The organism is Ensifer sp. BR816 (assembly GCF_000378985.1).
GTDB lineage: Bacteria > Pseudomonadota > Alphaproteobacteria > Rhizobiales > Rhizobiaceae > Sinorhizobium.
This window is the reverse complement of sequence record NZ_KB905370.1, coordinates 1,253,287-1,309,763: the sequence shown is the minus strand read 5'-3', so window position 1 is coordinate 1,309,763 and position 56,477 is coordinate 1,253,287. Positions and strand designations below refer to the sequence as shown.

At 64.1% G+C, this 56,477-nt stretch carries 51 protein-coding genes and 1 pseudogene (2 of these 52 only partly in view); 20 read left to right on the top strand and 32 right to left on the bottom strand.

All coding sequences use genetic code 11. From position 1 onward, the window contains the following. Both RHIBR816_RS0106300 and RHIBR816_RS0106295 read left to right on the top strand, forming a co-directional pair. Positions 1-396, top strand: partial view of a GNAT family N-acetyltransferase gene (locus RHIBR816_RS0106300; protein ID WP_018235688.1) — the 3' portion only. The gene continues 303 nt to the left of window position 1, outside the view; only the last 396 of its 699 coding nucleotides appear in the window; its start codon lies beyond the left edge, outside the window; its stop codon occupies positions 394-396. After that, the gene (locus RHIBR816_RS0106295; RefSeq protein ID WP_018235687.1) at positions 393-608 is read left to right on the top strand and encodes a hypothetical protein; all 216 of its coding nucleotides are present in this window, start codon (positions 393-395) and stop codon (positions 606-608) included. Before RHIBR816_RS0106300 ends, RHIBR816_RS0106295 begins: the two co-directional genes overlap by 4 nt. Positions 609-659: 51 nt before the next feature. Here RHIBR816_RS0106295 and RHIBR816_RS0106290 read toward each other — a convergent pair whose 3' ends face one another. From RHIBR816_RS0106290 to RHIBR816_RS0106275, 4 genes are all read right to left on the bottom strand, one after another. Beyond that, positions 660-971, bottom strand: a complete 312-nt coding sequence (locus RHIBR816_RS0106290) for a hypothetical protein (protein ID WP_018235686.1) — start codon at positions 969-971, stop codon at positions 660-662. Between the two features lie 68 nt (positions 972-1,039). Further along, a complete protein-coding gene (locus RHIBR816_RS0106285; RefSeq protein WP_018235685.1) occupies positions 1,040-2,077 on the bottom strand; it encodes a nickel/cobalt transporter in 1,038 nt (345 codons plus the stop codon). Next, complete coding sequence (locus RHIBR816_RS0106280) at positions 2,071-2,715, bottom strand: DUF1007 family protein (protein ID WP_018235684.1); 645 nt, start codon at positions 2,713-2,715, stop codon at positions 2,071-2,073. The genes RHIBR816_RS0106285 and RHIBR816_RS0106280 overlap by 7 nt, the downstream gene beginning before the upstream one ends. 114 nt (positions 2,716-2,829) lie before the next feature. Continuing rightward, positions 2,830-3,723 (bottom strand): LysR family transcriptional regulator, encoded by an 894-nt coding sequence (locus RHIBR816_RS0106275; protein WP_018235683.1) that lies wholly within the window; start codon positions 3,721-3,723, stop codon positions 2,830-2,832. Between the two features lie 607 nt (positions 3,724-4,330). On the opposite strand from RHIBR816_RS0106275, the gene odc2 reads away from it, so the two are divergent. Continuing rightward, positions 4,331-5,464 carry an ornithine/lysine decarboxylase gene (gene odc2, locus RHIBR816_RS0106270; RefSeq protein WP_018235682.1) on the top strand — a complete coding sequence of 378 codons (1,134 nt, stop codon included), beginning with the start codon at positions 4,331-4,333 and terminating at the stop codon, positions 5,462-5,464. Between the two features lie 88 nt (positions 5,465-5,552). Beyond that, positions 5,553-6,143 (top strand): GNAT family N-acetyltransferase, encoded by a 591-nt coding sequence (locus tag RHIBR816_RS0106265; RefSeq protein WP_018235681.1) that lies wholly within the window; start codon positions 5,553-5,555, stop codon positions 6,141-6,143. Positions 6,144-6,230: 87 nt separating this feature from the next. On the opposite strand, the gene RHIBR816_RS0106260 is transcribed toward RHIBR816_RS0106265, so the two are convergent. Then, complete coding sequence (locus RHIBR816_RS0106260; RefSeq protein WP_018235680.1) at positions 6,231-6,863, bottom strand: LysE family translocator; 633 nt, start codon at positions 6,861-6,863, stop codon at positions 6,231-6,233. 387 nt (positions 6,864-7,250) lie between these two features. On the opposite strand from RHIBR816_RS0106260, the gene RHIBR816_RS0106255 reads away from it, so the two are divergent. Further along, complete coding sequence (locus RHIBR816_RS0106255; protein ID WP_018235679.1) at positions 7,251-7,697, top strand: glyoxalase superfamily protein; 447 nt, start codon at positions 7,251-7,253, stop codon at positions 7,695-7,697. Positions 7,698-7,820: 123 nt separating this feature from the next. On the opposite strand, the gene RHIBR816_RS0106250 is transcribed toward RHIBR816_RS0106255, so the two are convergent. From RHIBR816_RS0106250 to RHIBR816_RS0106240, 3 genes are all read right to left on the bottom strand, one after another. Further along, positions 7,821-8,810: a WD40 repeat domain-containing protein gene (locus RHIBR816_RS0106250; protein ID WP_018235678.1), complete on the bottom strand. Its 990-nt coding sequence runs from the start codon at positions 8,808-8,810 to the stop codon at positions 7,821-7,823. Positions 8,811-8,891: 81 nt separating this feature from the next. Further along, on the bottom strand, positions 8,892-9,992 hold the full coding sequence (locus tag RHIBR816_RS0106245) for a GTP-binding protein (protein ID WP_018235677.1): 1,101 nt from the start codon (positions 9,990-9,992) through the stop codon (positions 8,892-8,894). 113 nt (positions 9,993-10,105) lie between these two features. Continuing rightward, positions 10,106-10,897, bottom strand: a complete 792-nt coding sequence (locus tag RHIBR816_RS0106240) for a creatininase family protein (RefSeq protein WP_018235676.1) — start codon at positions 10,895-10,897, stop codon at positions 10,106-10,108. Positions 10,898-11,010: 113 nt separating this feature from the next. Between RHIBR816_RS0106240 and RHIBR816_RS0106235 the strand changes: the two genes are divergently transcribed. The 3 genes from RHIBR816_RS0106235 to RHIBR816_RS0106225 all read left to right on the top strand — a co-directional run bounded on the left by RHIBR816_RS0106235 (position 11,011) and on the right by RHIBR816_RS0106225 (position 13,676). Continuing rightward, positions 11,011-11,514, top strand: coding sequence for a MarR family winged helix-turn-helix transcriptional regulator (locus RHIBR816_RS0106235; RefSeq protein ID WP_018235675.1), 504 nt, complete (start codon positions 11,011-11,013; stop codon positions 11,512-11,514). Between the two features lie 99 nt (positions 11,515-11,613). Then, the gene (locus RHIBR816_RS0106230) at positions 11,614-12,636 is read left to right on the top strand and encodes a LacI family DNA-binding transcriptional regulator (RefSeq protein WP_018235674.1); all 1,023 of its coding nucleotides are present in this window, start codon (positions 11,614-11,616) and stop codon (positions 12,634-12,636) included. A 77-nt stretch (positions 12,637-12,713) separates the two neighbouring features. Next, positions 12,714-13,676 (top strand): 2-hydroxyacid dehydrogenase, encoded by a 963-nt coding sequence (locus RHIBR816_RS0106225; RefSeq protein WP_026186700.1) that lies wholly within the window; start codon positions 12,714-12,716, stop codon positions 13,674-13,676. Positions 13,677-13,682: 6 nt separating this feature from the next. Here RHIBR816_RS0106225 and RHIBR816_RS0106220 read toward each other — a convergent pair whose 3' ends face one another. Further along, positions 13,683-14,438 carry a gamma-glutamyl-gamma-aminobutyrate hydrolase family protein gene (locus RHIBR816_RS0106220; RefSeq protein WP_026186699.1) on the bottom strand — a complete coding sequence of 252 codons (756 nt, stop codon included), beginning with the start codon at positions 14,436-14,438 and terminating at the stop codon, positions 13,683-13,685. A gap of 397 nt (positions 14,439-14,835) precedes the next feature. Between RHIBR816_RS0106220 and RHIBR816_RS0106215 the strand changes: the two genes are divergently transcribed. From RHIBR816_RS0106215 to RHIBR816_RS0106195, 5 genes are all read left to right on the top strand, one after another. Further along, complete coding sequence (locus tag RHIBR816_RS0106215) at positions 14,836-17,142, top strand: bifunctional diguanylate cyclase/phosphodiesterase (protein WP_018235671.1); 2,307 nt, start codon at positions 14,836-14,838, stop codon at positions 17,140-17,142. 223 nt (positions 17,143-17,365) lie between these two features. Continuing rightward, positions 17,366-17,590 (top strand): aa3-type cytochrome c oxidase subunit IV, encoded by a 225-nt coding sequence (locus RHIBR816_RS0106210; protein WP_018235670.1) that lies wholly within the window; start codon positions 17,366-17,368, stop codon positions 17,588-17,590. Between the two features lie 338 nt (positions 17,591-17,928). Then, positions 17,929-19,077, top strand: a complete 1,149-nt coding sequence (locus RHIBR816_RS0106205; protein ID WP_018235669.1) for a Re/Si-specific NAD(P)(+) transhydrogenase subunit alpha — start codon at positions 17,929-17,931, stop codon at positions 19,075-19,077. After that, a complete protein-coding gene (locus tag RHIBR816_RS0106200; protein WP_018235668.1) occupies positions 19,078-19,488 on the top strand; it encodes an NAD(P) transhydrogenase subunit alpha in 411 nt (136 codons plus the stop codon). It abuts the gene before it with no gap. A 9-nt stretch (positions 19,489-19,497) separates the two neighbouring features. Continuing rightward, the gene (locus tag RHIBR816_RS0106195) at positions 19,498-20,898 is read left to right on the top strand and encodes an NAD(P)(+) transhydrogenase (Re/Si-specific) subunit beta (protein ID WP_018235667.1); all 1,401 of its coding nucleotides are present in this window, start codon (positions 19,498-19,500) and stop codon (positions 20,896-20,898) included. A gap of 91 nt (positions 20,899-20,989) precedes the next feature. Here the strand turns inward: RHIBR816_RS0106195 and RHIBR816_RS0106190 are convergent, their stop codons facing one another. The 5 genes from RHIBR816_RS0106190 to RHIBR816_RS38850 form a co-directional block, all read right to left on the bottom strand. Beyond that, positions 20,990-22,210 carry an adenylate/guanylate cyclase domain-containing protein gene (locus tag RHIBR816_RS0106190; protein WP_018235666.1) on the bottom strand — a complete coding sequence of 407 codons (1,221 nt, stop codon included), beginning with the start codon at positions 22,208-22,210 and terminating at the stop codon, positions 20,990-20,992. Positions 22,211-22,391: 181 nt separating this feature from the next. Further along, positions 22,392-22,865, bottom strand: a complete 474-nt coding sequence (locus RHIBR816_RS0106185; protein WP_018235665.1) for a DUF992 domain-containing protein — start codon at positions 22,863-22,865, stop codon at positions 22,392-22,394. A 341-nt stretch (positions 22,866-23,206) separates the two neighbouring features. Further along, positions 23,207-24,097: a tetratricopeptide repeat protein gene (locus RHIBR816_RS0106180; RefSeq protein ID WP_018235664.1), complete on the bottom strand. Its 891-nt coding sequence runs from the start codon at positions 24,095-24,097 to the stop codon at positions 23,207-23,209. 249 nt (positions 24,098-24,346) lie between these two features. After that, positions 24,347-24,559 (bottom strand): 30S ribosomal protein S21, encoded by a 213-nt coding sequence (rpsU, locus tag RHIBR816_RS0106175; RefSeq protein WP_012709405.1) that lies wholly within the window; start codon positions 24,557-24,559, stop codon positions 24,347-24,349. Positions 24,560-24,649: 90 nt separating this feature from the next. Next, positions 24,650-24,778, bottom strand: coding sequence for a hypothetical protein (locus RHIBR816_RS38850; protein ID WP_018235663.1), 129 nt, complete (start codon positions 24,776-24,778; stop codon positions 24,650-24,652). Between the two features lie 122 nt (positions 24,779-24,900). Between RHIBR816_RS38850 and RHIBR816_RS0106165 the strand changes: the two genes are divergently transcribed. Genes RHIBR816_RS0106165 through soxG form a run of 4 tightly spaced genes read left to right on the top strand, consistent with a single transcriptional unit; the run spans position 24,901 to position 30,046 of the window. Next, positions 24,901-26,154 carry a sarcosine oxidase subunit beta family protein gene (locus tag RHIBR816_RS0106165; protein ID WP_018235662.1) on the top strand — a complete coding sequence of 418 codons (1,254 nt, stop codon included), beginning with the start codon at positions 24,901-24,903 and terminating at the stop codon, positions 26,152-26,154. 16 nt (positions 26,155-26,170) lie between these two features. Further along, on the top strand, positions 26,171-26,512 hold the full coding sequence (locus tag RHIBR816_RS0106160; RefSeq protein ID WP_018235661.1) for a sarcosine oxidase subunit delta: 342 nt from the start codon (positions 26,171-26,173) through the stop codon (positions 26,510-26,512). Continuing rightward, positions 26,509-29,499: a sarcosine oxidase subunit alpha gene (locus RHIBR816_RS0106155; protein WP_018235660.1), complete on the top strand. Its 2,991-nt coding sequence runs from the start codon at positions 26,509-26,511 to the stop codon at positions 29,497-29,499. The genes RHIBR816_RS0106160 and RHIBR816_RS0106155 overlap by 4 nt, the downstream gene beginning before the upstream one ends. Beyond that, positions 29,492-30,046 (top strand): sarcosine oxidase subunit gamma family protein, encoded by a 555-nt coding sequence (soxG, locus tag RHIBR816_RS0106150; RefSeq protein WP_018235659.1) that lies wholly within the window; start codon positions 29,492-29,494, stop codon positions 30,044-30,046. The genes RHIBR816_RS0106155 and soxG overlap by 8 nt, the downstream gene beginning before the upstream one ends. Positions 30,047-30,120: 74 nt before the next feature. Here soxG and RHIBR816_RS33745 read toward each other — a convergent pair. From RHIBR816_RS33745 to RHIBR816_RS0106085, 14 genes and pseudogenes are all read right to left on the bottom strand, one after another. Further along, positions 30,121-30,393, bottom strand: a pseudogene (locus RHIBR816_RS33745) (DUF2332 family protein); the annotation flags it as partial. Next, positions 30,317-30,550, bottom strand: a complete 234-nt coding sequence (locus RHIBR816_RS37425; RefSeq protein ID WP_157628145.1) for a DUF2332 family protein — start codon at positions 30,548-30,550, stop codon at positions 30,317-30,319. The gene RHIBR816_RS37425 and the pseudogene RHIBR816_RS33745, both read right to left, overlap by 77 nt. Then, the gene (locus RHIBR816_RS0106140) at positions 30,543-31,031 is read right to left on the bottom strand and encodes a MaoC family dehydratase (RefSeq protein ID WP_018235657.1); all 489 of its coding nucleotides are present in this window, start codon (positions 31,029-31,031) and stop codon (positions 30,543-30,545) included. Before RHIBR816_RS0106140 ends, RHIBR816_RS37425 begins: the two co-directional genes overlap by 8 nt. Positions 31,032-31,108: 77 nt before the next feature. Further along, a complete protein-coding gene (gene glgX, locus RHIBR816_RS0106135) occupies positions 31,109-33,073 on the bottom strand; it encodes a glycogen debranching protein GlgX (protein ID WP_018235656.1) in 1,965 nt (654 codons plus the stop codon). Positions 33,074-33,346: 273 nt separating this feature from the next. Continuing rightward, positions 33,347-34,975: an alpha-D-glucose phosphate-specific phosphoglucomutase gene (locus tag RHIBR816_RS0106130; protein ID WP_018235655.1), complete on the bottom strand. Its 1,629-nt coding sequence runs from the start codon at positions 34,973-34,975 to the stop codon at positions 33,347-33,349. A gap of 5 nt (positions 34,976-34,980) precedes the next feature. Next, entirely contained in the window at positions 34,981-36,423 is a 1,443-nt protein-coding gene (glgA, locus tag RHIBR816_RS0106125) for a glycogen synthase GlgA (protein WP_018235654.1), read from the bottom strand. Between the two features lie 11 nt (positions 36,424-36,434). Beyond that, the gene (glgC, locus tag RHIBR816_RS0106120) at positions 36,435-37,697 is read right to left on the bottom strand and encodes a glucose-1-phosphate adenylyltransferase (protein ID WP_026186697.1); all 1,263 of its coding nucleotides are present in this window, start codon (positions 37,695-37,697) and stop codon (positions 36,435-36,437) included. A gap of 114 nt (positions 37,698-37,811) precedes the next feature. Next, positions 37,812-40,022 (bottom strand): 1,4-alpha-glucan branching protein GlgB, encoded by a 2,211-nt coding sequence (glgB, locus tag RHIBR816_RS0106115; RefSeq protein ID WP_018235652.1) that lies wholly within the window; start codon positions 40,020-40,022, stop codon positions 37,812-37,814. Further along, positions 40,019-42,484: a glycogen/starch/alpha-glucan phosphorylase gene (locus RHIBR816_RS0106110; RefSeq protein WP_084811234.1), complete on the bottom strand. Its 2,466-nt coding sequence runs from the start codon at positions 42,482-42,484 to the stop codon at positions 40,019-40,021. Before RHIBR816_RS0106110 ends, glgB begins: the two co-directional genes overlap by 4 nt. Positions 42,485-42,758: 274 nt before the next feature. Further along, the gene (locus RHIBR816_RS0106105; protein ID WP_034815011.1) at positions 42,759-44,000 is read right to left on the bottom strand and encodes a VWA domain-containing protein; all 1,242 of its coding nucleotides are present in this window, start codon (positions 43,998-44,000) and stop codon (positions 42,759-42,761) included. A gap of 175 nt (positions 44,001-44,175) precedes the next feature. Continuing rightward, positions 44,176-45,054, bottom strand: a complete 879-nt coding sequence (locus RHIBR816_RS0106100) for a transglutaminase family protein (RefSeq protein WP_018235649.1) — start codon at positions 45,052-45,054, stop codon at positions 44,176-44,178. Positions 45,055-45,302: 248 nt separating this feature from the next. After that, positions 45,303-47,711 carry a circularly permuted type 2 ATP-grasp protein gene (locus RHIBR816_RS0106095; RefSeq protein WP_018235648.1) on the bottom strand — a complete coding sequence of 803 codons (2,409 nt, stop codon included), beginning with the start codon at positions 47,709-47,711 and terminating at the stop codon, positions 45,303-45,305. Next, a complete protein-coding gene (locus tag RHIBR816_RS0106090; RefSeq protein WP_018235647.1) occupies positions 47,712-51,038 on the bottom strand; it encodes a DUF2126 domain-containing protein in 3,327 nt (1,108 codons plus the stop codon). A 138-nt stretch (positions 51,039-51,176) separates the two neighbouring features. Continuing rightward, positions 51,177-52,211 carry an aldo/keto reductase gene (locus RHIBR816_RS0106085; protein ID WP_018235646.1) on the bottom strand — a complete coding sequence of 345 codons (1,035 nt, stop codon included), beginning with the start codon at positions 52,209-52,211 and terminating at the stop codon, positions 51,177-51,179. Between the two features lie 101 nt (positions 52,212-52,312). Between RHIBR816_RS0106085 and RHIBR816_RS0106080 the strand changes: the two genes are divergently transcribed. Further along, positions 52,313-53,263, top strand: coding sequence for a LysR family transcriptional regulator (locus RHIBR816_RS0106080; RefSeq protein WP_018235645.1), 951 nt, complete (start codon positions 52,313-52,315; stop codon positions 53,261-53,263). 45 nt (positions 53,264-53,308) lie between these two features. Here the strand turns inward: RHIBR816_RS0106080 and RHIBR816_RS0106075 are convergent, their stop codons facing one another. Then, on the bottom strand, positions 53,309-54,070 hold the full coding sequence (locus tag RHIBR816_RS0106075; protein ID WP_018235644.1) for a VOC family protein: 762 nt from the start codon (positions 54,068-54,070) through the stop codon (positions 53,309-53,311). Positions 54,071-54,116: 46 nt separating this feature from the next. Then, on the bottom strand, positions 54,117-54,590 hold the full coding sequence (locus RHIBR816_RS0106070; protein ID WP_018235643.1) for a DUF1579 domain-containing protein: 474 nt from the start codon (positions 54,588-54,590) through the stop codon (positions 54,117-54,119). A 245-nt stretch (positions 54,591-54,835) separates the two neighbouring features. Here RHIBR816_RS0106070 and RHIBR816_RS0106065 point away from each other — a divergent pair, with 245 nt between their 5' ends. Beyond that, positions 54,836-55,306 (top strand): MarR family winged helix-turn-helix transcriptional regulator, encoded by a 471-nt coding sequence (locus RHIBR816_RS0106065; protein WP_018235642.1) that lies wholly within the window; start codon positions 54,836-54,838, stop codon positions 55,304-55,306. On the opposite strand, the gene RHIBR816_RS0106060 is transcribed toward RHIBR816_RS0106065, so the two are convergent. Next, a complete protein-coding gene (locus RHIBR816_RS0106060) occupies positions 55,307-55,768 on the bottom strand; it encodes a MarR family winged helix-turn-helix transcriptional regulator (protein WP_018235641.1) in 462 nt (153 codons plus the stop codon). 92 nt (positions 55,769-55,860) lie between these two features. On the opposite strand from RHIBR816_RS0106060, the gene RHIBR816_RS0106055 reads away from it, so the two are divergent. Then, the gene (locus RHIBR816_RS0106055; RefSeq protein WP_026186694.1) at positions 55,861-56,265 is read left to right on the top strand and encodes a GFA family protein; all 405 of its coding nucleotides are present in this window, start codon (positions 55,861-55,863) and stop codon (positions 56,263-56,265) included. A 69-nt stretch (positions 56,266-56,334) separates the two neighbouring features. Here the strand turns inward: RHIBR816_RS0106055 and ilvD are convergent, their stop codons facing one another. Beyond that, positions 56,335-56,477: the end of a dihydroxy-acid dehydratase gene (ilvD, locus tag RHIBR816_RS0106050; protein ID WP_018235639.1), read on the bottom strand. Its footprint extends 1,696 nt past the window's final position; 143 of the gene's 1,839 nt are visible here — the last part of the coding sequence; its start codon lies beyond the right edge, outside the window; its stop codon occupies positions 56,335-56,337.

Sequence of the window (56,477 nt, the reverse complement as noted above, 5' to 3'; positions counted from 1 at the left end):
CCGGCCAATGGCGTCGTCGAGGTCGGTGGCGTGGCGCATGGTCCCGCCATGGCGCGCTCGCCACTTTCGACGGAAGTGCATTATCTGATGGCGAGGCACGTGTTCGAGGATCTCGGCTATCGTCGTTATGAGTGGAAATGCCACAGCGACAACCAGCCGAGCCGCACCGCGGCGCTCAGGCTCGGCTTCACCTTCGAAGGCATTTTCCGGCAGCACATGATTTCCAAGCGCGCCAATCGCGACACGGCCTGGTTTTCGATGATCGACGCCGAATGGCCGTTCCTCAAGGCTGCTTTCGAGGAATGGCTTTCGCCGGACAATTTCGATGACGAGCGGCGCCAGAAGCGGCGGCTGGAGGACATCCGCGCGGAACTCACGGCAAAGGAGCAAGCGTGAACACGCCCGAAAAGAAGGATAGGTCGCCGGCGATCGCCGCCGCCATCATCCTGGCGGTCGTAGGCATCGGCTTCTTCGTGCTGCCGTCGATCATGGTGCGGCTCGGCGACATCTCGCCCTGGCTCGCCGCCGGCGTCGGGGCCCTTTTCGTGCTCGGCTTCTTCCTGATCTTCTGGCTGCGCGCCCGCCACCAGCGCCGGCGGGGGCTTTGACATGCACATGTCGAGAGACGAATGCGCGTTGTCGACACCGCGCCTCAATACTCAAGAGCGTCGTTTTGTTCGGACACGTCTGAAGCCGATTCGGTCGGGCGTTAACTCCGGATCGAGCTCGAGCTCATAGCCGAATGAGTACCATGCGTCATAATCACTTCGCGCTCCCGACGGCGGTGCCCAAGAGTGATCAACGACCCAGAACGAGTAGCCGCCGTTGACGTCAGTTGCAGCGATCCCGTGCTTTTCGGAAAGCCAGGACTTGAAGGCGGCACATTCACCCGACCAAATGTACTTGATTGCCCAGCCGTCTCTCCTCAACTTCGCGGCGATTTCCTCAAACTCAAGCGTGTCGAAATTCATCTGCTGTTTCCGTACCAGGCGGAGAAGTGATCGAGGTTTTGCGGAGTTCGCTGACGAGATGACGCGCCTTACCCCTGCAGCGCCGCGCCTAGCAGAACAAGCCCCAGAAACAGCACCAGCAGCGCACCGGCGATCTCGATGCCGTGGGAGAGGCGTGCCGCGGCGGACTGGCTGGAGGCATAGCGGAGCGCGAAGCCCTTGGCGGTGACGGCGAGGGTGGCGAGGATCGAGACGGTGATCGCGGTGCCGATCGACATGGCGAAGACCGAGAGGACGCCGCCGAGATAGAGGCCGTTCAGGAGCGCGAAGGACAGCACGATCAGGGCGCCGGAGCAGGGGCGCAGGCCCACCGCGATGATCGCCGACCAGGCTTCGCTGAGCGCAAAGCGATCGCCCTTCAGCAGCGCCGGGTCGGGTGCGTGGGCATGACCACAGGTGGCGCAGACCTCGCCGGCAGCATGCGCGTGGCCGTGATCGTGGTGGTGATCCGAATGATCGTGGTCGTGATGACCGTGATCATGGTGGCCATGATCGTGGTGGGCGTGGTCGCTGGCAGCCGGCCGCATCATCGACCGAAGCTTGCGGAAGACCAGCCAGCCGCCGAAGGCAGCGATCAGCGCATAGCTTGCAACCTCGAGCGAATGGGTTGCGCGCGTCATGTTGACGGAGGAGCCGCGCAGCACCAGGTAGACGGCGCCGATCAACAGGATCGCCACGACGCCCTGCACGATCGAGGAAAGGAACGACAGGAGCACGCCGCGTTTCAACTCCGTCTCGTTGGCGATCATGTAGGAGGAAATCACCGCCTTGCCATGGCCGGGCCCGGCCGCGTGGAAAACACCATAGGTGAAGGAAAGGCCGATCAGCGACCAGAGCTGCCAGGGGTTCTCGCGCATGCCCTTCAGCGCCCCGGTGAGCAGCCGGTAGAAGCTCTGCTGCTCCATGTTCACCCAGGCGAAAAACCCGCCGAAGACGCCCGTGGTCGGGATCGAAGGCTCGGCGGAGCCGATGCCGAGCGGCGATTGCGCCATGGCGACCGCCGCCGAAAGGGCCGCCAGCAGAAGGCCGGCGGCGAGCGGACCGCCGATCCTGCGCAGGTTCAGCATGTGACCTCGATCCTCGTTGCGAAGAGTTTCGACATGTCTGTCCCGGTCGGGTCGTTCCAGAAGGCGTCGGTGAGCGTGTCCTTGTTCTCGGCCAGCACCTCGTCCGGATCCGGCCGCACCACTTGATGCTGGCAGGCCTCGATCTTCTCGCCGACGACGATGAGGTCGTCGTCGGTCGGGAAGTCCATCGCCGTGTACATGGTCGGGTCGTAGACGCCGAAGGAGAGCTTGCCCTTCAGCGGCATCGCCTCGGCCGGCTTGACCGCGAACATCATCAGGAGTTGGTTGTCCTTGTAGTCGACCGTGATGCTGTCCGGCCTGTTCACCTTCACGGATTTTCCGTTGTCGGAGATCGTCGTGTAATAGTTGTATTCCGAAAGCGACTCGAGCACGGTTTGGCCGACCTCTTTCAACTCGTCCGGATCGAGCGTGGCGTTGGAGTTCTTGTCGAAGTCGAGCACGACGCTGGCCGAAAACAGCTCGTCGAACCGCCAGACGTTGCGCAACTCGCCAATGTTGCCCGTGTCGTCGGAGACGATTTCGAGCCGTGCCTCGGCGAAGATGTGCGGATGAGCGGCGGCGAGCCCGGGCGTCAGCAGGGTCGCAAGGCCGGCCAGGGCGAGGCGCTGTGTGTTCATGGGAATTGGAAATCCTTTTCGGCCGATGCGGACCGTGCGAATCGCCCCCGGAATGTACCGCAAATGGGACGGAATTGGGACTTGGCCAGGTAAACCGCCCGAAGCGCGGCGCGTTCATTGCGGCTTGCGGAACCAGCCATGCAGGAAATCGACGAATGTACGCACCTTCGTCGGCAGATAGCGCCGGTGCGGATAGATGGCATAGATGCCGCGGTCCTTGGGCAGGTAGTCGTCGAAGAGCGTCACGAGCTCGCCGGACTGGACCCTCGGCCGGGCGATGAAATCGGGGAGGACCGCGACCCCGATGCCCGTCACCGCGGCGCGGGCCGCGGCAAGCGGGCTGTTGACCTCGATCGGACCGCTCACCGGCACCGTGAACGGCGACCCGTCCGGCTCGACGAAACGCCAGTTCGAGTAGGACCGGCCGTTGGTGTCGAGGATGCAGGGTATCTTCGAAAGCTCGCTCGGATGCGCGAAGGGACCGGCCTTCGCCATGAAGTCCGGCGAGGCGCAGACCACCACCTGGAAATCGTCGAGCTTGCGGGCGATCAGCGTCGAGTCCTCCAGCCGGGTGATTCGGATCGCCAAATCGAAGCCTTCCTCGACGAGGTCGATGAAACGGTCGTCGGAGACGATCTCCAGCGACAGTTCCGGGTGCTGCCGGCCGAAGTCGATCAGCGACTGGCCGATCTCCGCGTCGACGAAGGTCCGCGGCACTGTGATTCGTAAGCGGCCGCGCAGGTCGGAATTGTTGGCGCGGACGAGATCGGCAAGATTGTCGATCTCCTTGAGGATTTCCGCGGCCGAGCGATAGTAGGTGTGACCGGCCTCGGTCAGCGAGAATTGCCGCGTCGTGCGATTGAGGAGGAGCGCGCCGAGCTCGTCTTCGAGTTCGCGGACATATTTCGACAGCAGCGCCTTGGATTTGCCGACGCGCCGGGCCGCCGCCGAAAAGCCCTCCGCGTCCACGACGTCGATGAAGGCGCGGATGCGGGTCAAGGTATCCATGATTCGTCTTTCTCTCTTATCGTGCGGGAGCCGGAAAACCTCCCTTCGGTTTCGCCACTTCGGGTGGCTCTACCGCGTGCAACCGCGTGGCGGCGATCGTTCATGGAAAGTGAACACTCGCGCCACGGCCCGGTCCAGAAAAAATTAGGGGCGAAGCGGAAAAAACTCTTGATTACGACAGTGATTTTTCTTACCTACGCCCTTGCCCAAAGTCGCACGTGCCTGTGGGTGTCCGCCGACCCTCGATTAGGTGAGGGTATCGGTAAGGTACCTGGAACTAACCCCTCCAGTCGCTATTCCGGCCAACCGGGAAATGCGAGGACATCTTGAAGCAACGACGGTGCGGGCCTTTCTGGTGTCTGCCGGCTCTCCAACAGCCGGGGTTACTGAAGAGGCACACCTTCATTGCCGGAAGTGCGGTTGGGTTATTCCCTCCAATCCATGGCAGACAAAGCCGAATCCTAGCCTTTGCGGGCTTCGATTCACCGTTACGCGCATTCGAGCGCATGCATGGTTCCGGGGTCTCCACCGGCTGGTTCCAGTGCAAGCGCGCGTATGCCCTTTGTCCTCCACAGTCGTGGAGTCTAATGGATCGGGGAATACAGCCATGACCACCGCACGCATCATCGACTTCCTCAACACCCGACGACCCGAAGGCCCCTGCCTCGTTGTCGACCTCGACATCGTGCGCGACAATTTCAAGGCCTTCCGTCATGCGCTGCCCGACAGCGCCATCTACTACGCCGTGAAGGCCAACCCGGCACCGGAGATCCTGCGCCTGCTCGCCGGTCTCGGCTCCAACTTCGATTGCGCGTCCGTCGCCGAAATCGAGATGGCGCTCGATGCTGGCGCGACCCCGAGCCGCATCTCCTATGGCAACACGATCAAGAAGGAGCGCGACATTGCCCGCGCCCACGCGCTCGGCATCAGCCTCTTCGCGGTCGACAGCCATGAGGAAGTCGAGAAGGTCTCGCGTGCCGCTCCTGGCGCCCGTGTCTTCTGCCGCGTGCTGACGGACGGCGAAGGCGCCGAATGGCCGCTGTCGCGCAAGTTCGGCTGCGTGCCGCAGATGGCCGTAGACGTGCTCGTCTATGCCCATCAGCTCGGCCTCCTCTCCTACGGCGTGTCGTTCCATGTCGGCTCGCAGATGACGAAGCTCGACGCCTGGGATGCGGCGCTTGCCGATGCCAAGCGCGTCTTCGTGCAGCTTGCGAAGCAGGGCATCGAGCTCAAGATGGTCAACATGGGCGGCGGCTTCCCGACGAAGTATCTCCGTGACGTTCCGTCGGCCGAGGCCTATGGCCAGGCGATCTTCGGTGCGCTGAAGAAGCACTTCGGCAACAACATTCCGGAGACGATCATCGAGCCGGGCCGCGGCATGGTCGGCAATGCAGGCGTGATCAAGGCGGAAGTCGTTCTCGTCTCGAAGAAGTCGGACAATGACAGCCACCGCTGGGTGTTCCTCGACATCGGCAAGTTCGGCGGTCTCGCCGAGACGATGGACGAGGCGATCCGCTATCCGATCCGCACGGCGCGCGACGCCGACGCGATGGAGCCCTGCGTGCTGGCCGGCCCGACCTGCGATTCGGCCGACGTGCTCTACGAGAAGAACATGTACCCGCTGCCGATCTCGCTGACGATCGGCGACGAGGTTCTGATCGAGGGCACCGGCGCCTACACGACCACCTACTCGGCCGTCGCCTTCAATGGCTTCGAGCCGCTGAAGGCCTATGTGATCTGATCCTGCCTGCTCCCGCTTTCCCGCGGGAGCGGCGACTTCACAATCATCCTTGGTCCGCCTGAAGCGGTTTTGATGACGGGAGGCCCCGATGGCCGCTGTTGTTGACACCTTGCGCGCATTCTTCGCGCCGTCCACCTTTGTGATCGATGCCGAAAATCCGGGCGACGTTGTCGCACGGGAAAACCTGCTCGACCGGGCCATGGGTCCCGGCCGCAGCAGGAAGTCTTCGGAAAAGCTGCGCCGCGGCCGCGTGCCGGCCGAGGGGCTTGCCCTGGTCGCCCGCGACGCTGACGGCCACGTTATCGGCACCGTGCGCCTCTGGAACGTCGAGGCGGGCGTCAGCCGCGAAGGGCAGGCCGTGCCGGCGCTGCTTCTCGGACCGCTCGCAGTCGACCCGGCGCATGAGGGCAAGGGGATCGGCGGCACGCTGATGCGCGCGGCGATCCAGGAAGCCAAGAGCCGCGGCCACGGCGCGATCCTGCTCGTCGGCGACGCACCCTACTACGAGCGCTTCGGCTTCTTCGCCGCGCGGACGCAGCATCTCGTCATGCCCGGTCCGTTCGAGCGAAACCGTTTCCTGGCGCTCGAGTTGAAAGAGGGCTGGCTCGACGGCGCCGCCGGCATGCTCGTCGCCAGCGGCCGCAAGCTCGCTTTGCCGCCGCTCAAGCGCGCCGCCTGATTTTTCCGCCTCTCACCCTGCGGAGGCGGATCACGAACAACGCTCCTGCCGCGAGGCAGGAGCGTTGTCGAGTTTTGCGAGGCCGTGTCAGCTGGTGGCGCGACGATAGAATGCCAGCGAACCGGCAAGCGCCAGCAGCGCGCCGCCGCAGACGCGATCGAGCCAGATCGCGCCGGAGCGCTTCAGGAAGCGCACCGCCTGCGAACCAAGCAGCGCATAGCCGAACATCACCATGAAATCGATCGATGCGAAGACGACGGCGAGCACGGCGTATTGCGGCAGCTGCGGCAGCGCCGGGTCGATGAACTGCGGCAGGAAGGCGGAAAAGAACAGGTAACCCTTGGGATTGGTGACGGCGACGAGGAAACTCTTCAGGAAAATCGAGCGCGGCGTGCTCACGCCGGCGCCCTGCGGCTCCTGCGAGATATCCAGCGTACCGTGGGAGCGAAGCAGTGTGAGGCCGAGGAAGGCGAGGTAAGCGGCACCCGCCCACTTGACCACCGAGAACCAGAACTCGGATGCCGCCAGCAGCGCGCCGAGGCCGAGCGCCACGGCACCGATCAGCACGAAATCCGAGAGCACTGCACCGATCATTCCATAGCCGGCGGCGCGGACGCCAAAGCGCGATCCGTTGGTCAACGCCAAGAGCACGGTCGGGCCCGGTGTCGCGATGCCGATGAAGGCGACGGCGGCGAATGCTAGGATGGCTATCTCGTTCATGACAATCTCCTCTCGCGACCCACAGTCGTTCCATATCTTCGAAGGCGCTGCAACGAGGAATTGCGTGGTTCTGGCAGCGTCAGCATGCAATGCTGAAGCCGCTGCATTTGACAGCGCGCGTCGCTTCGCCTAAGGACGCGGCGGGCGAGGGCCCCTGCCGTCCGCGAGCGTCAAGCTTTGGTAAAGTCCCTCTACTGCATGATTCCTTAAATCGGGATCGATTTAAGGAAAAAATCATGCAGCAATTCAAAGTGCTACAGCGACCTTTGCGCGTCTAATTAGACGCGCGGCGCTGTAGTCGACTCGGTCACGCCGCGAGGCATGCGAACCGGTGGCAATGCGGACTCCCATCCGAATGAGCGCATGCCGCAGCAGGAGACCCTGTCAATGACGCATGGATCGCGCACACTTCCATCCCTGGACACCCTCAAGGACCAGGCCAGACGCCTGCGCGCCCGGCTTTCCGCCGAAGGCGAACAGGTCGGACATTCGAAATCGCTCGAGCTGATCGCCGCGCAATACGGCTATCGCGATTGGAACACGCTGCACGCAGCGGCCGGCAACCGGCCGCCATTCAACCCGTGGATGCTCGGCCCGCGGGTGAGGGGCCATTATCTCGGCCAGCCCTTCGAGGCCGAAATCCTCTCGGCCCAGGCCCTGACCGCGAAGGCGGGCCACTACCGGCTGACATTCAAGTTCGACGTTCCGGTGGATGTCGTCACCTTCGAAAGCTTCTCGGCCTTCCGGCGGAGGGTGACGGCAACGATAGACGAGAGCGGCCGGACGATTGAGAGGACCTCGAACGGCCGCCCGCATCTGGAGGTTGAATGGTGAGGGTTAGCGGGGGGATGGGCCTCATCCCCTGCTGCGTCCTTCTCCCCGCAAGCGGGGCGAAGGACTCGCGGCGTCCTCCCCGCTGGAACGGCTAGAGGGCATTTCTCCAACACTGTGAGGCGGCTACCCCGCCAGATCCACCACGCCGCAATCGCCGGCGGCCGAGCCGAAGGCAAGCTGCCGGCCGCTTCGGTTCCAGGCCATGGCGGTGATCGCGCCCTTGCCGGGGCGGCGCAGTAGCACTTCCTTGCTGTCGGCGAGACGGGCGGCGAGGATCATGCCGTCCTCGTAGCCGATCGCGACGATATCCTCGGCCGGATGACAGGCGACCGTCGTCACCATCGTGTTGCCGCGGGTGCCAAGCTCGAGGGGCGCCTTGCCCATCGGCCCGTCCTTGCCCTGGAACGGCCAGACGATTGCCGCCGGCGCGCCCGCGGACGCGAGCCACTTGCCCTTGGCCGACCAGGAAAGAGACTTCACCTTGGCCGGGTAACCGGTCATGCGCATATGCCGCGCCTCGGCGCCCGGCTTCGTATCGAGCTTCCATCCATGCAGCGCATTCTCCTGCATGGAGGTGACGACGAAGCGGCCGTCAGGCGAGAAGGTCACGCCGGTATGGGCGCCCTTCCATTCGAGGTCGACCGGCTGGCCGGCGATTCCCACCCAATGCAGCGATACGCCATTGTAACGCGCAACCGCGATGCGCAAGCCCTTGGGGGCGAAGGCAATGCCCTCGACGGTGCGCTCCTCGGTGAATTCCTTCGTAGTCCCGTCGGCAAGGCGGACATAGCTCGTCTTGCCGAAAGCATAGGCGACCGCCCGCTGCGGACCGGCGGCCACCTGAGAAATCCATTTGCGCGGCGTCTCGGCGACGTGGCTCGCCGTTCCGTCGGCCGAAACGCGCATCACCTTGCCGTCCTCGCCGCCGGTCAGCAGCGTATCGGTTGCCTCGTCATAGGCGAGCGAAAGCAAGCCGTCATGCAGCTCGGTGGTCTTGTGGCCGAGATCGAGGCGATGAATGGTGCCGGCGGCCCCGGCGAAGAAGGGAATGTCCTTCAGAAAGGCGACGCCGACGACGTGGCCTTCGAGATCGAGCGGAGCGACGGTCGGCATCAGATACTCGGGCTTTCTTCTTTCAGCATGATTTCATTCGGAGGGGCGGATCTGCACGGTATGACCCGTGGTGCTCCAGGATCATGCCTGGACTTCACAGGCCTTGAAGGTGCGCTCGAGCTTCTCGCGATCGAGGTCGCGGCCGATGAAAACGAGCCTGCTCTCGCGCTTCTCGCCCTCTTTCCACGGCCGCTGGTGGTCGCCCTCGATGATCATGTGCACGCCTTGCACCACATAGCGCTCGGCGTCGCCGGCGAAGGCGATGATGCCCTTGAGGCGCAGGATGTTCGGTCCGTCCGTCTGGGTGATCTTCTGGATCCAGGGGAAGAAGCGTTCCGGATTCATCTCGCCGCCGCGCAACGAGATTGACTGCACCGTCACGTCGTGAATCGGCGACGGAGCATGATCGTGGTGATGATGGTGATCGTGGTCATGATCATGGTGGTGATGGTCATGACCGTGATGATGGTGGTGATGGTCGTGATCACAGTCAGGGCCGCAGACGTGGTCGTCGTGTTCGTCCTGGTCGAGGAAATGCGGGTCGTTCTCCAGCGCCCTTTCGAGGTTGAAGGCGCCCTGGTCGAGCACCTTGCCGAGATCGATCTCCGAGCGCTGCGTCCGGTAGATGCGGGCGGAGGGATTGATGACGCGGACCGTCGCCTCGATGCGCTCGAGTTCTTCGGGCGTGACGAGGTCGGTCTTGTTGAGCAGCACGACATCGGCAAAGGCGATCTGGTCTTCCGCCTCGCGGCTGTCCTTCAGCCTGAGCGGCAAGTGCTTGGCATCGACGAGGGCCACGACGGCATCGAGCTCGGTCTTGGCACGCACGTCGTCATCCATGAAGAAGGTCTGCGCGACCGGCACCGGATCGGCAAGGCCGGTGGTCTCAACGATGATCGCATCGAAACGGCCGGGACGGCGCATCAGCCCTTCGACGACGCGGATCAGGTCGCCGCGCACCGTGCAGCAGACGCAGCCGTTGTTCATCTCGTAGATTTCCTCGTCCGACTCGACGATCAGGTCGTTGTCGATGCCGATCTCGCCGAATTCGTTGACGATGACCGCATATTTGCGGCCGTGGTTTTCGCTGAGGATGCGGTTGAGAAGCGTCGTCTTGCCGGCGCCGAGATAGCCCGTGAGCACGGTGACGGGGATCGGCTTCTGCGTGGTCGTGTCTGTCATGGGAGCCTCGAGGATTGGCGATGCACCGCGGGCATCTTATGTCGGGGTTTCATATAGGAGATGACGCAGCGATGCGCAAATGCGCGGCGCGCCTTTTCGCCGCCGCCGGCCGCTCAGGAAAAGTCGCCGACGTCGAAGGCCTGCACATCCTCAAGCAGTTCGATGATGCCACCGACTGCATGGCCGAGAAGGGCTTCGCCGCGCTCCGCCGTGGCGGCGGCCGCATTGCCGGCCACGCCATCCGGGTTGAGGTCCGACATCTTCCAGCCGAAGGCATGCGGGCCATAGGCGCGCAGATGCTTGAAACGCCGCTGGAACTCGCTCTGGCGGGAGGGGAAATGGCGGGCCCTCGCCATGTCGACCTTTTCCGGGTGGAGCGCCAGCATCACCGAAGTTTCGATGTCGCCGCCATGGATGTCGATCGCGTTGTCCTCGGCGCTGATCCAGCCCTCCGGCTGCCCGAAACGGGTCCAGCTCGTCGCGACCGCGAGCATGCCGAAGCGCACCCTGGCTTCGGTTGCAACGATCGTCGTCAGCGGCGAATTGCCGCCATGCGCATTCAGCAGCACCAGTTTGCGGATGCCGAGCCGGCCAAGGTCTTCCGCGGTGCCGAGCCAGCGCGCGATCGCTTCGTCATAGGCAAGCGTCCGGGTTCCGGCGACGTCCATATGCTCGATCGAGTAGCCGACCGGCTCTGCCGGCAGGAAGGTCGCCGGGAGGTCACGGGGCAGCCTTGCAATGACACGATCGACGATACCCTCGGCGATCAGCCGGTCCGTTTCGAAGGGCAGGTGCGGGCCGTGCTGCTCCTCAGCGCCAAGCGGCAGAACGGCGATCCAATCCCGCCGCTCGGCGGGTGCAAGTGCGGCGGGATTGTCGGCCCAGCGGGGCTTCGGCAGCGACATTTCTGTTCGGTCCTCCGCATCGATTGTCGTAAAATCGTTATTTGAGTCATACAGTTCGTAATCTCAAGCTGTATTGCTATAAAGGCAGTGTACGGGATTCGGCCGGAGGTCCAATGGGCAAGAAGAGCAAAGCCGAAAAGAAGGGCAGGAACGGCAAGAGGAAGGACGAGATCGTCGTCGAGGCGCATGACCATGATCTGGCGTCAATGCTTGTCCAGGCTGCCCGCTCGATGCGCACGGTGCTTTCCCGCAACCTCGTTGAAAGCGGCCTTTACGCCGGCCAGGACGGCGTCATGCTGGCCTTGGCAGAAACGGACGGCCTGACCGCCGGCGCGCTCGCGGCGAGGCTCGGCGTCAAGGCGCCGACGATGACGCGCACGATCGGCCGGATGGAAGCCCAGGGCTTCCTCGAGCGCCGGCCGGATGAGGACGATGCGCGGCTGACAAAGGTCTTTCTGACGGTGCCGGGGCGCGATCGCCTGCAGACGATCGCCGAAGCCGGCCAGCATTCCGAAAAGCTCGCCACGCGCGGATTGACCGACAAGCAGGTGCGCACGCTTCTGAAACTGCTGCGCGCCGTCGATAGCAACCTGCAGGCGGCGCGTGCCGCCGATTGACGCGTGGGTTTAGCGCACTTCCCGATTGCAGCGGCGATTTAAACAGTTTAAAGAGGGTTTAAAACGGGCCGAGACGATCCAAGGGCAACGGGGGGCACGGTGGCGCAGAAGGTCAAGCTTTCGACAATCGCGGAAACACTCGGCCTTTCGACGGCGACGGTATCCCTGGCATTGCGAGACAGCCCGCTCGTGGCGATCACCACCCGCGAGAAGATCAAGGAGCAGGCGCGCGCCCTCGGCTACATCTACAATCGCCGCGCCGCAAGCCTCAGGACATCGCGCTCGGGCATCATCGGCGTCGTCGTGCACGACATCATGAACCCCTTCTACGGCGAGATCCTCAAGGCGATCGAGGCGGAACTCGATCGCGACAAGCAGACATTCATTCTCTCCAACCACTACGATTCCGTCGAGAAACAGCGCGATTTCATCGAGACGCTGCTGCAGCTCGGCGGCGACGGCGTCATCATGTCGCCGGCGATCGGCACGCCGCCGGAGGATATTCAGCTCGCCGAGGACAACGGCATGCCAGCGATCCTGATCGCCCGTTCGATCGAGGGTCTCGACGTGCCGATCTTCCGCGGCGACGACGCTTACGGCATCGCGCTTGCCACCAACCATTTGATCGGCCTCGGGCACCGCTGCATCGCGATGGTCGGCGGCACCGACCAGACCTCGACGGGTCGCGACCGCTACCAGGGCTATGTCAACGCCTTGCGCAAGGCGAATATCGAGGTCGATCCGAACCTGCGCCTTCCGGGTCCCCGCTCGAAGCAGGGCGGTTTCGAAGCTGCGGTTCATCTTCTGTCGCTGCCGCAGAAGCCGACGGCGGTCGTGTGCTGGAACGATCTGGTGGCGATCGGCATGATGAACGGCATTGCCCGCGCCGGCCTCGTGCCGGGCGTCGATATTTCCGTGACCGGTTATGACGATCTCGAGGAAGCCTCGATCGCCACGCCGGCCCTGACGACCGTCTGGAACGGCCAGACGGAAGTGGGGCGCAGCGCGGCGCGCGCCCTTCTCGACAGGCTTTCGGGCAGCCACGAGCCCGATGGCATCCATCTGATCAAGCCGGAAATGCGCATCCGCCAGTCGACCGGTCCGCTCCGCGTAACGGCTTGATCCTTCCTCGCGAGTCGGAACAGGATGCGGGAAGCGATCACCCGTATTCTTCGTCATGCTCCGGAAAGGGAAACTCGATGAGCCGTCCTAGAATTCTCGTGCCCGGCAAGATCAACCCGCGCGTCCTCGAACGGCTGCCGGAGATGTTCGAGACGGTGCGTATCGAGCGCGCCGATGCGGCGCTGGCGACGGAAGACATGGCGGATGTTGCCGGCATTGCCGTCTCGGGGAGCTTGCCGACGGAATTGATGGATGCATTCCCGAGGCTCGAAATCGTCGCCAATTTCGGCGTCGGCTATGACGGCGTCGATGCCGCCCGCGCGGCGGCGCGCGGCATCGTCGTCACCAATACGCCGGATGTGTTGACGGAGGAGGTCGCCGATACGGCGATCGGGCTGCTCCTCAACACGGTGCGCCAGCTGCCGCAGGCGGAGCAATGGTTGCGGCAGGGCCGATGGGCGCGCGACGGTGCCTTTCCGCTATCGCCACTGTCACTGCGCGGCCGAAAGGTGGGGCTCTTCGGCCTTGGCCGGATCGGCCTGGCGATCGCCCGCCGGCTGGAGGCGTTCCGCGTGCCGGTCGCCTATCACACCCGGTCCCCACGCCAGGAATTGCCCTTCGCCTATTATCCGAGCCTGTTGAGCCTGGCCGAAGCGGTCGATACGCTGATCGTGATCGTGCCGGGGACGCCGAGCACCGCGAAGGCCGTCAATGCGGACGTGTTCGCGGCCCTCGGACCGCAGGGGGTGGTGATTAATGTCGGCCGCGGCTCGACGCTGGACGAGGCCGCCCTCATCGCGGCGCTCAAGAGCGGCATTATTGCCGGCGCAGGGCTCGACGTCTTCGAGAACGAGCCGCATGTGCCCGAGGCGCTGATTGCCCTTCCGAACGTTTCGCTGCTGCCGCATGTCGCGTCCGCATCGGTCGTCACCCGCAATGCCATGGCCGACCTGGTCGTCGACAATCTCAAGGCCTGGTTTTCGAGCGGAAAGGCCCTGACCCCGGTCGCCGAGACGCCGTTCGAGCGCAAAGCTCGATAGGCGCGGCTATCTCGCCTTGCTCTCCCGATAGGCGCGCGCCGCATCGCCGAAAGCCTTGAAGAGGGCGGCCGAGGGGGCGTCGGTCCGGACCCAGTATTCCGGATGCCATTGGACGCCGACGGCGAAGGCCTTGGCGCCGATGACCGACACGGCTTCGATCGTACCGTCGTCGGCGACCGCCTCGACCGCAAGACGCGGCGCCGTGGCGGCGATCGCCTGGCGATGCAGAGAGTTGACCCGAATCCGGCCGGCGCCGAGGACCGGGGCGAGGCAGCTTCCTTTCTTCACGACCACATCCTGGCGGATGCCGTAGGCGATGTCGAGATCGGGCACGTCCGGCTTGCGATGATCGGTAATTCCGGGCTGGTCCTGAATCTCCGTCGCGAGCGTGCCCCCGAGAGCGACGTTGAGCTCCTGAATGCCACGGCAGATGGCGAGCAGCGGGATGCCGCGATCGAGCGCCCGACGGATCAGCGGGAGACTGGTCGCATCGCGACCCGGATCGAAGGGTCCGTCCGCCTCCGTCGCTTCCCGGCCGTAAAGCGAAGGGTGGACGTTGGAGCGGGCCCCGCTGGCCAGCACGCCATCGACCCGATCGAGGATTTCGTCGATGTCGTTGCCGGTTTCGAGCGCCGGAACGAGGAAGGGCATGACGCCGGCTCCCTCGACGGCCGCACGCACATATTGATGGGCGACCACATGCCAGACATTGCCGTCGAATTCGCGAAAATCGCACGGAATGGCAACGACAGGCTTCGACATCATCAGGCTCCATTCATCGTTTTGAAAAGCCTTGCCGCCAGATCCCGATCAAAGTCAACCGTCCGAAGCGTGGGTCCCGGACGTCGGTGTCTTCACGGACGTTCCAGAGCAGGAATTCGGGTGCGACTGTTCAACATTGGGCGGCCGTGTGGTCCGGTAATGCTCCTTTCTGATGACTGGTTCCAGAGCGGCGGAAGCTGCTATGGTTTTCGCTTCCTTAAGAGTTGCCAATGCGCGGTTGTGGGAAATGGCTTTTCCTAGCGGTTTTGCACCATTTGATTGAAATTTCCGGCGCGCAGCGCGGCCGCTCCGATTTCACCAATTATTCTCGGAAGTTAGGCGAAATCTTTCGTTAAGCCCTCGACCATAACATCCCGCCCGACTGGGAGCTTGGTTCATGATGCGCAATGAACGGGGCGCTCTTCCGACAGATGTCTACTTGTCGTCGGTAAGCTCGCTCTACGAACATCGCCGCACTTTGGTGGTCGGCATGCTGTCGCATGTCGCAACGTTCCTGCTCGTCTACCTGAAGAGCGCCGATCCATTCTATCTCGGTTGCACGATAGCGGTCGTCATTCTCTGGATGCTGCGCAGTCTCGACATGGCGCGCTTCGACCGGCAGGATTTCACCGGAGCGGATCGCGCGACGCTCAGGAAGTGGGAGAACCGGTATATCGTCGGTGGCGTCAGCGCGACACTCACCTGCGGTATCGCCTGCGGCTATGCCATTGCCGTCACGCAGGATTCGTTTTCCCAACTCGCGTGCATCTCGGTGACCTTCGCTTCGATGATCTCGCTCGTCGGCAGGAACTATGGTTCGGAACGGGCGGTGCTCCTGCTCTCGTCATCAGCCTGCCTGCCGATCGTGGTCGGCCTCCTGGCTTTGGGGGATCCGTTCATGCTCGTGCTGGCGATCCTGATCCCGCCATTCATCTTTTCCACTTGGGCGATGGCGAACAATGTGCGCGCCTTCCTCTACGAGAACGTGCTTGCGGCGCAAATCAGGACCATTGCCGGGCAATTCGACGCGGCGCTCAACAATATGACGCACGGCCTGCTGATGCTGGACGGCGATAACCGCATCGTGGTCGCCAATGAGCGCGCATGCGTGCTGCTCGCTCTGGGCGACAAGGTCAATCTCAAGGGGAGGCCGCTCGCCGACGTGCTCGCGCATGTCTGCCGCCGGATGTCGCTCGGCGAGGAAAAGGGCGGGGCGATCGCTCGCCAGCTCGATCGTCTGGTCAAGGGAGGACCATCCCACACGCTCGTCCATATCTCGGACGAGTTGTCTCTCGAATTTTCGGCGAACCGGCGCAACAACGCGGAGATCGTGCTCACTTTCGAAGATGTGACGGCGCGCGTCCAGGCCGAGAAGCAGATCCTGCGGATGGTGCGTTTCGACAGGCTGACCGGACTGCCAAGCCGCGACTATTTTGCCGAACTTGCGCACGACGCCGCGATTTCCGAAGGCGCCCCCGATCGCGACGTCGGCCTCCTCCTCCTCGATGTCGCCGAGTTCAAGCACGTGAATGACACGAGGGGCCATGTGATCGGCGACAAGCTGATCCAGGCGATTGCTGACCGGCTCAGGGCACTTGCGGGCCGTGACGCGATCGCGGGCCGCCTGATGGGGGACGAATTCGCCGTCTTCTTTCCGAACACGGTCGACAGCGCCGATCTGGAAGAGCGGATCCAGATCCTCCACACCGGAATGCACGGAATCTATGCGGCGGCAGGCTTCACGTTCAACATCGTCATGAGTGGCGGCCTCGTGATCGTGAAGGGCAGCGACTTTCGCTTCGAAGACTCGCGAACCAAGGCTGATCTGGCCCTGTCGGAGACGAAAGCCCGCGACAAGGGAGGGTGCACGGCGTTCGAGAGCGAGATGGATGCCCGCTATCGCGACCGGCAGAAGCTCAAGAGCGACTTGCGCAACGCGCTCGGTGCCGGCGCGCTCAGCGTCTCCTATCAGCCGATGTTCACGCCGGATGGAGCGCGCGTCGAGTGCTGCGAGGCACTGGCCCGCTGGATGCATCCCGAGCGCGGACCTGTGCCGCCCGCCGTCTTCATACAGCTCGCGGAGGAGATGGGGCTCGTCACGGAGATAACACGCCTCGTTCTCCTGCAGGCCTGCCGCGATTGCCTGGCCTGGCCCGCGGACGTATCGGTATCGGTGAACCTTTCCGTCCTCGATTTCCGCAACGACGATATAATCGACCTCGTAACCGAGACGTTGAAGGAGACGGGCTTGAGTTCGGCCCGGCTGCATCTCGAAGTGACCGAAAGCTGCCTAATGGACGAACCGGTGAAGGTTTGCGCCGTGCTCCGTGAGCTGCGCGAGCGCGGCATCACGATCGCCATCGACGATTTCGGTACCGGCTATTCGAACCTTAGCTACCTCGACGCGCTCCCCGTAGACATCCTCAAGATCGACCGGTCCTTCGTTCGAAATATCGGCGACGATGCGCGACGCTTCAAGCTGCTGTGTGGGGCGGGCGATCTTGCGCGTGCCCTCGATTTGAAAGCCGTCGTCGAAGGGGTGGAGACGGCCGAAGAACTGCATCTGATAAACGCCTATCGTTGCGCCGACCTCATCCAGGGCTTCGTCTTTTCGGCGCCGATGCCGGCATCGGCGATCGCAGTCCTGTGCAAGACCGATGGGCGCAAGAACAGCACGACGACCTCCAGTTCGCACATCGCCTGACGCGGCCTGATGCCGGCCGCCCTGTCCCCGCGCCGCGCATTCCACCTTCGGTGGGCGTCGATTGTGCCGCAGGCCCGCAGGCAGGGTTTTCGTTGCGAACACCTCACGCATTGTGTATGCGGAAACTAAAGGATCGCTCTCGCGTTTGGCCGGAAGCGACTCCGTTCGTGGATCAAGGCGAAGCCGCCGTTTGGCGGGACCGCAGCATTCTGGAGAGTTGACGATGGCAGAGCATCATACAGGACCGGCCGAGACGGGCGCGCCGATGGATTATTCCGAGCACGAGAAGACCTACAATCTCTTCCTCAATGCCACGAAGTACGGCACCGTCTTTTGCGTTGCGCTTCTGATCGCCATGGCCGCCGGTTTCTTCACCACCATGGGCTTCTTCAGCGCGTTCATACTGTTCGTCATTCTCAACGTCGCCGGTTACTTCTTCCTGCGCTAACCGGTTTCTTCGACACTTCTTGTCGAAGGCCGGGAGGAGGACGTCCCTGCCTTCGTCTCCGGATGCGATCCGGTCTCACCTCACCGCGTGAGGAGCATTTTTCGACGGCGGGCAGGCTCCGCCTTCGAAGGAAGAGTGCCTTTCGCTGCAGCGCCCGCGTGCCTTGGTTCGCACAAGTCTCGCTGCGGCGCTTTGAAGTGCTGCATGGCTTCTCCTTGGATCGGAGTTCTATTCAAGGAGCCAGTATTGGGGGCGGCTCGGTTCAAGCGGCCGGCCCGGCAATCGAACATGTACCCGCAACCAGCGAGGGCCTGTTTGCGGGGCGGAGAGGGGGAGTATTGAGCCAGATTGTCTTTATCGCCAGGGAGTCCGATCCCGGCGAACCGCGCGTCGCGGCGTCGCCTGACACCGTCAAGAAGCTGAAGTCGCTCGGCTTCGACGTCGTCGTCGAAGCCGGCGCGGGCGCGCGGTCGCGCGTGCCGGATCAGGAATTCGAGAAAGCCGGTGCCCGGATCGGGGGGGCGGAAGAGGCGCGCAGCGCCGACGTCATCCTCAAGGTGCGCCGGCCGACGGCCGAGGAAATTGCCGGCTACCGGTCCGGCGCGATCGTCATCGCCATCATGGATCCCTACGGCAACGAGGAAGCGATCGCCGGGATGGCGCAAGCGGGCTTGACCGCCTTTGCCATGGAACTGATGCCGCGCATCACCCGGGCCCAGTCGATGGACGTCCTGTCCAGCCAGGCGAATCTTGCCGGCTACCAGGCGGTGATCGATGCGTCGCATGAATACGACCGGGCCCTGCCGATGATGATGACCGCGGCCGGCACGGTGCCGGCGGCGAAGGTGTTCGTCATGGGCGCCGGCGTTGCCGGCCTGCAGGCGATCGCCACGGCGCGGCGTTTGGGCGCCATGGTCTCGGCCACCGACGTCCGGCCCGCGGCCAAGGAGCAGGTCGCCTCGCTCGGCGCCAAGTTCATCGCCGTCGAGGACGACGAGTTCAAGGCGGCCGAGACGGCCGGCGGCTATGCCAAGGAAATGTCGAAGGAATACCAGGTCAAGCAGGCGGCACTTGTCGCCGACCACATCGCCAAGCAGGACATCGTCATCACCACGGCGCTGATCCCCGGCCGGCCGGCGCCGCGCCTCGTCACCCGCGCGATGCTGGATGCCATGAAGCCCGGCTCGGTCGTCGTCGACCTCGCCGTCGAGCGCGGCGGCAATGTCGAAGGCGCCGAAGCCGGTCAGGTCGTCGAACTCGGCGGCGTCAAGGTCGTCGGCCATCTGAACGTGCCGGGCCGCATCGCCGCCTCCGCCTCGCTGCTCTATGCCAAGAACCTCGTCACCTTCCTGGAGACGATGGTCTCGAAGGAGACGAAGGCGCTGGCGCTGAACATGGACGACGAGCTCGTCAAGGCGACGGCGCTGACCCACGGCGGCGCCGTGGTGCATCCGGCCTTTGGCGGCGCGAATGGGGGGGACAAGTAAATGGCGAACGAACTTCTCGACAAGGCGCTGACCGACCTCGAACGGGCGGTCGAGGCGGTCAGGACGGCGGCCGAATACGTGCCGGACGCGGCCGGCGCGGTGGCGCATGGTGCCACCGGCGGGGCGATCGATCCGTTCATCTTCCGGCTGGCGATCTTCGTGCTGGCGATCTTCGTCGGCTACTACGTCGTCTGGTCGGTGACGCCGGCGCTGCACACGCCGCTGATGGCGGTCACCAACGCGATCTCCTCGGTGATCGTCGTCGGCGCGCTCTTGGCGGTCGGCATCTCCGCCTCCGGGCTTGCCACCGGGTTCGGCTTCGTCGCGCTGGTGCTGGCCGCGGTCAACATCTTCGGCGGCTTCCTCGTCACCCAGCGCATGCTCGCCATGTACAAGAAAAAAGACAAGTGAGGCGGGCCGATGAACGCTAACTTCGCAGCCTTTCTCTATCTCGTCTCCGGCGTGCTGTTCATCACGGCGCTGCGCGGCCTGTCGCATCCGACCACCAGCCGCAGGGGCAACGCTTACGGCATGATCGGGATGGGTATCGCCATCGTCACGACGCTGTTGCTCGCCCTGCCGTCGTTCGGCGGCTTTGTCATGATCGTCGTCGGCCTTGCCATCGGCGGCGGCGTCGGCGCCGTCATCGCGCGGCGCATCGCCATGACCTCGATGCCGCAGCTCGTCGCCGCCTTCCACTCGCTTGTCGGTCTCGCCGCCGTGATGGTGGCGGCCGCGGCGATGTACGCGCCGGAGAGCTTCGGCATCGGCGCCATCGGCGACATCCATTCGCAGGCGCTGGTCGAAATGTCGCTCGGTGTGGCCATCGGCGCGATCACCTTCACCGGCTCCGTCATCGCCTTCCTGAAGCTCGACGGCCGCATGTCGGGCAAGCCGATCCTGTTGCCGGCACGCCACCTCGTCAATGCCGGCCTTGCGGCGGCACTCGTCGCGCTGGTGATCATGCTGGTCTTCACCGAGAGCACCACGGTGTTCTGGCTGATCGTCCTTCTGTCGCTCGTCCTCGGCGTGTTGATCATCATCCCGATCGGCGGCGCCGACATGCCCGTGGTGGTGTCGATGCTCAACTCCTATTCCGGCTGGGCGGCGGCCGGCATCGGCTTCACGCTCGGCAACCTGGCGCTGATCATCACCGGGGCGCTGGTCGGCTCCTCCGGTGCGATCCTCTCCTACATCATGTGCAAGGGCATGAACCGCTCGTTCATCTCGGTGATCCTCGGCGGCTTCGGCGGCGAGACGGCCGCGGCCGGCGGCGACGACGGCATCCAGCGCACGGTCAAGCAGGGTTCGGCCGACGACGCCGCCTTCCTGATGGCGAACGCTTCGAAGGTGATCATCGTGCCCGGCTACGGCATGGCGGTGGCGCAGGCGCAGCATGCGCTCAGGGAAATGGGCGACCAGCTGAAGGCGGCCGGCGTCGAGGTCAAGTACGCGATCCATCCGGTCGCCGGCCGCATGCCCGGCCACATGAACGTGCTCCTGGCCGAGGCGAACGTCCCCTACGACGAGGTGTTCGAGCTCGAGGACATCAATTCGGAGTTCGCCCAGGCCGACGTCGCCTATGTCATCGGCGCCAACGACGTCACCAATCCGGCGGCGCGCGACGACAAGACCTCGCCGATCTACGGCATGCCGATCCTTGACGTCGACAAGGCCAAGACCTGCCTGTTCGTCAAGCGCTCGCTCGGCTCCGGCTATGCCGGCATCGACAACACGCTGTTTTACAAGGACGGCACGATGATGCTGCTTGGCGACGCCAAGAAGGTCACCGAGGAGATCGTCAAGGCGATCAACCACTGAGGATGGCCGGGGCGCGGAAAGCCCGCCCCTCATCCCGCTGCCGCGAGTCTCCTCTCCCCGTCTGCGGGGAGAGGCTTAGGTGCATTCACGATCACCTGATCGCTATCTCCGGGTCCCAGGTAAAGAGTTCCTTTGCCCTTGCGACGCCGCGCAGCGCGAAACGTCCGAGCGATACGGCATTGGCGCGATGCGCCGCCGGAGAGGCCGCGATGAACTCCGAGGACATGATGACGTGCCGTTCGACCGAGCGGCACATCGAGACGATGCGGCTCACCTCGTTGACGGCAGGGCCGACCACGGTGAAATCAAGCCGGTTCTGGCTGCCGATGTTTCCATAGAAGACCTCGCCGATATGCAGCCCGAGATAGACGTCGGTGGTCGGTTTGCCCTCCTCGAGCCGACGTTCGTTCAACTCTGCGAGCATGACGCGCAGTTGCCGCTCGGCAGCGATCGCCGCGCTGCAGGCGTCCTCCGGCTTGCGACCGTTGAAGATGGCGAGGACGCCATCGCCGATCAGCTTCAGCACGCTGCCGCCATGGTCCTGGATCGCTGTGATGACCGTGCCGGAATAGTCGTTGAGGAAGGGAATGACCTCTTCCGGGGCGACGCTCTCGGCGATGCGCGTATAGTTGCGCAGATCGGAGAACCACATGACCGCCTCGATGCGCTCGGCCGCTCCCCGTTCGATGCTGCCCTCGACAACGCGGCGCCCTGCGTCACGGCCGAGATAGACGTCTGCAAGCGTGCCGATGATGCGCACGCACGAGGCCGCCTTGAGGGCAAGCGCGAGCGTCGGCAGCAGCGTCCGTAGCGCCGCGAGGTCCTCGCCGCTGAAGCCTGCGCGTCTTTTCGTCGTCCAGTAGGAGTAGAAGCAATCCATCTGCCCGACGCGGCCGCGGTCGGTGAAATGTTGGATCAGGCAAAGGCAGTCGGTGTGCCCCTCGGCTTTCAGCATGTCGAGCATGTTGAAGGAGATATGCGGCTCCTCGGCAAGATGGATGCGGCGCTCGGTTTCGTTGTCCCGTAGCATGTGGAAGAACACGGAGCGCTGCCAGTTCTCCTGTGCCTCGCCGCTGCTCGTCGAGCCGTAGTGCAGGACCTCCGGCACTTCATCGCTCGCGCTGTTCCACTGGAAGGCGCGTCCCTCGAATTCCGGGTGGAGCGTGTCGATCAGGCCGAGCGCGCGGTCAATGTGGATACCGGCCGCGTGGCACTGTTCGCAGAAGCCCGCGAGAAGATCCTGCTCCTTGAGGCCGCGAATGCCCTCGTCCGACAGCCACAGAACGATATCGTGGATTTCCTGATCCTTCATCCCGGTTCCCGTCGCGCCGGTTCTGCCGACGACCAAAATAGTACAGTGGCGCGCCTTGCCCGGGCGCGCAAGTCGCCGCAGTTTGCCGAAGCGATGCGTCAGCGGGGGGAGGGTGTGGGAAGAGGCCCCCGAGGGAGGGCCTCTGCTGGTATTCGCTCTCTAAGCACTCTGGCTACGTGGGTCAGCCTGCGGGCGCCAGCACCAGATGATCGACGCCGAGCGCGACGTTCAGGCCTTCCTGGACCTGTACATTGACCGGCTGCAGCATGAAGGCCTTGTTCGTGCCGCCGGCAATGACCTTCGCGCCGCCGCCGACGGCGAAGCTAGCATCGGCGCCAACACCGACATATTCGCCGGCGAGCGCATGCTCGGTAAACGGCGTCCCGGTTTTCGCCAGCACATCCCAGATCATCACGGTCTTGCCGGTCGAGCCGACGTCAATGCCGATTTTGGTGATCTTGCCGGCATAGACCGCTCCGGGCGAACCGTCCGCCGGCTTGAAAGTGCACATCAGGTTCTTGGTGGAGGTGACGATGAGACCGACGCCACCTTCGGAGCCGCAGGTGAGGCGGCCGAGCGCCATATAGTTTTGAGCGGGAGCCGCACTCGACAGGGCAACCAGGGCGGCGGCCGCAAGGAAGGTCTGTTTGATCATGACTGATCTCCGTTCTGATGTAATGGTCAAACGGATTGAACTCGGGATGGTTCCGCGATCAGCAGCCGGGTGGGGGCCTGCATAGTTGCGTGGTCGGCAACAAAAAACGCCCGCGACGTGGCCGTGGGCGCTTCGGAAAGGAGCGGGATGCGCTCACATGCGTTCGCACCCCGCCCTATCTGTTTGCTTTTGCCGCATGTGTGCCACGTCAGGTGAGTCCACCTGACTGCAAAATGCTCTACAGCGCCGCGCGTCTTTTCAGACGCGCAAAGGACGCTGTAACACTTTGAATCTACGCATCGTGCTTTCCGAAAATCGATTCCGATTTTCGGGCCGATGCGCTAGGACATGGCCTTGACGCGTTCGAGCCCGGCGCGCGCCGGCTCGTATTTCGGATCGAGCTGCAGCGCGTGCGAATAGGACTTCTGCGCCTTGGCCTTCTCGCCGCGGCGTTCGTAGACCAGCGCCTGGTTTGCCCAGGACTCGGCAAGCTTGCCGTTGAGGTTGATGGCCGTGTTGAAATCCGAGAAGGCATTGTCGTCGTCGCCTTGCGCCACATAGGAAATGCCGCGGCCGTTATAGGGCTCGGGAGAGCTCGGCGACAGCGAGATTGCCGTCGAGAAATCGTCGATCGCCTTGGCGTGGTCGTTGCGTGCCTGATAGATCAGGCCGCGATTGTGGTAGGCGCGGGGATCGGTGGTGTCGAGCTGGATCGCCTTGTTGAAATCGTTGAAGGCGGCGTCGAGCTGGTTGGCCTGCCGGTAGAGATTGCCGCGCCCGATAAAGGCGACGTCGTAGTTCGGGTTGAGCTGCAGGGCCGCATTGTAGTCGGAGAGAGAGGCCTCCTGGTTGCCCATGTTGCGATGGACGAGCGCCCGGTTGGCATAGGCCTGGTAGAAGCTCGGGTTGAGCTTGATCGCCTGGTCGAAGTCGGCGATCGCCCGGCGGAATTCGCCGGCGCGGCCGTAAGCCGAGCCGCGCACGTTATAGGCTTCCGGGTCGCTCGGATTGGAGGCGATGACGCTCGACAGCGAGGCGATGTTTTCTTCCGAGCCCTGCGCCCGCTCGACGCGGATCATCGATTCGGAGGCGTTGTCCGTCTGGCATCCGGCAAGCAGCAGGGCCGAGCCGAGCATAAGCATGGCGGCAAGCTTCGGATTGCGCTGGTGGCGGCGGTGCGCCTCTTGGATGGTGAAACCGGAGACGTCCGCAGTCATGGCAGCAAGTGTCAAAGTCGATCCCTCAAAGCGACAGGGTCCCAGTGCTTTCCTTACGGAGAGCGGCGAAGGCGCGGGGCTCCGGGGCTCAATGAGCGCCTCCGGTAAACCGTCCGGCCTGTTTTTCCGGGCGGCTGAACCGTCGCCAGCTGATGCGGCAGTCACGCTAGACTGCCGACGAACAGGGTGTCCATATCAAAATGGCGGCGGCGATGCCTCGCCCCCGCCACGATTTACATTGGAAAGCGTCGAAAAAACGACCAATCAGCGGGCCAGGAGGCCTTCACGCTGTGCGCGCTTGCGCGCCAGCTTGCGGACGCGGCGGACGGCTTCGGCCTTTTCGCGCGCACGCTTCTGGGACGGCTTTTCGTAGAAATCACGCATCTTCATTTCGCGGAAAATGCCTTCGCGCTGCATCTTCTTCTTGAGAGCGCGGAGAGCCTGATCGACATTGTTGTCGCGGACAAGTACCTGCACGTGAATCCCGTTCCTTTGTTCGAGTTGGCAGCCTCACCATCAGGTTTGGGAGGCAATAAGTCTGCGTTCGCCGAGCCGAAAGCTCTACGATTAGAGGAGCGGATACCAGATGACGGGCCGAAAGTCCAGCGGCGAGATCGCAGCCGCCGGCAAAAATGCGCCATTGTCGACGGGAGGGTGCCATCCCACCCGAAATGCCTGGCGCAGCTTGTCGCCCATGTCGCAAGTCCGTCCAAGTCCGCCGGATCGCGTCGCAAAAGAAACGTTGCGCCGCCAGCGGATTTGCGATTTCTAACGCCGACGAGACGTTTTTCTTTCGGGGTTCATGGAGTAGCAGGCGGATGCGCAAATATTCAGTTTTCGCCGTGGCGCGCGAGGCGTTGCGCGGCCACAAGGGCTGGGGCCCTCACTGGGCCTCGCCGGAGCCACGCCAGCAATATGATGTGATCATCATCGGCGGCGGCGGGCATGGCCTTGGGGCCGCCTATTATCTTGCCAAGGAGCATGGCATCACCAATGTCGCGGTGCTCGAAAAGGGATGGATCGGCGGCGGCAATACCGGCCGCAACACGACGATCATCCGGTCCAACTATCTCTATGAAGAGAGCATGGACATCTACGAGCATTCGTTGAAGCTCTGGGAAAACCTGTCGCAGGACCTGAACTACAACGTCATGTATTCGCCGCGCGGCGTCATGATGCTGTCGCACAACATCCACGATCAGCAGTCCTTCAAGCGGCACATCAATGCCAACCGGCTCTACGGCATTGACAACGAGTGGCTGACGCCGGAGCAGGCGAAGGCTTATTGCCCGCCGCTCGATATCGCCAAGACCGCCCGCTACCCGATCAATGGCGCGGCGCTGCAGCGGCGCGGCGGCACGGCCCGCCACGACGCGGTTGCCTGGGGCTATGCGCGTGGCGCGTCCGACCGGGGCGTGCATATCATCCAGAACTGCGAGGTGACCGGCATCCGCCGCGACGAAACCGGGCGGGTCACCGGTGTCGATACCAATCGCGGCTTCATCGGCGCGAAGAAGGTCGGCATTTCGGCCGCCGGCCACAGTTCGGTGCTGATGCAGATGGCGGATGTACGCGTGCCGCTGCAGAGCCAGCCGCTGCAGGCGCTCGTCTCCGAGCCGCTGAAGCCGATCTTCCCATGCGTGGTGATGTCGAACTCGGTGCACGCCTATATCTCGCAATCCGACAAGGGCGAGTTCGTCATCGGCGCCGGCACCGACCAGTACAATTCCTATTCGCAGACCGGCGGCCTGCAGATCATCACGCATACGCTTGATGCGATCTGCGAGCTCTTCCCGATGTTCCGCCGCGTCAAGATGATGCGGCAATGGGGTGGCATCGTCGACGTGACGCAGGATCGCTCGCCGATCCAGGGCGTTACGCCGGTACCCGGACTCTACCTCAATGCCGGCTGGGGAACGGGCGGCTTCAAGGCAACGCCGGGCTCGGCCAATCTCTTTGCCCATCTCATCGCACGCGGGGAGCCGCACCGGCTCGCCGCAGGCCTGACGCTCGAACGCTTCCGCACCGGGCGGCTCATCGACGAGGCGGCCGCTGCCGCCGTTGCGCATTGATGCGAGGACTTTCCAGATGCTTCTGATTTATTGCCCCTACTGCGAAGAAGAGCGCTCCGAGCTCGAATTCCGCAACGGCGGTGATGCCCACATCGCCCGCCCCACCAATATGGCCGACATCAGCGACGAAGAGTTCGAGGCCTATTTCTTCCTGCGCGACAATCCCAAGGGCGTAATCTTCGAGAGATGGCGCCACATCCACGGCTGCGGCCGCTTCTTCAACGCGGCGCGCGACACGGTCAGCGACCGGTTCCTGACGACCTACAAGGCCGGCGAGCCGAAGCCAAATCTCGACGCGGAGCCCGAAACGAGCGCGACGGTCGAAACCTACGAGGCCCTGGAAGGAGCAGCCCAATGAGCGGGGTCAATCGCATTTCCGGAGCGGGGCGCCTGACGCCGGCCCGCACCGCCAGGTTCACCTTCGACGGCCGCACGCTGACGGCGCTCGAGGGCGACACGGTCGCCTCGGCGCTGATCGCCAACGACATCCATCTCGTCGGCCGTTCGTTCAAATATCACCGCCCGCGCGGCATTCTTTCCGCGGGCGCCGAGGAGCCGAATGCGCTTCTTGATGTCTCGCGCGATGCGGCCCGCCGCCAGCCGAACGTGCGCGCCACCGTGCAGGAAGTCTTCGACGGCATGAAGGTCGCCTCGCAGAACCGCTGGCCGTCGCTCGCCTTCGATGTCGGCGGCTTCAACGATTTCCTGTCGCCCTTCTTCGCCGCCGGTTTCTACTACAAGACCTTCATGTGGCCGAAGGCGGCGTGGCACGCGCTCTACGAGCCCTTCATCCGCCGGGCAGCCGGCCTCGGCGTTGCACCGACCGAGCCCGATCCGGATCACTATGCCAGCCGCTATGCCCATTGCGACGTGCTGGTGGTTGGCGCCGGCGTCGCCGGTCTTGCGGCCGCACTGGCGGCTGCGAAGGCTGGCGCGAAGGTTATCCTGTGCGACGAACAGCCGGAAGTCGGCGGGGCGCTCCACTACGACTCCGGTACGGTCGTCGACGGCAAGCCCGGCTATGGGTGGGCGCAGGAGACCGGCAAGGCGCTTGCGGGCATGGACAACGTCACCGTGCTGACGCGCACGACGGCCTTCGGTTACTACAACCACAATTTCGTCGGACTGGTCGAGCGGGTGACCGACCATCTCGCCGCGCCGGACAAGGCGCTGCCGCGCGAGCGGCTCTGGCAGGTGCGCGCCAAGAAGGTCATCCTCGCCAACGGCGCGATCGAGCGCCACATGGTCTTTGCCAACAACGACCGGCCGGGCATCATGCTGGCATCGGCTGGCCGCGCCTATCTCAACCACTTCGGCGTCGCCGTCGGCAAGAACGTCGGCATCTACACGGCGCATGATTCCGCCTACGAGGCTGCCTTCGACCTCAAGAAGGCCGGCGTCGCGGTTGCCGTGATCGTCGATTGCCGCGAAAAGCCGGGTGAAGCGGTGCTGGAGAAGGCGAGACAGCTCGGCATCGAGGTGCTGACGGGGCACTCCGTCGTCAACACCACCGGCAAGCTTCGGATCGCTTCGATCAACGTCGCCCGCAATGGCGGCGGGGCGCGCAAGATCGCCGTCGATGCACTGTTGGTCTCGGCCGGCTGGACGCCGTCGGTGCACCTCTTCTCGCAGTCGCGCGGCAAGGTGAAGTTCGATGCGGAGACCGAGCGCTTCCTGCCCGGCACCTACGCTCAGGACTGCCTTTCGATTGGCGCCTGCAACGGCACCGACGATCTTCAGTCGACGATCGACGAGGCACTTGCCGCCGGCGAGCTGGCGGCACGCGCCGCCGGCGCCGAAGGTGGCACGCAGGTCGCGCTCACCGGTCAGAACGCCTTCGACTGGACGGGTGGCATGATCGGGGCGGCCGAAGGGGCGGGTCCGGATACGACCGTCAAGGCCTTCATCGACTTCCAGCACGACGTCTGCGCCAAGGACATTCGCCTTGCCGTGCGCGAGGGCATGCACTCGGTGGAGCACATCAAGCGCTTCACCACCAACGGCATGGCTTCCGACCAGGGCAAGCTTTCCAACATGCACGGGCTTGCGATCGCCGCGGAAGCGCTGGGCAAGGGGATTCCCGAGGTCGGACTGACGACCTTCCGCCAGCCCTACACGCCGATAACCTTCGGCGCGATCGTCAACCACTCGCGCGGCAGCCTCTTCGATCCGGCCCGCAAGACGCCGATGCATGCCTGGGAGGAGGCGCAGGGCGCCGAGTTCGAGGATGTCGGCAACTGGAAGCGCGCATGGTTCTATCCGAAGGCGGGCGAGAGCATGCATGAGGCGGTCGCCCGCGAGTGCAAGACGGTTCGCGACGTTGCAGGCGTGTTCGATGCCTCGACCCTCGGCAAGATCGAGGTGGTCGGCCCGGATGCGGCCCAGTTCCTGAACCTCATGTACACCAACGCCTGGGACAATCTGAAGCCTGGCCGCTGCCGCTACGGCATCATGCTGCGCGACGACGGCTTCGTCTATGACGACGGCGTCGTGGGCCGGCTGGCCGAGGATCGCTTCCATGTGACGACGACGACCGGCGGCGCGCCGCGCGTCCTCCAGCACATGGAAGACTATCTCCAGACGGAGTTCCCGCATCTCAAGGTGTGGCTGACCTCGACGACCGAGCAATGGGCCGTCATCGCCGTACAGGGGCCGAAGGCGCGCGAGATCATCGCGCCGCTCGTCGAGGGCATTGACCTCTCCAATGAGGCGCTTCCGCATATGAGCGTCGCCGAAGGAAAGATCTGCGGCGTACCGACACGGCTCTTCCGCATGTCGTTCACCGGTGAACTCGGCTTCGAGGTCAACGTGCCGGCGGATTACGGCCAGGCGGTCTGGGAGGCAATCTGGGCCCGGGCGGAACCGATGGGCGCCTGCGCCTACGGAACCGAGACGATGCACGTGCTGCGCGCCGAGAAGGGTTACATCATCGTCGGCCAGGACACCGACGGCACCCTCACGCCCCACGATGCCGGTGTTTCCTGGGCGGTGTCCAAGAAGAAGCCGGATTTCGTCGGCATTCGCGGCCTGAAGCGGCCCGACCTCGTCAAGGATGGCCGCAAGCAACTCGTCGGCCTGCTCACCAAGGATCCCAAGGTGGTGCTGGAAGAGGGTGCCCAGATCGTCGCCGACCCGAACGAACCGAAACCGATGACCATGCTCGGCCATGTGACCTCGTCCTACTGGTCGTCGAATTGCGGCCGCTCGATCGCGATGGCAGTTGTTGCCGGCGGCCAGGCGCGCCGCGGCCAGACGCTCTACGTGCCGATGGCCGACCGGACCATCGCGGTCGAGGTGAGCGACATGGTGTTCTTTGACAAGGAAGGAGGTCGCCTCCATGGCTGACCAGGCAATCGCAACCCGCAAAGTTCCGCTCGCCGGCCTCAGGGGCGGCTCGCACGCGGCGGTTCTCACGCCGGCAGCACCCGCTTCGCGGATCGCGCTGCGTGCCGGCAAAGACGCGGTTCCGGCGCTATCGGCCGCCCTCGGCGTCACGCTGCCGCAGCGGCCGAAGACGTCGGCTTCGACGGGCACGCGCCATGCGCTCTGGCTCGGTCCGGACGAGTGGCTGGTGATCGACGAGGACGGTGCCGACCTGATGGGCGCTGCCGCAACGAGCGGTAGCCTGCACTCGGCGGTCGATGTCTCCCACCGCAACACGGCGATCATCGTCAGTGGACCGGGCGCGGAAGTGGCGATCAACAGTGGCTGCCCGCAGGACCTGTCGCTGGCGCTTTTCCCGGTTGGCGCCTGCTCGCGCACGATTTTCGGCAAGGCGGAGATCGTTCTCCTCCGCACGGCGGAGGACACGTTCCGCCTCGAGTGCTGGCGGTCGTTCGCCCCCTTCGTCTTCGGCCTGCTTTCGGAAGGCGCTGAAGACGCGGTGCATTGAAAAGGCCGTTTCGGGAACTGGAAAAGCGGCAGAGCGATCTGCCGCTTTTTTCTTGCCTACTCCGGTACCTATAGTCAGGCGCTTGCCGGCCAGCCTTTCCACGCGACCCATCGGCCGTGGTAGTCGGCGCGGCCAATGAGGTGCTTTTCGCCGCCGGGCCATATCTGAAGCGACAATGCCGCTCCGGGCGTTTGGCCGTCTCCCTCCATCTGCAGCCGGGCCAGAGGCGCCTCGTCGGTCGCTGCCGCGCCAGCGGCCGAAATCAAGGTCTCACCTGCCTGCTGTGCGGTCGCCGGCAAGTATTGCCAGGCGATTGAGTGATAGATGACGTGCACGGCGCCCGGAAACCTCATTCAGAACGCGGCGCCCCACGGCGTTTTTCTCGTTCAAGTGCTCCGCAGCCAGCCGGCAGAGGCGCGCAGTGAATGGCGAGCCGAGCTGCTCGCAGGCTTTCGCCTGGTCGCGAAATGCGTTGCGGACGGCCTCGGCCGACCCGTCAGGCATCGGCCGGCCGGTCCTTCGGATCGAACTGGATGATCGTCTGCCATATTGCGGTCAGCGCCGGCTTGCGCTCGCCTTCGATCTCCACGGTCGCGTCATAGGTGATCATCAGCATGCCGGCGCCGCGGAAGCGGGCGTCGGCCATGGCGAAGCGACCGCGTACCCGTGCGCCGCTCTTGACCGGCGCCATGAAGCGCACCTTGTCGAAACCGTAATTGATGCCCATCGTCTGCTCGCGGATTTTCGGCAGGCAATTGTAGTTCATCGCCGAGAGCAGCGAGAGCGACAGGAATCCGTGCGCAATCGTGCCGCCGAAGGGCGTTTCGGCGGCCGCCCGTTCGGGATCGGTATGAATGAACTGGAAGTCGCCCGTCGCCTCGGCAAAATTGTCGATGGTCTTCTGGGTAACGGTGATCCAGTCGGATACGCCGATCTCTTTGCCGATCAGATCCTTGACTTCGGAAAGTGAAATGTCTTGCGGCATTTGATTGTCCTGAACCAGCGGCTTTCCTATCGATCTATAGGCCGGCACGGCAATTTCTAGCAAGTGGCGGTAAAACTTTAGAAAACCTCGACGAGAAAGGTTACCGATCGCGCCGGGGCAACGGCCGGCAGCGCCGCGCCTGAGAGGACATCGCGCCATTCGCCCTCGAGGCTCGGGGGCGGCATGAATGGATGCGAGGCATGGCTGCGGTTGATGACCACGGCAAGCCGCGTCGATCGCTGCTGTCGCCGGTCCTCGGTGGCGAGCACCATGACAAGGTTGTCGGTCGCCGGATGCTCCCAGTCCTCGACGGTCATCGGACGGCCGTCGAGCCGCAGCCAGGCGACGTCCCCCTGGCCGGTGAGGAAGGCCGTCTCGCCGAAGACGCCGAAGCGGCGGCGCATGGCCGAGAGCGCGGCGGTGTGGCCGAGGAGGTGCGGGTCGAGCGCCGCCCAATCGAGCCAGGTGATTGCATTGTCCTGCGCATAGGCATTGTTGTTGCCGTGCTGGCTGCGGCCGCCTTCGTCCCCTGCCGCAAGCATGATTGTTCCGCGCGAGGCGAACAGGCTGCCGGTAAGCGCCATGACGTCGCTCTGCCGTGCCGCCACAATCTCCGGATCCTCGGTCGGGCCTTCGACGCCGTTGTTCCACGAGTAATTCTCGTTATGGCCGTCGCGATTGCCTTCGCCGTTCTCCTCATTGTGCTTGCGCGCATAGGAGACGAGGTCGAAGAGCGTGAAGCCGTCATGGGCGGCGATGAAGTTGACGCTGCGCGTCGTCGTCTCACCCCAGCGCGAGAACGTATCGGAGGAGCCGGCAAGCGCCGTCGCAAACGCGCCGATGGCGTGCCGATCGCCGCGCCAATAGCGGCGAATGTCGTCGCGGGCGCGATCATTCCATTCGAGAAAGGCTTCCGGAAAATTGCCGAGCTGATAGCCGCCGGGGCCGGTATCCCAAGGCTCGGCGATCAGGACGCGGTCTGACAGCACCGGATCGGCGGCGATCGCCGCGAAGAGGGCGGCGTCGCGGTGAAAGCCGCCCATGTTCCGGCCGAGGATCGAGGCAAGGTCGAACCGGAATCCATCGACGCCGGCGGCAAGAACGAAATGGCGCAGGCTATCGACGATCAGCCTTTGGACCATCGGGTGATCGCAGGCAATCGTGTTGCCGCAGCCGGTGTCGTTGATGAGCTCTCCCGGCTGGTCGGTGACATGGCGGTAATAGGCGAGATTGTCGAGCCCGCGCATCGAGAGCGTAGTGCCGTAGCGGTCGCTCTCGCCCGAATGGTTGAAGACGAGATCGAGGATGACGCCGATGCCGGCCTTGTGCAGGGCGTCGACGGTCCTGCGCAATTCCTTGACGCCACCGGGTACAAGGCGCGGGTCGAGCGCCATCGGCGCGATCGGGTTGTAGCCCCAGCCGTTGTGGAGCCCGAGCCCCGGCAGATGCCGCTCGTCGATCCAGGCGACGATCGGCATCAGTTCGACGGCGGAGACGCCGAGGCGTCTCAGATGCTCGATGACGACCGGCTCGGCGAGGGCGGCCAGCGTGCCGCGTTTCTTTTCCGGAATGTCCGGATGAAGGATGGTGAACGGCTTGACCGCGACCTCATAGATAAGGCCGCCGGGCTGGAATAACGGCGGCTTCGGCTTGACTGCCTTGACGTCGGTCACGATCGCCTTCGGCACGAGGTCGGCAGTCTCCTCGCCGAAGACCGTCAGCCGCGGATCGTGGCGAAAGGGGCGGTCGAGTTCCACGGCATAGGGATCGACCAGCAGCTTGGTCGGATCGAACCACAGTCCGTGGTCAGGCGAGTAGACGCCCTCCGCACGGAAACCATAGCGGCTGCCGAGCGGCACGTCGGCAAGGGTGATGCTGTGCACGTCACCGTCGCGCATCATCGGCAGCCGGCACGTTTCCTTGTTGGCCGCTTTGTCGAACAGGCAAAGATCGATGCGGGCGGCATTGTGGGACCAGACGGAAAAGCACCTTCCGTCAGGTGTATGCGTCACGCCGAGGGGTGGAGTTCCGATCGTCGGCATGAGGGCGCGTTCCTTTGATAGTGGCTGCAGATGAGCTTGGGTTCTTCGGGCTACCCCCTCTGGCCTGCCGGCCATCTCCCCCACAAGGGGGGAGACGACTCGGGGCTTACCTCGTGCCTTACCGGAGCATTCCGCTTGTGGAAGCGTTTCGGTCGATGCGAGGGGCAGGCCGCACATATTCTCCCCCCTTGTGGGGGAGATGGCCGGCAGGCCAGAGGGGGTAGGCGGGGAAGAAAGGCGGGCCGCGCGTCGCGACCCTCGCCGTACTGTTCCTCAGGTAATCACGCTCGGTTCCTCGCGGCCGGTGCGCATCTTGATCTCGGCGATCTCGTCGGCAACGGCGATCAGGTCGGCCAGCGCTTCCTGCGTGTCGAGGTCGTGGCGGGCCGGGTCCGGCTCGTAGCGTTCGATATAGACACGCAGTGTCGCGCCGGACGTGCCGGTGCCCGACAGGCGGAAGACGACGCGCGAGCCGCCCTTGAAGAGGACGCGGATCCCCTGGTTCCGGCTCACCGACTGGTCGACCGGATCGTTGTAGGCGAAGTCATCGGCGGTCTCGACAGCGAGCGCGCCGAAGCTCTTGCCCGGCAGCCCGGCGAGCTTGTCGCGCAGCGCGGCGATCAGGCCGTTTGCCGCGTCGGCATCGACGCCCTCATAGTCATGGCGCGAATAATAGTTGCGGCCGTAGGTCGACCAGTGCTGGCGCACGATATCGAGCGCGCTTTCCTTGCGGACCGCGAGGATGTTCAGCCACAGCAACACCGCCCAGAGCCCGTCCTTTTCGCGTACGTGGTTGGAACCGGTGCCGGCGCTTTCCTCGCCGCAGATCGTCGCCAGGCCCTCGTCGAGCAGGTTGCCGAAGAATTTCCAGCCGGTCGGCGTCTCGTAGAGGCCGATGCCGAGCTTTTCGGCGACGCGGTCGGCGGCGCCGCTCGTCGGCATCGAGCGGGCGATGCCGGCCAGTCCCTTGGCGTAGCCGGGCGCCAGCTGCGCATTTGCGGCCAGGATCGCCAGGCTGTCGGACGGGGTGACGAAAATGCCCTTGCCGACGATCAGGTTGCGGTCGCCGTCGCCGTCGGAGGCGGCGCCGAAATCCGGCGCGTCGGGCGACATCATCGTCTCGTAGAGGGCACGCGCATGGACGAGGTTCGGGTCCGGATGATGGCCGCCGAAGTCCGGCAGCGGGATGAAGTTCATCACCGAACCCTTGGGCGCGCCGAGCCGCTTCTCGATGATCTCCTTGGCATAGGGTCCGGTGACGGCGCTCATCGCGTCGAAGACGACGCGGAAGCCGCCGGCAATCAGCTTGCGGATCGCCGCAAAGTCGAACAGGCTTTCCATCAGCTCGGCATAGTCCGCGACCGGGTCGATGACCGTCACCGTCATGTCGCCGATCTGGTGCGATCCCTCGACATCCAGATTGACGTCGGCGGCATTGGCGATCCGGTAGCTGTCGATCACCTTGGTGCGCTCGAAGATCGCATCCGTCACCTTTTCCGGCGCAGGGCCGCCATTGCCGACATTGTACTTGATGCCGAAGTCCTCGGTCGGGCCGCCGGGGTTGTGGCTCGCCGACAGCACGATGCCGCCGAAGGCCTTGTATTTGCGGATGACGTTCGAGGCGGCCGGGGTCGACAGGATGCCGCCGCGGCCGACGAGCACGCGGCCGAAACCGTTTGCCGCCGCCATCTTGATCGCCGTCTGGATGACCTCGCGGTTGTAGTAGCGGCCGTCGCCGCCGATCACCAGCGTCTCACCCGCGAAGCCTTCGAGCGAATCGAAAATGGACTGGATGAAGTTCTCGGCATAGTTCTTCTGCTGGAAGACCGGAACCTTCTTCCTGAGGCCCGAGGTGCCGGGCTTCTGGTCGCCATAGGGGTTGGTGGAGACAGTTTTTATCATCTGTGTTAGCCTTTCGCGAGAAGACCGGAATAGAGCAAAGCGTAGCGTTCCGCACTCTTGGCCCAGGAAACGTCGGACTTCATGCCCTGGTTCTGCAGGCGCGCCCACACTTTCGGCTCGCTATACGCATGCATGGCGCGCCGGATCGCAAGACGCAAGCCGTCGGCGTTGACGGGGCGGAACTGGAAGCCGGTGGCGACTCTGGCCGACAGCGCCGCCTCGTTGGCGTCGATCACCGTATCGTTCAGGCCGCCCGTGCGGGCAACGATCGGTATGCAGCCATAGCGCAGGCCGTAGAGCTGCGTCAGGCCGCAGGGCTCGAAGCGCGAGGGGATGAGGATCGCGTCCGAGCCCGCCTGCATGAGGTGCGACAGCGGCTCGTCATAGCCGGTCACCATGCCGATGCGGCCGCGATGGCGTGAGGCGGCCGCCATCAGCGCCCCCTCGAGCGCGCTGTCGCCGGAGCCGAGCACGATAAGCTTGCCGCCGAGCGTCACGATATCGTCGGCGACCTCGGCGAGCAGGTCCATGCCTTTTTGCCAGGTGAGCCGGCTGATGACGCAAAAGATCGGGCCGGGGTTGCCGTCCAGGCCGAAACGCTCCTCCAGCGCCTTGCGGTTGGCCGCCCGCTGCTTGATCGCGGTGGGACCATAGTTTCGCGCGATGTGAGGATCCTTCTCAGGATTCCAGGTGTCGACATCGATGCCGTTGACGATGCCGGTCAGGTCAAGGGCGCGGCTTGCCAGGAGCCCCTCCATCCCCATGCCGAACTCCGGCGTCAGGATTTCGTGCGCATAGGAAGGGCTCACCGTGGTGATCGCCGTCGCCGTCTGCAGGCCGCCCTTCAGAAACCCGACATCGCCGTAATATTCGACGAACGGCATCGAGAAGGCCTCGGGCGGCAAAGAGAGCTCGGCAAAGACGGACGGCCCGAACTGGCCCTGAAAGGCGATGTTGTGGATCGTCAGCACGGTCGGCGTGTTGCGCGCCGAGCCGAAGCGCATATAGACCGGCGTCAGCGCCGCCTGCCAGTCGTGAACATGGACGAGGTCCGGCTTCCAGCCGGCAACGACGTCGTCGCCGGCAATTTCGGCGGCGGCGAGCGACAGGGCGGCGAAGCGGCGGAAATTGTCCGCATAGTCGCGCCCGGTCGGGTCGAGATAGGGGCCGCCGTCGCGGTCGTAGAGCGCCGGTTGGTCGAGAACGAGCAGGTCCAGTCCGTCGAATTCGGCCGCCAGCACGGTCGCCGGGTGGCCGAACAGGTTGTCGATGCCGCCGACGGCCTTCTTCTTCTTGAGCTTGTGAAGCACGGCCGGATAGCCGGGCACGAGGGTACGGGTGCGGATGCCGTGGGGAAGAAGCGCCGCCGGAAGCGCGCCGACGACATCGGCGAGCCCTCCGGTCTTGACCAGCGGGTAGACCTCGGACGCAACGGAGAGGATGTTCATACGCGGCGGACCTACATTCCCAGCTTGTCGATCATCGTTTGGGTGATCAGGCAGACGCCGTTCTCACTCCGGCGGAAGCGCTTGGCGTCAAGCTCCGGATCATCGCCGACGATCAACCCTTCCGGGATGACCACCCGGCTGTCGATGACGACATTGCGCAGGATCGAATGTCGCCCGACCGTCACGTCGGGGAGAACTACGGCATTTTCGAGTCGGGAGTATGAATTGACGCGGACGCCGGTGAACAACAGGCTCTTGTTGAGCGTCGCGCCGGAGATGATGCAATCGCCCGAGACGAGCGACGAGGTCGCCGAGCCGCGGCGATTGTCGTCGTCATGGACGAATTTCGCCGGCGGCTTGATTTCGGAGAAGGTCCAGATCGGCCAGGTGCTGTCGTAGATGTCGAGCTCGGGCGTGATATGGGTGAGGTCGATATTGGCCTGCCAATAGGCGTCGATGGTGCCGACGTCGCGCCAATAGGCCTCGCGCTCGAAGTCGGAACGGACGCAGGAGTGGGTGAAGCGGTGCGCAACCGCCTTACCGTGCTCGACGATATAGGGAATGATGTCCTTGCCGAAGTCGCGGCTCGACTTCGGATCGGCCGCGTCCCGCCGCAGCATGTCCATCAGGAACTTGGTGTGGAAGACGTAGATGCCCATCGACGCCAGCGCCATCTCCGGGTTGCCCGGAATGCCGGGCGGATCGGCCGGCTTCTCGACGAAGGCGATGATCCGGTCCTCGTTGTCGACATGCATGACGCCGAAGCCGGTCGCCTCCATGCGCGGCACTTCCAGGCAGCCGATCGTCACGTCGGCGCCGGAATCGACGTGCTGCTGCAGCATCAGCTCGTAGTCCATCTTGTAGATGTGGTCGCCGGCGAGGATGACCATGTATTCGACGCCGTGATCCTCGATGATGTCGATGTTCTGGAAGACCGCGTCGGCGGTACCTTCGTACCATTGCGTCTCGGAGACGCGCTGGCTCGCCGGCAGGATGTCGAAGCTCTCGTTGCGCTCGGGGCGGAAGAAGTTCCAGCCGCGCTGCAGGTGGCGGATCAGCGAATGGGCCTTGTATTGCGTCGCCACGCCGATGCGGCGGATACCGGAATTCAGCGCATTGGAGAGCGCGAAATCGATGATGCGCGCCTTGCCGCCGAAATAGACGGCCGGCTTGGCGCGCCGGTCGGTCAGTTCCTTCAGTCGGCTGCCGCGGCCGCCGGCGAGAACATAGGCCATGGCATCACGGGCCAGAGGTTGCGTACGTTTTTCCACCACTTGTCCTCCCCAAGATCAGCTCTTCGAGGACCGCCCGGCGGCTTTCAGCGACGCCTCGCGGGCCCCATCATTTCTTCCTGCCCGTCCGCCGGCGGTGCCGGCAGGACCTGCTCCTCATTCCTGCTCCAGCATCAGTGTCGCCAGCGGCGGCAGCGTGATGGTGGCCATCGTCCTTCCGTTCGGTTTCTTTTCCGCCTGTACGGCGCCGCCGTTGCCCTTGCCGCTTCCTCCATAGATTTCCGCGTCGGTGTTGAGGATTTCCTTCCAGCGTCCCGCGACCGGCAGCGGTACGTCGTAGCTCTCGCGGTAGACGGGCGTGTAGTTGGTGACGACGGCGATCAGCTTCTCGCCCGGCGCCTTTCTCAGCCACGCGAAGACCGAATTGTCCCGATCATCGGCAATCAGCCACTCGAAGCCCTCGCCCTCGCAGTCGCGCGCGTGCAGCGCCGCCTTCGAGCGATAGGTGCCGTTCAGGTCTCGGACCAGCCGCCGCATGCCTTGGTGAAGATTGTATTCCAGCAGGTTCCAGTCGAGCTGGCGCTCCTCCGACCACTCCCGCCATTGGGCGAACTCCTGCCCCATGAACAGCAGCTTCTTGCCCGGATAGCCCCACATGAAGGCGTAATAGGCCCTGAGATTGGCGAATTTCTGCCAGTCGTCGCCGGTCATCTTGGCGATCAGCGATCCCTTGCCGTGCACCACTTCGTCATGCGACAGCGGCAGGACGAAATTCTCACTGAAGGCATAGAGCAGCCCGAAGGTCATGTCGTTGTGGTGGAACTTGCGGTGCACCGGCTCGCGCGACAGATATTGCAGCGTGTCGTGCATGAAGCCCATGTTCCATTTGAAGCCGAAGCCGAGCCCGCCGGTGTGGACCGGATGCGACACCTTCGGCCAGGAGGTCGATTCCTCGGCAATCGTCAACACGCCCTGATGAATGCCGTAGAGGCGGCTGTTCATCGTTTGCAGGAAGCGAACCGCCTCGAGATTTTCATTGCCGCCGTATTCGTTCGGCACCCATTCGCCATGCTTGCGCGAATAGTCGAGATAGAGCATCGACGCGACCGCATCGACGCGCAGGCCGTCGACATGGAACTTCTCGGCCCAGTAGAGGGCGTTGTTGACGAGATAGGAGAGCACCTCCTCACGGCCGAAATTGTAGATCGCCGTGTTCCAATCGGGATGGAAGCCCTGGCGCGGGTCTTCGTGCTCGTAGAGCGCCGTGCCGTCGAACCAGCGAAGCCCGTGCTCGTCGGTCGGAAAATGCGCCGGCACCCAGTCGAGGATGACGCCGATGCCGACCTTGTGGCAACCATTGACGAAGCGGGCAAAGCCCTCCGGTTCGCCGAAGCGCGCGGTCGGCGCGAAAAGCCCGGTGGTCTGGTAGCCCCAGGATGGATCGTAGGGAAATTCGGAGATCGGCAAGAATTCGATATGGGTGAAGCCCATGTCGGCGCAATAGGGGATCAGCCGCTCGGCTAGCTCGTCCCAGGAGAGCATGTCGCCATTGTCACGACGCTGCCACGAGCCGGCATGGACCTCGTAGATGGAAATCGGCTGCCGGCGCGGATCGACCTCTTCCCAATGCTGCCGGTGCGCCTCGTCCTCCCAGACCTGGGCGATTTCGCCCGCTGTCACCGATGCCGTGTCGGGGCGGAGCTCCGATCGCCTTGCGAAAGGATCGGCCTTCAGTGGCAGCAGCGTACCGTCCTTGCCGAGAATCTCGTATTTGTAGGGGGCGCCGGCCGGGACGCCGGGGATGAAGATCTCCCAGATGCCGGTGTCGGCCCGCAGCCGCATGACGTGCCGGCGGCCGTCCCAATCGTTGAAGCTGCCGACGACCGACACGCGCCGCGCGTTCGGCGCCCAGACGGCGAAGTGAAAGCCTTCGGCGCCGTCATGCGCGATCGGGTGGGCGCCCATCCTGTCGAACAGCCTCAGATGCGAGCCTTCGCGGATGTAGTAGTCGTCCATCGGGCCGAGGACCGGACCGAAACTGTAGGGATCGACGACGATCCACTCGCCGCCCTCGTTGCGGGCTCGGTAGCGGACCGGCTGCGCCTTGCGCAGCGCGATGGGGCCTTCGAAAAAACCGGCGTCGTTGCGCCGTTCGAGCGTGCCGATTTCCGCGCCGGAAAGGGCTTCTGCGACCACCTGCTCCGCGCCGGGGATGAAACAACGGGCAAAATAGCCCTTGCCGGAAGCGTGCACGCCGAGAACGGCAAAGGGGTCGCCATGGGTGCCGGAAAGTATTGCCTCGATCTCCTGCGCCGGCAGGAAGCCTGACGCAGCGGGCGTTTCGTCCTTGCCGGGCGGTGACGTCATCCAGCTCTCCAGATTTCACCGGCATACTGCCGGATCGTGCGATCGGACGAGAACCAGCCCATGCGCGCGGTGTTGCGGATCGTCTTCGAATACCAGTCGGACGGGGCGGTCCAGAGCTTGTCGACCTCGCGCTGCGCCCTGGCATAGGCTTCGAAATCGGCAGCGACCATGAACCAGTCATGGTTGTAGATGCCCTCGACGAGGCCGGCGAAGCGGTTGCGATCGTCCGGGGAGAATACGCCGGAGGCGATCGCCGAGAGCGCCTGCGACAGCTCGCGCGACCCTTCGATGACGGCCCGTGGGTTGTGTCCCTCGGCCCGCGCCTTCGCCACCTCCTCGGCGGTCATGCCGAAAATCTTGATGTTTTCCTCGCCGACCCAGTCGCGCATCTCGACATTGGCGCCGTCGAGCGTACCGATGGTCAGCGCGCCGTTCAGCGCGAACTTCATGTTGCCGGTGCCCGACGCCTCCATGCCGGCCGTCGAGATCTGCTCGGAGAGGTCGGCGGCCGGAACCATGACCTCGGCGAGCGAGACGTTGTAGTTGGGTATGAAGACGATTTTCAGCAGGCCGCGCACCGCCGGGTCGTTGTTGATGACGCGGGCGACATCATTGGCAAGCTTGATGATCAGCTTGGCGTTGTGATAGCTCGGCGCCGCCTTGCCGGCGAAGAGCTTGACGCGCGGCACCCAGTCGAGTTCCGGATGCGAGCGGATCTGGTCGTAGAGCGCCACCGCCTCAATGATGTTCAGCAGCTGGCGCTTGTATTCGTGGATGCGCTTGATCTGGATGTCGAACATTGCCGAAGGATCGAGCCGGATCCCGAGGGTTGCCTGGACCAGCTTCGCCAGCCTAACCTTGTTTGCGCGCTTGACGGCGGCGAAGTTTTCCTGGAAGTCCGCCTTGTCGGCAAAGGCGTCGAGCGCCTGCAGCGCTTCGGTATTGTCGACGAACTCGTCACCGATCGCTTCGCGGATCAGCCCGAAAAGGCCGGGATTGCACTGCATCAGCCAGCGGCGCGGCGCTATGCCGTTGGTCTTGTTGTTGATGCGGTCCGGGTAAAGGCGGTGCAGATTGGCAAACACCGTCTCCTTCATCAGCTCCGTGTGCAGCGCCGAGACGCCGTTGATCGAATGCGAGCCGACAAAGGCGAGATTGCCCATGCGCACCCGACGCTCTCCCGTTTCGTCAATGAGCGAGATGCTGCGGATTTCCTCGTCGGCCGCATGCTTCTGCCTGCGCGCCTCGATGAGAACCTTCGCATTGATCGCGTAGACGATCTGCATGTGGCGGGGCAACAGCCGCTCGAAGAGCGGCACCGGCCAGCTTTCGAGCGCTTCCGGCAGCAGCGTGTGGTTGGTGTAGGCGAAGGTCCGCCGGGTAATATCCCAGGCCTCTTCGAAACCGAGCCCATGGATGTCGGTCAGCAGGCGTATCAGTTCGGCGACGGACACTGCCGGATGGGTGTCGTTGAGCTGGATGGCGACCGCGTCCGGCAGCGACGTGAAGTCGGGATATTGCTGCAGATGCCGGCGCAGGATGTCCTGCAGCGAGGCGGAGGAGAAGAAATATTCCTGCCGAAGGCGCAATTCCTGACCCGACGGCGTAGCGTCGGCCGGGTAAAGCACGCGTGTCAGCGACTCTGCCTTGTTGCTTTCGCGCAGCGCCCCGATGTGGTCGCCGGCATTGAAGGCGTCGAGCAGGATCGGATCGATCGGCTGGGCGCCCCAGAGCCGCAAGGTGTTCACGCGTTTCGCCCGCCAGCCGACGGCCGGCGTGTCGAAGGCCGTGGCGATCACCCGTTCCGCCGGCTTCCAGACGTAGCGCTGAACCTCTTCGTCGATATTGACCGTCTCGACGCTGCCGCCGAAACCGATTTCATAGGAGCTCTCGCGCCGCTCGAATTCCCAGGGATTGCCATGGGCCAGCCAGGTTTCGGGCAGTTCCACCTGCCAGCCGTCGGCCATCTGCTGTCGGAACATGCCGTTCGCATAACGAATGCCGTAGCCATAGGCGGGGACGTCGACGGTCGCCATCGATTCCATGAAACAGGCGGCGAGGCGCCCGAGACCGCCATTGCCGAGGGCGGCGTCTGGCTCGAGTTGGGCGATCACGTCGATATCGACGCCCAGCGAGGCAAGCGCGTCACGCATCTCGTCCATCAGGCCGATATTCGTCATGGCGTCGCGCATCAGGCGACCGATGAGAAATTCCAGTGAGAGGTAGTAGACCCGCTTCGCCCCGGTTGCATAGGTCTTGCGCGTCGACTCCATCCACTTGTCGGTGATGCGGTCGCGGGCAACCAGGATGGCGGCGGTCAGCCAATCATGCGGCTTTGCGACCTTGGGATCCTTGCCGATGCGGTATTTGAGGCGCTCGAGAATCTCGACGGCGAGCTGGCCCGGTTCGGAGGATCTCAGTGCCGGCTGCGGCAGTTCGTTGGTGGAGAGCCGATTCATCATGAGAACTGTCAAACCCTTGTTGCACTTCAGGAAACCGTGAGCCGAACCGGCCGCGAAAAGGCATTTATGCATCGATCCGAAGCGCTTGCAACAGGTGTTTTTAAATGGATTAGAAAACTCCGATGGTAGGCGTGGATGCACTTAGGCTGCTATTTCAATAGTTTCGCAGAAAGAAAAATGCCGTCCGGCAAAGGCCGAACGGCATGGCAAAACTCACGGAGAGCGACGTTTACGGGCGGAGCGACCGAAGATCGCAAAGCTCTCCCGGCTCAGATCATTTCGTGAGGCGGGAAACCATCGCCGAGGCGCGCTCGCCGATCGCCTTGAAGGCCGCGACGAGGTCTGCGGTTTCCTCGGCCTCGAAATAATACGAGGACGACGTGGCACAGTATTTCAGCAACTCCTGGCCGCGCTGCGGGGCCATGAACGCGACGCTGTAGATCTCGACCTTGTTGGCCTTGGCGGTGTCGCACCATTGCTTGGTAACCGTATCGTCATTGGCGTAGTTGTTCTCGCCATCGGTCATGAAGACGATGTATTTCGTCGGCACCTGGCCGTTCTTGGCGGCGTGCGCGGTGTTTTCCGTGTCCGCGATGACCTTTTGGTAGGCCGTCTTGAAGGCGCTGCCTGATGCGGTGCCGCCGGTTGCGACCAGCGCATTGACGTAGGCCGCGGCCCCGGTCGTTCCCCAGGCGAGTGTACCTGCCGCATCCTGCGAAGCGTTGTAGGAGACCGCGGCGGTACGGACATAGATCTGATCTGGGTCCGCGACCAGCAACTGCGCCAGCAGGTCGCTGACGGCAGTCTTCAGCGCGTCGATCTTGGTGACGTAGCAGGGGCTGCTCGCCCTCAGATAGGGGTACCTGCTCCAGTTGGACTCGGTATAGTTGGGGCAGCTCGTCTTTGCCGTGTTGATGGTGTTCGTCTTCCATGCCATCGAGCCGGACCGATCGAGGACGAGAAACATCGACAGCGCGTTCTTGGTCTCGGTGGCGCTTTCGGCCGTGGAGCTGGCCTCCAGCTCGATCGAGTCCGTGCCGAGCAGGCGCGTCATGGCGTTGAAGTCGATGACGCGCTTGTTGGTCACGGTGACCTGGAAGATCTTTCCCTTGGCACCGTTCGGCGTTTCCGTGATGTTCACCGCAAGCGTGTTGACGTCGTCCCAGTCGGGTGTCGACGATGCGGCTTCGGAGGGAGTTCCCTCTCCGCTTTCGGCCGGATCATCGGGCGATGTCGTGCCGCCGCCCTGGGTCCTCAGGAACTTGCGGGCGATCTCCTTGGCGGCGGCGATATCCGGCTGTTCATCCGAGACAAGCGCGGACGCCGCCGCAAGTGCGGCCGCGTCGGTCGCATCCTGGAGCTGGTTCTTCGTCATCAGCATGTTGGCCATGTCGATCGAAACGCCGCCGGCTGCGAGAAGCAGCGGCGCCGCGACCGCCGTCATCATTCCAAAATTCCCGCCCCGGTCCTTGAGCATCGTGATGAAGGACCGGCCGATCATGGACCGTCTTCCCATACTTGTGCACCCCCACACGTTGTAGCTTTTCGCCTATGACACTAGTGGTGATGCGTTACAGTCCGATTGAGACAATCGCTGCAATCTTAACGAAACCGGCAGAAAGCCCCTGCCTCTTGGGGGCATTTTGTGATGGCGATCTGTGCGGAAATGGCACGCGTCGTGCCGTTTCGGATCATTCCACGGGAATGACGTCGACGGCCTGTTCGGTTGTGTGGGTGCCGTAGCTTTTCAGCACACCGATGACCGGCGCCACGTCGCCATAATCGCGTCCATGGCCGACGACGATATGGTCGGTGCCCGCCGGGATATTGTTGGTCGGATCGAGTTCCATCCAGCCACCGGTTGTGCCGCACCAGAAGCGGACCCAGGCATGCATCGCGTCGGCGCCTTCGAGCCGCTCCTTGCCGGGCGGCGGCAGGGTTCTGAGGAACCCGCTGACATAGCCGGCCGGGATGCCGAGGCTGCGCAGCGCCACGATCATCACATGGGTAAAATCCTGGCAGACGCCGCGCTTCAGCTTGAAGGCCTCGGCAGGCGTCGTGGTCACGGTCGTCGCCTCGGCATCGTAGGCAAAATCGCGGTGGATGCGCCCGCAGATGGCGGCGCCGATCTGGCAGACCGTCATGTTCTCCCCCGCGATCTCGCACGCATAGGCGGCGATTTCCGCGGCTTCCGGCAGCAGCGGGCTGGGGCCGATGAAATGATGCGGCGAGTCGGCATCGATCGACCAGCAGGCGGCGAGCTGCGAGGGCAGGCCGGTGAGCGGCGGCGAGAAATCGGCAGTGAGCGCCGTTGCTTCGGCCTGGACGCGCGCCTGCATGCGAATGACCAGATGCTCGTGCACGGAGCGGAACAGGATGGAGGTGGTGGCGTTGGCGAAGAAATCGACGCTCTCCGACCGCTCGCCGGGCGCAGGCTGAACCGTGACGGAGCCCGCGATGAGGCGCTGGCGGCCCGGGATCGAAGCGGGCAGCACGCGCACGAGATGGCGGCCGCCGCTCACCGGAACCTCGTAACCGTAGGTGATCTTCAGATTGATGTCATAGAGCATGCGAAGTGACGCCCTTCGTCCGATCCCGATGCAGTCTCGATTCGTGGTTGAAACCCCTCACCAACCCCTCCCCACAAGGGGGAGGGGCTAGGCGCCCGCGGCGATCGCCTGTCATTCCAAGCTTGCGCCGACAAAGGCTGACGGCGAGGAGGGGAGGGTGCGGCATAGAGAGCCCCTCCCCCTCGTGGGGAGGGGTTGGGGAGGGGTGTTCGCGTGCTTCGTTAGCCGCCATGCCGCCTTATACCATTCTAGCCGAGATAGGTTTGCGCGAGCAGGTCCGACAGTCTCTCGAGATCCTGTTCGAGCCGCTTGTAGACCGCCGCGTTCATCGCTTCCGGCGTCATCACCGCCAGACCGGAATGAAGCCGCATCGTTTCCCGGTAGAAGGGCGACATCTGGCCGTTGACGAACGCGTTCGGCAGGAGCTCGACCTCCGTCTTGATCTCGTTCAACTGGAAAAGCACCGAGCGTGGATTGAGCGGATCGAGCGCCAGCAGATCGGTGACCGTCAGGGCGGCCGTGTTGACGTTGTAGCGGCGGCGATGGGTCATGACGCTGTCGCCGATCTCGAGCAGCATGTCGTAGGCCCCGTCCGGAGCCTCGGGTCCGGACATGTGCCCGAGCAGCCGCGTCATGTGAAGGCCGCGCTCGAGATAGCGCCCGACCGACAGGAAGCGCCAGCCGGTAAAACGATACATGTTTTCGTGGACGAGGCCGGCAAAGCCCGCAAGCTTGCGCAAGAGGATGGTCATCGCGTGGGTCGCGTCGTCGCCGGCCTGCACGGTCGCATGGAACCTCCGCGCCGTTTTCGACAGGTCGTTCAGGGCGAGCCAGCCATCGGGGGAGAACCGGTCGCGGATGTTGCCGGCGCTGAAGAGGGCGCTGTCGATATTGGCAAGCAAGCTGGCCGGCACCGGTTGGCGCGCACTGATATCAAGCGCGGACAGATAGTTGCTGACATCCTTCAGGAGCGGCATGTTCGGATCTGCCGCTTCGGCAAAACGCGCGTGCCAGGCGCGCAGAATCCGGAGCGCACCCTCCGCCCGCTCGATATAGCGTCCGAGCCAGAAGAGATTGTCCGCCGCGCGACTCGGCAGGCTGCCCGGCAAGTTGCGGGTGAAGCTCTCCTCCGCCGGGAACAGCGTCGTGCGCTCGACAGGCTTGTCGCTGACGATCCAGACGTCGGCGGCGGTGCCGCCGGCCTGCATGGCGATTGCCGCCACGTCGTCGCCGGAGCCGATGCGGGCGAAGCCGCCCGGCATGATCTGCCAGCCGTCGCGGGTGCGCGCCGCAAAGACGCGCAAGCTCATCGGCCGCGGCGTCAGCCGGCCGCGCACCCAAGCCGGTGTCGTCGACAGCGTCACCACCTCCTGGCCGACGAGCTTGCCGCCGCCTGCGGCCAGCCATTCGGCGGCCGAAGTCCTGGTGGTTTCGCGCAGCGCGGCACCGAGCATCGATTGCCCGTTGTCGTCGAAGAAGGGCCGCGTCGAATAGGCCGGGCCGATGACCATGCCCTCGATATTGCTCGCGACGTGCTGGCGCTCCGGTTCCTGCCCGCACCACCAGGTGGCGATCGACGGCAGTTTCTGCTCTTCTCCGAGCAGATGGCGACAGAGCGTCGGCATGAAGGCGAGAAAGGCGCGCGTCTCGAGAATGCCGGAGCCGATCGCGTTGACGATCGAGACGGAGCCGGCCCGAAGCGCTTCGACGAGGCCGGGCGTGCCGATGTGCGAGGATTGATCGAGTTCGAGTGGATCGGCAAAGGAGGCGTCGAGGCGGCGCCAGAGCACGCCGATCGGCTTCAGGCCGGCGACGGTGCGCACCATCACCCGGCCGCCGACGACCGTCAGGTCCTCGCCTTCAAGGAGCATGAAGCCGAGATAGCGGGCGATATAGGCATGCTCGAAATAGGTTTCGTTGGCAATGCCGGGCGAGAGCACGGCGATGCGGTCGTCCGGATGCAGCTTTTGAGCCTGGAGGGTATCGCGGAACGCCCCGAAGAAGCTTGCCAGACGGTGGACGTGGGTTTCGGCGTAGAGGTTGGAAAAGGCGCGCGTCGTCGCCACGCGGTTTTCAAGCGCAAAGCCGGCGCCGGAGGGCGCCTCGGTCCGGTCGGAAAGAACCCACCAATTGCCGTCCGGACCGCGCCCGATCTCGAAGGTACAGAAGTGCAGAAAATGTCCGTCTGCCGGCTTGACGCCGACCAGCGGGCGCAGGAACTGCGGATTGGAGGCGACGAGCGCCGGCGGCAGCAGGCCTTCGCGGACAAGCCGGTTCTCGCCATAGATATCCGCAACTACCTGTTCCAGCAGTTCCGCCCGCTGGATCAAGCCGGCGGATACGGCGGCCCATTCGGTTTCGTCGATCAGCACCGGTATGTGCGAAAGCGGCCAGCTTCGTTCGGTGTCTCCCTTGCCGTAGGCGCGATAGAAGACGCCGGCGTCGCGCAGGTAGCGGTCAGCGCGGGCGAAGCGGTTGGCGAGCTCCGTTTCGTCCATGCGGCCGAGCGCTGCAAGCAGCCGCTGCCATACCGGCCGGACGTTGCCCTGCGGGTCGAGCATCTCGTCGGCGACGCCCGGCAGGGCGCGATAGCCCGACACCGGGTCGCCAGGGGACCGTCCCTTGTCTATTGCTTCTGCCGCCTGCTTCTTCGCCATTTACACTCCTGCCGGACGCCTCAAGTCGAGCGTCAGGGGAAACTCCGCCGATGGGGCCTCCAGTCGCAGCCGATACATGCCGGTCGTATGGCCCCAGGGTTCGAAGCGCGCCAGCCGGCGTGCCTCCGCCTCGTTGCCGTTGACCGGGAACGTCTCATAGTTACGCCCGCCCGGATGCGCAACATGGTAGACGCAGCCGCCGATCGCCCGATTCGACCATGTATCATAAACGTCGAATGTAAGGGGAGTGTTCACCGGCAACACCGGGTGCAGGCCGGATGCCGGCTGCCAGGCCTTGTAGCGCACGCCGGCAACCGCGATGCCGTTCGTATCGGTTTTCGAAAGCGGCACCGGCCGGCCGTTGCAGGTGACGATGTAGCGATCAGGATTGCCGGTCGCGAGCTTCACCTGGAGCCGCTCGACCGACGAATCGACGTAGCGGACCGTGCCGCCGATCGCGCCCTGCTCGCCCATCACGTGCCAGGGCTCGAGCGCCTGGCGGATTTCGAGCTTCGCCTCTTCGTACTCCACCTCGCCGCAGAAGGGGAAGCGGAATTCGAGCTGCGCCTCGAACCACTCCGACCGGAAGTCGAAGCCATGCGCCCTCAGGTCGGCGAGAACGTCGAGGAAATCCTGCCAGACATGGTGCGGCAGCATGAAGCGGTCGTGAAGCGCCGTGCCCCAGCGTACGAAGCCGCCTTCGACGGGGTTTTTCCAGAAACGGGCGATGAGGGCGCGGACCAGCAATTGCTGGGCGAGCGACATGCGCGCATTCGGCGGCATCTCGAAGCCGCGGAACTCGATCAGGCCGAGGCGCCCGGTCGGACCGTCCGGCGAAAACAGCTTGTCGATGCAGATTTCCGCACGGTGGGTGTTGCCGGTGACATCGACGAGCAGGTTGCGGAAAAGCCGGTCGACGAGCCACGGCAGCGGCGGCATTCGGCCCGCGCCGGGCGACGGCACCTGGGCAAGCGCGATTTCCAGTTCGTAGAGCGAGTCGTGGCGTGCCTCGTCGATGCGCGGCGCCTGGCTGGTCGGGCCGATGAACAGGCCGGAGAAGAGGTAGGAGAGCGATGGATGGCGCTGCCAGTGCAGCACGATGCTCTTCAGCAGATCCGGACGTCGCAGGAAGGGGCTGTCATTGGGGTTGCGTCCGCCGACCACGACGTGGTTGCCGCCGCCGGTTCCCGTGTGGCGGCCGTCGATCATGAACTTGTCGGCGCCGAGCCGGCTCTGGCGCGCCTCCTCGTAGATCGCCGTGGTGATGTCGACGCATTCCTGCCAGGTCGAAGCCGGGTGGATATTGACTTCGATCACGCCCGGATCCGGCGCGACGCGGATGACGTTGACGCGTTCGTCCTGCGGCGGCGGATAGCCTTCGATATGGACGCTGAGGCCGAGCGCCGCGGCGGCCCTTTCGGCCGAGGCGATCAGGTCCAGATATTCCTCGATGTCGGTCGTCGGCGGCATGAAGACGCTGAGCCGGCCCTCGCGCGGTTCGACCGTGATCGCCGTGCGCACGGAACCGCCGATCTCGTCACGCGCGGCGGGCAGCGGCGTTTGCGGCTCCTCGGCGGGTTGGAAGCGTGACTGTTGGGTACGACCCTTTTCAGCGGCAAAGTCCGGCAGGTCTGCGCGCGGAACGGCCGGGTCGAGCGGGTTGATATAGGGATAGGCGGAGGGGGAGATATAGGGCAGGGATCCGAGCGGCAGCCGGTAGCCGACCGGGCTGTCGCCAGGCACCAGAAAGATGCGGCCGCGCCGGGTCTGCCACTTCTCGCTCGTCCATTTCCGCCCGGAAGCCCGTGAATTCCAGGCCTGTACCGGCAGCACATAGCCCGTCGGCGTCGTCAGGCCGCGCTCGAAGACGCGGGCGAGGCGGCTGCGTTCCTCCGGGTCCTTGAGCTTCGAGTTGGACGGATCGACATTGTCCGGCAGGTTCGCTTCCTTGACGATCCACTCGGCCGGGTCCTCATAGGCCGGAACGACCATGTCGGCGGCGAGGTCGAGCTCGCCGGCGATGGCGACGAGCAGGCGTTCGGCATCGCGCTCCGTCACGCCGTTCCGGCTGCGTTCCTCGGCGATCAGCTCCGGCCGCTGCCAGATCGGCAGGCCGTCGCGGCGCCAGTAGAGCGAGAAGGTCCAGCGCGGCAGGCTTTCGCCGGGATACCATTTGCCCTGGCCGTAGTGCAGGAAGCCGCCGGGCGCGAAGCGCTCGCGCAGGCGGCGAATGAGCGCGTCCGCCTTTTCGCGCTTGGTCGGGCCGACGGCCGCGGTGTTCCACTCGTCGGATTCGAAGTCGTCGATCGAGACGAAGGTCGGCTCGCCGCCCATGGTCAGGCGCACGTCGTGGTCGGCAAGCGCCCGGTCGACCTCATTGCCGAGGGCGTTCAGCGCCTCCCAGCTTTCGTCGGAAAAGGGCTTGGTGATGCGCGGATGCTCGGCGACTCGCGCGACCTTCATGTCGAAGGCGAAGTCCGTCTTCGTGTCCGGATCGCCGAAGAAGCCGCCGGATATCGGCGCGGCATTCTTGAAGTGCGGGGTGGCGGCGAGCGGAATGTGGCTCTCGCCGGTCAGGAGGCCGGAGGTCGGATCGAGCCCGACCCAGCCGGCGCCCGGGAGATAGACCTCGGCCCAGGCGTGTAGGTCGGTGAAGTCATACTCGGTGCCGGAGGGGCCGTCGAGGGCCTTCAGGTCCGGTGTCAGCTGGATGAGGTAGCCGGAGACGAAGCGGGCGGCAAAGCCGAGATTGCGAAGGATTTGCACGAGCAGCCAACTCGAGTCGCGGCAGGAGCCCCGGGCGAGACCGAGCGTCTCCTCCGGCAATTGCACGCCCGGCTCCATGCGGATGACATAGCCGATCTCCTGCTGCAGCCGTGAATTGAGGCCGACGACCATGTCTATGGTGCGCCGGCGCGAGCGATCGACGCCTGAAAGGAATGCCGAAAGCCTTTCGCCGGCGGGCTCCGGCGTCATGTAGATCTTCAGGTCCTCGCTGAGGTCCTCAGGATAACGAAACGGCCAGTGCTCGGCCTCCTCCTCGACGAAAAAGTCGAAGGGATTGTAGACGGTCATGTCCGCAACGAGATCGACTTCGATCTTCAGTTCCGTAACCGGATCGGGGAAGACGTAGCGGGCGAGATAGTTGCCGTAGGGGTCCTGCTGCAGATTGACGAAGTGGTTCTCCGGCGAGACTTTCAGCGAGTGGCTGATGACCTTCGTCTTCGAATGTGCGGCCGGTTTCAACCTGATGATTTGCGGTGAGAGCCTTACCGGTCGGTCATATTTGTAATGGGTCAGGTGATAGATACTGGCCTTGATCGACATGCAGCGTTTTTCCCCTCGATGGCGGGTCCGTTGCCCACCATTCGAGAGGACTTTGTGCAATGCAAAGAGAGAAAGCAAGCCGAAACCGAGACTTGGTTTCGGCCGGCCGTGCCCCTTGCGATCGGACGGTCCCCCCGCTTAGACCGGCGGGGGGTTGATCCGGGCGAAGCCCTCCTGTCTGTAGTAAGGGAAGTGGGGGTAGGGCGCCGTCGTCGCGCTCGCTGCATCGAGCCTGGCGATCTGGTCGGCTGACAAAGACCAGCCGGCGGCGCCGAGGTTCTGGCGCAATTGCTCCTCGTTGCGCGCCCCGATGATGACGCTCGAAACCGTCGGGCGCTGGAGAAGCCAGTTGATGGCGATCTGCGGCACGGTCCTGTCCGTTTCCTCGGCAAGGCGATCCAGCACGTCGACGATGTCGTAGAGCTTTTCGTCGTCGACCGGCGGGCCGAAGGCGGCGGTGTCGTGCAGCCGGCTTTTCTCCGGCCACGGCTCGCCGCGACGGATCCTGCCGGTCAGTCGCCCCCAGCCGAGCGGGCTCCAGACAAGCGCGCCGACGCCCTGGTCGAGGCCGAGCGGCATCAGCTCCCATTCATAGTCCCGCCCGACGAGTGAGTAGTAGACCTGATTGGCGACATAGCGCGGATAGCCGTGCCGATCGGCGGCGGCGAGGGATTTCATCAATTGCCAGCCGGAGAAATTGGAGACGCCGACATAGCGCAGCTTGCCGGAGCGCACGAGCATGTCGAGGGTCGACAGCACTTCCTCGACCGGCGTTCCGGCATCGAAGGCATGCAGTTGCATCAGGTCAATGTAGTCGGTGCCGAGCCGCTTCAGGGCGGCGTCGACACCCTTGACGAGGCGCGCGCGGGAGGATCCGGCATCGTTTGGCCCGTCGCCGATCGGCAGCGATATCTTCGTCGACAGGAGCACGTCGTCGCGCCGACCCTCGATCGCCTTGCCGAGGATTTCCTCGGAGGCGCCATCGGAATAGACATCCGCCGTGTCGAAGAGATTGACGCCGGCCTCGAGGCAGATGTCGACGAGGCGGCGGGCCTCGCTCTCGACCGTCGTGCCCCAGGCACTGAAAAGCGGACCCTTGCCGCCGAAGGTGCCGGCGCCGAAGCTGAGCGCCGGTACCTTCAGGCCGGACGAGCCAAGCCGTCGATATTCCATTCCTTGAACTCCTTCATGCTCGTTTGTGACAAGAAGAATGGAGCGGCTCGCGTTTTGGATATAGACTGGCGGCGGGAACATTATCTGTGAGTTGAATTCACATGTCGCGACCCTCAGTCAACCGGTCGGGCGAGATGGAAGTCTTCGCCAAGGCTGTGGAACTCGGCGGCTTCTCCGCTGCCGCCCGCCACTTTCGCATGACGCCCTCGGCGGTCAGCAAGCTCGTGCTGCGCCTGGAAGAGCGGCTCGGCATCCGCCTCGTCAACCGGTCGACGCGTAAGCTGCAGCTTACGCCGGAAGGGCATGCCTTCTACGAGCGCACGACGCGGATACTCGCCGACATCGACGAGGCGGAACGCTGCGCTTCGGCCGGAGAAAGCCCGACGGGCCGGGTGCGGCTGAACGTCAACGCCTCGTTCGGCACCCATATCCTGATGCCGCTGGTCCCTGAAATCCGGGCCCGCTTCCCGGCCGTGACGCTCGACATCATCCAGACCGACGCGGTCGTCGACCTGATGGAGGCACGTGCCGACGTGGCGGTCCGGGCGGGCCCGCTCAAGAGCTCGACCCTGATCGCCCGCAAGCTTGGCGCGACGCGGATGATGATCGTTGCGGCGCCTTCCTACGTCGAGCGCAACGGCATGCCCGCGAACCTCGATGACCTGAGGGCCCATGACCGGCTTGGCTTCTGCTATACCCGGGCGGTCGAAGGGTGGCCCCTACGGGTGGCAGGCGAGACGATCATGCTGCCCGCTTCGGGGACGGTCCAGGTCAGCGATGGCGAGGGGCTGCGCCATCTCGCGCTTGCCGGCGCCGGGCTGGCACGTCTCGCGGAGTTCACGGTGCGCGAAGACATTCGCTCCGGTCGGCTGCTGCCGGTGCTCGAGAATCTGAATCCGGGCGACCTCGAAGAGATCCACGCGGTTTTCTTGGGGCAGGGCGGGGCTCTCCCCTCTCGGGTGCGTGCGGTTCTCGACTTCCTTGCCAGTCATGCCCGGGTTACGCCGGTGCTGCCGCACAACAATCGGCCGGGGGCGCAGGCGCTGGGATAAAAGGCTCGCCAGATTGGCGAGCCTTCTTTTCTCAGCGGCAAGGTATCAGCGCTTCGGCGCAACCAGCGCGAAGAGCGCTCCCTGTGGATCGGTCGCTTGGACGATCCAGGCGCCGCCGGGTACCTCCATCGGCTCCTGAATGATCTTGGCGCCGCCGGCCTTGGCGCGTTCGATCGCCGCGTCGAGCGCCTCGACGTTGAAATAATAGATCCAGTAGGGAGTGGGAATTTCCGTCGGCTTGGTCATCATGCCGCCGATCGGTTGGCCGTTATGGGCGAAGATCTGGTAGACGCCCATCTCGCCCATATCCATCGCCTGGTCCTTGGTCCAGCCGAACAGCTTCGAATAGAAGCCGAAGGCGGTGTCGAGGTCGCCGGCCATCAACTCGTGCCAGCCGATATTCCCGGCGGCCATCTGATCCATGGCGGGCGGGGGTTCGCCGTCCCCCTTGAAAAGCGCGAAGGCAGCGCCATGCGGATCGGTGACGATCGCGAAGCGGCCGACCCCCGGGATATCGTCCGGCGCGCGGTGGACGGTGCCGCCGGCAGCGGCCAACTTCTCCGCGGTGGCGTCGACGTCATCGACTGCCACATAACCGAGCCAGGCCGGCGGCACCTTCATCTCGAGCGCCCCTTCCGGCATGGTCATCAGGCCGGCCACCTGGTGCTCGCCCTTGGAAAAAAGCGTGTAATCCATGCCAGGCATGCCCGCATCGCGGGCAGACCAGCCGACGACGCTCTTGTAGAAGGCTTCCGCAGCCTTCGTGTCCGTCGTCATCAGTTCGTACCAGACGAATTTCCCATGCATGATTGGTCCTCCGGTTGTTGGTTTGCGCGGCGTTGGCCATGTCGCCCTATCGGCGGCGGTACTCCGCCTTCATCAGTTCCTTCCAGCTTCCGTCTTCAGCCTGGACGCGGGCCGTCAATGTCCTGCGATTTGCATCGCTCAACGTTATTCTGTCCTGGTATTTGGCGGACTTGCCGGGGTTCTCAAAATCCGGGCCTTCACAATTCAGTGCGAGCGTTTTGCCGTCGTCTTCGATCTCGCCGTCATAGACCCACATATGGGTCATCATCGAGCCGACCCATGTGCCGACATAGCGGCCGGTGAGGGGATTGAAGCCCAGCGTCATCATGGTCTGGCCGGAACTTCCGTCCGGCATGGTGCCTTGCCCTTCGCAAACGACCCAGAGTCCCTGCATCGAACGGACGTTCTCGACCCATGGCTCACTCGACCCGCCGCTTCCCATCGACTCTTCCGACGTGGCCGTCCATTCGCCGAGCAGCTGCTCCAGCCATCGGTGCTCTTCCTGAGGCTCTGCTTTCACGTTCTCCTCCTTGGCATCTTGCGATTGAATTGCCGCGGTCTGCCCCGCCGCTACCCGGAACGGAGCCTCAGATAGGGCCGACGGCCGCGAAGTCCATCTAACGCTGCAGTCGTTTTCTCCTATCCAATCGTCATGTTGGTCGCGAAACGAATTCCATGCTCGATTCTCGTGGGTGAACACGTCGAACCGTGAATGCATCGCCATTTATGCTTGACTATTTACGTTGATATCAACATTAGTCAGTCATGTCAAAACCGCCGATCTTGCCTTTCTCCACCACGATCTTTGTCAGGGATACCTGTCTGTGCCTGCATGTCCAGCGTGCCGCCCGGGCGCTGGCCCGCCGTTTCGACGAAGCGCTCAGGCCGCTCGACATCACCAACGGACAGTTCTCGCTGATGATGTCGCTCAACCGGCCGGAGCCGCCGAGCATGAGCGCTGTCGCCTCGCTCCTTGCCATGGACCGCACGACACTGACGGCCGCATTGAAGCCGCTCGAGCGCCGCGGTCTCGTGGAGACTTTTGTGGATTCCGAGGACAGACGGCTGCGACGCCTGCGATTGACGGAAGCGGGCGAGCGGCTGCTCAGCGACGCCATGCCGATCTGGACGCAAACGCATGCAGTGGTCGATGAACATCTCGGCGACCGCGGTTCCGACCGGCTGCGGGCCGACCTTCTCGCTCTCACGGAAGCGCCGCCAGTCTGCGGCGCGTGATCAAGTTGACGCGCGACGATCTCCGAGAAGCGTGGCAAGTTCGGTGATCAGCGCCGACGCCTGCCGCAGCCTCTCCTCTCCCATCTCGGCGCCAAGCGCGTTCGCCCAGACGGCCTGTCTTGCCGTGATCTCCTGGAGCGCCGCTTCCCCGCTGGGCGTGAGCGTCATCAGCTTGGCGCGCTGATGTGCCGGATTCTGCCGGTAGGCCAGCAGGCCCTCGGCTTCGAGAACGTCGGCGATGCGTTGCACGCCCTGCCGCGCCAGTCCGAGGGCGCGGGCGGTCTCTGCCACCGACAATGTCGAATGTCGTGCTGCCGCCAATACCTGCCAGCGGGCGCTGGTCTGGCCGGATGGCTGCGCGAGCCTATCTCCTTCCGAGGTCAAGTGTCCGGCGAGGCGCAGGACCGAGATGGTGAATTCGGCGAAGGCGTCGCCGGAGGGAGTCCGTGAGGGCTGATTCATGTTGACAACATGTTGTCATTTGCGGTAGTCGTATTTGACAATACGTTGTCATGCTGGTTGATGATTGGCAAGAGAGCGCCGGGGAGAACGAGATGAAGATGACCTACAAGGGCAGCTGCCATTGCGGAAAGATCCGCTACGAGGCCGACATCGACCTCGAGGCCGGAACCAGCCGGTGCAATTGTTCCTATTGCTCGAAGACGCGCTATTGGGGCACCCTGGTGAAGCCGGAAGACTTCCGGCTGCTCTGCGAAGAAACGAGCAGTGGCGACTATCAGTTCAATACGATGAGCGGCCACCATCGTTTCTGCCCGACTTGCGGCGTCTCGCCCTATGGGACGGGATATGTCGAAGAGCTCGGCGGCGCCTTCGTCTCCATCAACATCGCCTGCCTCGACGATATCGATCCGGCGGTGCTTGCGGCCCTGCCGATCCAGTACATGGACGGGCTGCACGACAACTGGTGGAATGTGCCGGCCGAGACGCGGCACATGTGATCTCAGCCGTTCAAATGAAAAGCTCCCGCTGCGACCCGGCGGGAGCTGTCTTGATTCCGTTCTACCCGACTATCGATCGCCCAGATCACGCACCGCGCCGCGGTCGGCGGAGGTCGCGAAGGCGGCGTAGGCCTTGAGCGCCGTCGTCACCTTGCGCTTGCGCTGTTCTGCCGGTTTCCAGCCCTTGGCGTCCTGCTCGGTGCGTCGCTGGG

Coding starts and splice junctions, on each gene's coding strand:
- RHIBR816_RS0106290 (WP_018235686.1), bottom strand. CDS start 971: ATGAATTTCGACACGCTTGAGTTTGAGGAAATCGCCGCGAAGTTGAGG.
- RHIBR816_RS0106285 (WP_018235685.1), bottom strand. CDS start 2,077: ATGCTGAACCTGCGCAGGATCGGCGGTCCGCTCGCCGCCGGCCTTCTG.
- RHIBR816_RS0106280 (WP_018235684.1), bottom strand. CDS start 2,715: ATGAACACACAGCGCCTCGCCCTGGCCGGCCTTGCGACCCTGCTGACG.
- RHIBR816_RS0106275 (WP_018235683.1), bottom strand. CDS start 3,723: ATGGATACCTTGACCCGCATCCGCGCCTTCATCGACGTCGTGGACGCG.
- odc2 (WP_018235682.1), top strand. CDS start 4,331: ATGACCACCGCACGCATCATCGACTTCCTCAACACCCGACGACCCGAA.
- RHIBR816_RS0106265 (WP_018235681.1), top strand. CDS start 5,553: ATGGCCGCTGTTGTTGACACCTTGCGCGCATTCTTCGCGCCGTCCACC.
- RHIBR816_RS0106260 (WP_018235680.1), bottom strand. CDS start 6,863: ATGAACGAGATAGCCATCCTAGCATTCGCCGCCGTCGCCTTCATCGGC.
- RHIBR816_RS0106255 (WP_018235679.1), top strand. CDS start 7,251: ATGACGCATGGATCGCGCACACTTCCATCCCTGGACACCCTCAAGGAC.
- RHIBR816_RS0106250 (WP_018235678.1), bottom strand. CDS start 8,810: ATGCCGACCGTCGCTCCGCTCGATCTCGAAGGCCACGTCGTCGGCGTC.
- RHIBR816_RS0106245 (WP_018235677.1), bottom strand. CDS start 9,992: ATGACAGACACGACCACGCAGAAGCCGATCCCCGTCACCGTGCTCACG.
- RHIBR816_RS0106240 (WP_018235676.1), bottom strand. CDS start 10,897: ATGTCGCTGCCGAAGCCCCGCTGGGCCGACAATCCCGCCGCACTTGCA.
- RHIBR816_RS0106235 (WP_018235675.1), top strand. CDS start 11,011: ATGGGCAAGAAGAGCAAAGCCGAAAAGAAGGGCAGGAACGGCAAGAGG.
- RHIBR816_RS0106225 (WP_026186700.1), top strand. CDS start 12,714: ATGAGCCGTCCTAGAATTCTCGTGCCCGGCAAGATCAACCCGCGCGTC.
- RHIBR816_RS0106220 (WP_026186699.1), bottom strand. CDS start 14,438: ATGTCGAAGCCTGTCGTTGCCATTCCGTGCGATTTTCGCGAATTCGAC.
- RHIBR816_RS0106215 (WP_018235671.1), top strand. CDS start 14,836: ATGATGCGCAATGAACGGGGCGCTCTTCCGACAGATGTCTACTTGTCG.
- RHIBR816_RS0106210 (WP_018235670.1), top strand. CDS start 17,366: ATGGCAGAGCATCATACAGGACCGGCCGAGACGGGCGCGCCGATGGAT.
- RHIBR816_RS0106200 (WP_018235668.1), top strand. CDS start 19,078: ATGGCGAACGAACTTCTCGACAAGGCGCTGACCGACCTCGAACGGGCG.
- RHIBR816_RS0106195 (WP_018235667.1), top strand. CDS start 19,498: ATGAACGCTAACTTCGCAGCCTTTCTCTATCTCGTCTCCGGCGTGCTG.
- RHIBR816_RS0106190 (WP_018235666.1), bottom strand. CDS start 22,210: ATGAAGGATCAGGAAATCCACGATATCGTTCTGTGGCTGTCGGACGAG.
- RHIBR816_RS0106185 (WP_018235665.1), bottom strand. CDS start 22,865: ATGATCAAACAGACCTTCCTTGCGGCCGCCGCCCTGGTTGCCCTGTCG.
- RHIBR816_RS38850 (WP_018235663.1), bottom strand. CDS start 24,778: ATGGGCGACAAGCTGCGCCAGGCATTTCGGGTGGGATGGCACCCTCCC.
- RHIBR816_RS0106165 (WP_018235662.1), top strand. CDS start 24,901: ATGCGCAAATATTCAGTTTTCGCCGTGGCGCGCGAGGCGTTGCGCGGC.
- RHIBR816_RS0106160 (WP_018235661.1), top strand. CDS start 26,171: ATGCTTCTGATTTATTGCCCCTACTGCGAAGAAGAGCGCTCCGAGCTC.
- RHIBR816_RS0106155 (WP_018235660.1), top strand. CDS start 26,509: ATGAGCGGGGTCAATCGCATTTCCGGAGCGGGGCGCCTGACGCCGGCC.
- soxG (WP_018235659.1), top strand. CDS start 29,492: ATGGCTGACCAGGCAATCGCAACCCGCAAAGTTCCGCTCGCCGGCCTC.
- RHIBR816_RS37425 (WP_157628145.1), bottom strand. CDS start 30,550: ATGCCTGACGGGTCGGCCGAGGCCGTCCGCAACGCATTTCGCGACCAG.
- RHIBR816_RS0106140 (WP_018235657.1), bottom strand. CDS start 31,031: ATGCCGCAAGACATTTCACTTTCCGAAGTCAAGGATCTGATCGGCAAA.
- glgX (WP_018235656.1), bottom strand. CDS start 33,073: ATGCCGACGATCGGAACTCCACCCCTCGGCGTGACGCATACACCTGAC.
- RHIBR816_RS0106130 (WP_018235655.1), bottom strand. CDS start 34,975: ATGATAAAAACTGTCTCCACCAACCCCTATGGCGACCAGAAGCCCGGC.
- glgA (WP_018235654.1), bottom strand. CDS start 36,423: ATGAACATCCTCTCCGTTGCGTCCGAGGTCTACCCGCTGGTCAAGACC.
- glgB (WP_018235652.1), bottom strand. CDS start 40,022: ATGACGTCACCGCCCGGCAAGGACGAAACGCCCGCTGCGTCAGGCTTC.
- RHIBR816_RS0106110 (WP_084811234.1), bottom strand. CDS start 42,484: ATGATGAATCGGCTCTCCACCAACGAACTGCCGCAGCCGGCACTGAGA.
- RHIBR816_RS0106105 (WP_034815011.1), bottom strand. CDS start 44,000: ATGGGAAGACGGTCCATGATCGGCCGGTCCTTCATCACGATGCTCAAG.
- RHIBR816_RS0106100 (WP_018235649.1), bottom strand. CDS start 45,054: ATGCTCTATGACATCAATCTGAAGATCACCTACGGTTACGAGGTTCCG.
- RHIBR816_RS0106095 (WP_018235648.1), bottom strand. CDS start 47,711: ATGGCGAAGAAGCAGGCGGCAGAAGCAATAGACAAGGGACGGTCCCCT.
- RHIBR816_RS0106090 (WP_018235647.1), bottom strand. CDS start 51,038: ATGTCGATCAAGGCCAGTATCTATCACCTGACCCATTACAAATATGAC.
- RHIBR816_RS0106085 (WP_018235646.1), bottom strand. CDS start 52,211: ATGGAATATCGACGGCTTGGCTCGTCCGGCCTGAAGGTACCGGCGCTC.
- RHIBR816_RS0106080 (WP_018235645.1), top strand. CDS start 52,313: ATGTCGCGACCCTCAGTCAACCGGTCGGGCGAGATGGAAGTCTTCGCC.
- RHIBR816_RS0106075 (WP_018235644.1), bottom strand. CDS start 54,070: ATGCATGGGAAATTCGTCTGGTACGAACTGATGACGACGGACACGAAG.
- RHIBR816_RS0106065 (WP_018235642.1), top strand. CDS start 54,836: ATGTCAAAACCGCCGATCTTGCCTTTCTCCACCACGATCTTTGTCAGG.
- RHIBR816_RS0106060 (WP_018235641.1), bottom strand. CDS start 55,768: ATGAATCAGCCCTCACGGACTCCCTCCGGCGACGCCTTCGCCGAATTC.
- RHIBR816_RS0106055 (WP_026186694.1), top strand. CDS start 55,861: ATGAAGATGACCTACAAGGGCAGCTGCCATTGCGGAAAGATCCGCTAC.